The sequence below is a fragment of the Bacillus sp. E214 genome (genome assembly GCF_008087365.1).
Classification (GTDB): Bacteria; Bacillota; Bacilli; order Bacillales; family Pradoshiaceae; genus Pradoshia.
Genome location: NZ_VENN01000005.1, coordinates 173,014 through 230,684, shown reverse-complemented (window position 1 = coordinate 230,684; position 57,671 = coordinate 173,014). Strand labels below are relative to the sequence as shown.

The window sequence follows — 57,671 nt, the reverse complement described above, 5'->3', positions numbered from 1 at the left end:
GTAATAAAGATGGGTTAAAAATTGCGATTGTAACAAGCCTAACTGGTGTTGACGATGGCAACTTTAACGAAAATAACTACAATGGTATTTTAAAATTCATCGAAAACCATCCAACAGCTACTGTAAAAGCTATTAAAGAAGAAACGGGTGATCCTGCTGCGGGAGTACAAGCCGTTGCTGATATCGTGGCAGATTATGACGTGATTGTAACACCTGGCTTCCAATTTGCTGGAGTTTCCAGTGTTGCTTTAGAAAATCCTGATAAGAAATTTATTTTAATTGATTCTGAGCCTACACCTGTAGGTGACCAAAAAACGTTCGATAATATTTACTCTATGACTTTTGCCGAACAAGAAGGTGGCTTTTTTGCCGGAATGGCAGCAGCACTTGAAACAAAATCAAATAAAGTTGCAGTCGTAAATGGAATTGCTTATCCATCAAATGTAAACTATCAATTTGGTTTTGAATCTGGCGTAGAGTTTGTTAATAAAAAGTATGAAAAAAATGTTGAGGTTGTTGAGTTATCTGGATATGCAGGAACTGATGTCAACGGAGTGGATGTTGGCGGTAACTATGCAGGATCTTTTGGAGATGAAGCAACAGGAAAAGTAATTGGTAATGCATTGATTAAAAAAGGTGTAGACCAAATCTTTGTTGCAGCAGGTGGAACGGGTAACGGTGTGTTCACTGCTGTTAAGGAAGCGAAAGGCGATGTTAAAGTAATTGGTTGTGACGTTGACCAATTTGATGATGGTGTAAATGGTTCTGAGAACATTGTATTAACATCTGCAGCTAAATTTATGGGCATGAACGTTGAAAAGCAATTGAATGCAATTGTTGACGGAAGCTTTAAAAGCGGAAACGTAGTTCTTCATGCAGATTCAAATTCTACTGGATTTATAAAAGAAGAAGGACGTCACCAATTATCAGAAGATACCCTTACGAAAATGAATGAAGCGTACGAGTTAGTGAAAGAAGGCAAAATCGTGCCGGCATCTAACTTTAATGGTTATACGCCAGAAAAATTCCCAGGGTTGTAATATTCATTAGAAAAGCATGATGGAATAATCGTTAGAAGTTTATCCCTTCCTGATTTACTGGATCAGGGGGAGGGTGAACTTCTAATTTTTTCCTTTCCATTTAATGTGATAAAGGAGCAGAAAGATGTCTGATTATATTGTAGAGATGAAACATATAACCAAACGATTTCCTGGAATAGTAGCGAATGATGATGTATCCATTGGCATAAAAAAGGGAGAAATCTTTGCTTTACTTGGAGAAAATGGTGCTGGTAAATCAACGTTGATGAGTATGCTGGGTGGCATGTATGAACCGGATGAAGGCGAAATCTATATCCGGGGTGAGAAAGTGAATATCAGCTCACCTAACCATGCGGCGAAGCTCAATATAGGGATGGTCCATCAGCATTTTAAACTGGTATCAGATTATACGATTACAGAGAATATTATTTTGGGAATCGAGCCAATCAGAAAATTTGCAGGTCTCTTTCCATATGTGGATATTCGAAATGCCAATCGAAAAATTGAAGAGCTATCCAAGAGCTTTGGATTAGAAGTGGATCCTACGAAAAAAATAGCTGATTTAAATGTTTCCATGCAACAGCGTGTGGAAATTTTAAAGGTGCTTTATCGGGAAGCAGACATCCTTATTTTTGATGAACCGACTGCAGTCTTAACACCGCAGGAAATTGAATTCTTGCTGGATATAATCAAAGGACTGCGAGACGGTGGGAAAACGATCATATTAATTACACATAAGCTGGAAGAAATTAAGAAGGTCGCCGATCGATGCGCCGTATTGAATAAAGGCAGATTAATTGATGTTTTGGATGTAAAGACAACCTCCGTTAATCATATGGCCCAATTAATGGTAGGGCGAGAGGTAAACTTTGAAGCGGAGAAAGAGCCAGCTCAATTTAAAGACGAAGTATTGAAGGTAGAAAACCTAACCGTTAAGAATGAAGATGGGTTTGAAGTAGTGAAAGATGTTTCCTTTACCATTCGCAGCGGTGAAATCTTTGCCATTGCAGGAGTTGCAGATAATGGACAGGTTGAAATAGCGGATGCAATAGCTGGACTAACAAAGGTCAGCAGCGGAAATATACATCTTAATGGCAAGGATATTACGAATGAAACGATAAGAAGCAGAACAGAAGCTGGTATATCGTATATACCTGAAGATAGACAAAGCTTTGGACTGTTTTTGGATTTCGATTTAGCTACTAATCTAGCATTAAAGCAGTACTATAAGGAGCCTTTTTCTAGTAAGTGGATGCTAAATAAAGAGGAATTCGAGCGATCTGGCAGTGAGTTGATTGATAAATATGATATTAGAAGCGGACAAGGCGTCAAAACGCAAGTTCGTTCGATGAGCGGTGGTAATCAGCAAAAAGCCATTATTGCCCGAGAAATCGAATTGCAATCACCTCTTATGATTTTTGTTCAACCAACACGGGGAGTAGATATTGGCGCAATCGAAAATATCCATAAGATGATCATTCAGGAACGTGATCGTGGAAAAGCGATTCTCCTTATATCATTGGAGCTAGATGAAATTATGAATGTAGCAGATACGATAGGAGTTATCTATAATGGCCAACTTCAAAAGATTGCTAGCAGAGAGTCATTAACGACCAATGAAGTCGGTGAATATATGATGGGGGCAAAGCATGAGTAAAGATAGAAAAAGTAATAAGTTACGTAGTAGTCTTATTCGGCTGATAAATAATGAGAAGTGGCAATCGATCTCCATTCCACTAGTCGCCATAATCATGAGTTTTATTGCGGCAGCTATTGTCATACTTTTAATGGGTAAAAATCCTTTGCAGGCGTTTTACAACTTATTTCAAGGGGCAGGAATTTTACCGAAGCCATTTTATGCTGGCTATAAAAGCATGCTGACTGATTTCATGAGTTTGCTGAATGCGATGACGCCGCTTTTATTTGCAAGCTTGGCAGTTGCTGTCGCATTTAGAGCGGGTCTATTTAATATTGGGGTTGCCGGTCAAATGCTCGTCTCTGGTTTTTTTGCGACGATTATTGTCGGCTACAGTGGCTTGGATGCGGTGATCGCAAAGCCGCTTGTTTTACTGATTGGTATAGTCACCGGGGGACTAATGGGAGGATTAGTTGGGTGGCTCAAATATAAATTTAACATCAATGAAGTCGTATCTACGATTATGTTGAATTATATTGCTCAATATGTTATCAGCTTTTTTATTCAAATGTATTATATTGATCCAGTCTCAAGGCAATCTAAATATATTTCTGAAGCAGCAAGATTAACATTGGCGAATGTTGAAATAGGAAATCTGAAAATGGATATTCCGTTAGGCTTTGTTTTGGCCATCATTACCGCTATTCTAATAAAGATTCTCATGGACAAAACGGTTGTTGGATTTGATATTAAAGCGGTAGGCTCCAATCGTAATGCTGCAAAATATGCGGGAATTAATGTGGGAAGAAATACAGTCCTGGCAATGGTTATATCGGGTAGTTTGGCTGGACTTGCAGGTGTCACATATTATTTAGGTTATTACGCTTCTATACAACCAAAGGTATTATCAGACATCGGCTTTGATTCCATTGCTGTAGCCCTATTAGGAAACTCTCATCCAATTGGTGTTATTTTTTCTTCCTCACTCATATCAATCATTGATCAGGGAAGCACATATATGAGTTCACAGGCAGGAATCAGACAAGAAATTTCTTCTGTGATCATCGGGTTGATCCTATTGTTTAGTGCATGTGGTGTATATCTGAAGTATAAAATTAGCCGCATGAATGAAAAAGCAGCGGAACGAAAGGAGAGTAAATCATAATGGATACAGTACTTATTGATGGTCTATCCTTTGCTTTGCCTCTTTTTATTATAGCAATTGGCGGTATATACAGTGAAAAGAGTGGTATTACCAACTTAGCACTTGAAGGATTTCAAGGTTTTGGGGCATTCATCGGGGCGCTGTCAGCTGTATTAATCGCAAATGCCTTTGGTACAGATATTCAAGATTTGTTTTACGTAGCGTTACTATTTGCCATGATCGGCGGAATGGTTTTCGCAGTTATTCACGCTGTACTATGCATTAAGTTTAAGGCAAACCAAGTTATCAGTGGTGTCGTCATTAATATACTGGCGTTGGCTTTAACAACATTCTTAACGACACAGATCAATGCGCTTGTCTTCGGAACTGCTTCGGACAAGTTCCAGTTAGGTGTCATGGAGCGGTTTACTATTGCTGGTTTAGCCGATATACCAGTAATAGGTGCAATCTTTACGAATGTGTATCCGTTTGAAGTAATTATCATCGCGATTGCCATTTTTGCTTGGTATCTTTTATATAAAACAAAGTTCGGCATGCGCTTAAGAGCGTGTGGGGAAAATCCTCATTCCGTTGATGCAGCAGGTGTAGATGTTGCGAAACTCAGGTTTACAGCAGTCTTAATATCAGGTCTATTATCTGGTCTGGGCGGCATGTGTTTTGCCTATTCCATTTCAGCTAACTTTTCTTCCAGCATTTATATGGGATATGGGTTCTTAGCCATTGCCGCATTAATTTTCGGTAATTGGAAGATTGTCCCGACGCTAGCTGCGTGTCTTTTGTTTGGTTTTGCGAAATCTGGTGGAGCTTTTATTGCTCAATCAATGGCATTGCCAAGCAGTTATACTGATTTATTTATGATATTGCCGTATGTATTAACATTATTGTTATTAATCTTCTTTTCTAAATCAAACCGTGCTCCGAAAGCGTTAGGTGAGATTTATGACAAAGGAAAGAGATAAATAAATTTACTAAGCAGTTTCCATGGGCTAACATGTTAAATTTGGTTGACGCAACGTGTGAGTATCGATAAATTACGGTCTAAGATAATGCACACTCTTATCGTGCGTCGACATAAGGTGGAAATATACCTAGTGTGTGGACATACAGTCCACATGTGGATAGTGTAGCAAAGCTTATAATGAAAAAGGCAGCAGCCCTCATTGGGGCGCTGCCTTTTTAGGTTTCTTACAATGAATTTACAAAGCTGGATTTAATGTGAATTGTCTTATCTGATTGTCAGGTTACCTACCAAATGCTATCCCAAGAGGATTGCAACTTTCGCAATAGAACAATTTGGCCGATATGATACGAATCGTGCATCATGATATTGCTGAGTAAACGCTCAATAGAGTACCTGTTAGCTGCATATAAAGTTTTTAGCTTTTCATCCTCAAGGTCCGCAATGACCGTTTTTAATTTATTCATGACTTCATTAAGGCGCTGCACTGTCTGGATCCATCTGATTTCGTCTTCTGGATTCCCTGGATTTCCGAAGGTTTCTTCATTGTTTTCTGGCTTATGCGGATTCTCGGTTCCCTTAATTCGATGAATTACATCTTCATTCCAAAATATCAAGTGGTTGACAATTTGCCAAATCGAATTGCTGTTTTCCGAACTTCTCCATGCTGCTTCAGCTGCGGTAACTCCATGTAGTGCCTGATTCATGGAAGCAAACCATTCATTCTCATAGCAATGCATGTCGAGTTGTTCTAAAAACAATTTCGTTACGACTTGCATACTACCAATCTCCTCCCTGTTTAGGGTAATTTAAAGTCAAAAGCTGACTATAATAATAATCCTATAATCTATTTAGCAAAAAGCCACTCATACGCATAAAATAACCATCATTTTGGACTGTTGGCTTTATAAGGACGGATAAATTCTCAATAAAATGCTCTATACATTTATATTGAGAATACAACCAAACTATAATACTCTGACTTTATTCGGCGCATCCAGCATGTATTCCTTCCACATAACAAATAAAGTTCTTATATATGGGATAGGTAGGCTATGCTTAACAAATTCCTCATAAACCTACGATTATTCCTGGTGATAAAAGCTATTGATCCCATACCAGGAAGTTTAAGATTAAAATAATAAGGTAAATGCTTCTTTTCACAAAAATAAATTTAGTAAAAATATTTTCATTGACTATCACTGCATGCGTTGTTAGAATGCAAAAAAGGTTTACGAAATAAAAACAACTAAATTATAAAAATAAACTCGTATAATCTTGGAAATATGGTCCAAGAGTTTCTACAAACTAACCACTTTAATTAGTTCGTCTACGGGAATAGATACGTACAGAATGTATAGTAAACTGCTATATTTTATTTATACATCCTTCTACTTTCTTATTTTTCCCGCCGAGCAAAAAATGAGGAGGAATAAGATGAAAACCCCAAAACAAATCAAATCCCAAATACTAGCGGCAAGAAATATCAGTTTACCTGAGTTAGTTATTAAAAATGTTCAATTAGTAAATGTGTTTACGGATGAAATGGAGCGTGCAGATGTTGCCATTCATAATGGTAAGTTCGTAGGTATCGGCCACTATAATGGTAAAAAGGAAATCGATGGCACTCCATATACAATGGTTCCGGGTTTAATTGATTCACACGTCCACATCGAATCTAGTATGCTTTCTCCTTCTCAATTTCAAAAAGCTGTTTTACCGCGAGGGATTACAACTATTATCACAGATCCTCATGAAATAGCTAATGTCCAAGGATTAAAAGGAATAGAATGGATGTTGCAGGACAGTGAAAACTGTCTATTGAATTATCGCTATCAACTGCCGTCCTGTGTCCCGGCAACTTCCTTTGAGGACAATGGAGGGACTCTGACGGCTGAGGATCTTGCGCCGTTTTATAATCATAAGCTTGTGCTTGGCTTGGCGGAAGTGATGGATTTCCCTGCAGTATTATCTGGTCAGGAAGATATAATGGCAAAGCTGTCAGGGGCAATGATCAACAATGTTCCGATTGACGGACATGGTGCCGGTTTAAGCGGAAAAGATATTAATGCCTATTTGACAGCGGGTATTACAACGGATCACGAATGCGTAAAACCAGAGGAAATGATTGAACGCGTCAGACGAGGTATGTATGTGATGCTTCGCGAAGGCTCTGCTGCCCGCAATCTTCATGATTTGTTAGCCGGCTATAGTAAAGAGCTTTCACATCGTTTAATGTTTTGTACAGATGATAAGCATATAGATGATCTATTGGAAGAGGGAAGCATTGATTATCATGTACGTGAATGCTTAAAGGCTGGAATCGATGTATATTCTATTATGAGAATGGCATCTCTTAATGCATCTCAATGCTATAATCTAAAAGGAAAAGGGGCAATTGCGCCTGGCTATGATGCTGATTTTATTTTATTGAATGCCATTGAAGGCTTTGATATACATTCTGTTTGGGTAAACGGAATCCGTTACGAAGAAGATAACGAACAAGAGAAAGAAGCGTCTTTTGAAAATACCGTTATATTGGGAAGCTACTCAAAAGAGCTTTTGCGTCTGTCATTGACTACTGATATAGCGAGGGTAATTGAAATTATTCCTAATTCGATTGTGACGAAAAAAGCGCAATACAAGGTACCGGTTGTCAATGGCCTGTTTGTGCCAAGTGAAGAAGAGGATTTCGTGAAAATGGCTGTAGTCGAAAGACATAAAGGTACAGGAAGTGTAGGAGTCGGTATTGTAAAGGGCTTCCGTCTGCAAAAAGGAGCTATTGCTACAACGATTGCTCATGATTCGCATAATATTATCTGCATCGGAAAGAATGATGAAGATATGGATGTCGCAATCAGGGAGCTTGAGAAAATTGGCGGAGGTATTTCAATTGCTTGCAATGGAGAGACAATCGCTTCATTATCATTGCCTGTGGCAGGATTAATGACAACTATCTCACCTGAAGAATTAAATAAGCAATACAGCCAGTTGCTGATTGCACTGTCATCACTTGGAATTACGGATGAATTCTCACCTTTACTAACATTATCCTTTTTGGCCTTGCCAGTTATTCCTTCGTTAAAGCTTACGAATCAAGGATTGTTTGATGTTGATACATTTACGTTTGTAGATGTAAGTGTATAAATTAATCAGAGGGGCCTCTCTAAAGTCATCAATGATTTTTGAGAGGCCCTTCTTTGTTTGTGCTAGTGCGTATGAATCCTCCCCAGTAAATTTGTTTAAAAATATCCATTGGATGGAGCACCTGTATGTATAACTAATTCAGTGAAAAAGTGTCGCAAAGCTTATTGAAATGAGGCAGTATCCCTGCGTAATAAGGGCGCTACCTTTTTATATTTGAGAATGCAGTGATTATTGGATAACTTTATAAGGTGGATTCGACAAACCTAGTGTAAGCACATACCCTTCTGCAGCATCAATCAATAATGTAATAAAAGTCTTTTTGTTTTCCATCTTGTAATATCTCCTTTGTATACTTCATTTGATAGTTTTATCTTACCTATTTGATGTTTGTGAATTGCAAAAGAAATGTTTACTAAATGTTAAAATGAAAAAATATTATCTATATATAAAAGAATCCTATAAACGATTACCGTTTATAGGATGTTCTACTTCCCTTATGAAATCTATTTTAATAATTCCTCGCTTAAAGACAGTATCTTTGGTGCTAGTTTCTCTCGTTTTCTTTTTGTTATTTTCACATATATGGGATAGGCAACGCTTATTAGCACAAGTCCTAAAAAACCTATGATTATTCCTGGTATTAAAAGCTGTTCACCCCATACTAGACAGCAGCTCATACCTATTCCAAACAATAATGTTCCTATAAGGCCTGACATAATGGCCAAGATTGTTCCTGGTCTTTCTGCACTTTTATCCAAATTTCGTAACTGTTCGAATGGATCATCTTCCTTTTTCATATATTTCTTTTTAATAGCTTCTATTTCTGCCTGCCTTTTTGCAGAATATATATACTCAAATTTACTATTTTCCATCATTGTCCTCCATTTCTGATTTATATTTACGCATAAGACAATATTTCTATAATTTTATTTGATGACGCTCTCCCTTAAGTAGACAGTAAACGTACTTCCTTCTCCTAATGTACTTTGTACATGAATATCGCCACCAACTATATCAATCACTTTCTTTACCAAAGCTAGTCCCAAACCGTTTCCCTGCACAGCATGGGAAGTATCCCCCTGATAAAATTTTTCGAAAATATGCTTCCCTGTTTCCGGGCTAATGCCACAACCGCTGTCGCTGACTTCTACAAATGCGGTAAGTCCTTCTTTTTTCACCTTAACACCAACAGCTCCGCCATTATCTGTAAACTTTATCGCATTTGAAAACAGATTGTTCCATACTAGACTTAACAGTTCGGCATCTTCGTGTATGAAAATATCTTCCTCTAGATCGGTTTCAATATTAATGTTCTTACTTGCCCATGACTGTTCATATAGAAGTAAACATTCGCGAATCTGTTCTGTTAAATTATAGTATTTTCTCTCAGGAAAGATTTGTTGATTTTCCAGGCGATTTAATTTCAATATATTTGTAATCAGACCAGATAATCTTCTTGTCTGCTCGGTAATGGCCTTTGCATATTCTACCTTCTGTTTTTCTGAAAGGGAATGTCCCTGAAGCAGTGTTCCATAATTTTGGATAGCCGCAAGGGGAGTCTTAATTTCATGAGAGACATTTGAAATGAAATCTGTTCGGAGAGTTTCTACTCCAGACAACTCTACAGCCAGCTCATTAATCCCTTTGATAATTGCATCGAATTCATTGCTACTTTTTTCATTTCTAATATAGGGAATCTGTGTCTTGAAATTGCCGGACATTATTTCATCCAGACCTGCCTGAATCCGTGCTATTGGTTTTCTTACCATCAAGGTACGGCGAATTTCATCAATCATACTGAAAATAAATGTGAGAATGATAACGTTTAAGAAGGTAATGGGAACAGCAGCTTTCATTTCTTCCGTCGTCAAATCAACCCAATGTAAAAACAGTACCAGATTGCAGGTAACTACAAATGCCATCAGTATAAAAAATATTAGGAATCTCCCAAAATTAAATAAAAACTTTTTCCTATTTCGTTCATCTGTTGTAATTTTCATTTGAGTACCGTTTTATATCCTAATCCATGCACGGTGACAATTTCAAAATCCTTGCACGCAGAAAACTTATCTCTCAATTTTGTAATATAAACATCCACTACACGTGGTCCGGACTGGGATTCGGCATCCCAGAACTCATCCATCAATTGAGTTCTTGTAAATGTTTTCTTTGGGTATGACAACAGCTTATACAATAACTTGAATTCTCTTACTGTCAGATTGATTTCTTCCTCGTTCAAATAAGCTGTATGCTCTTCGATATCAAGCCTCAGCTGGCCAATTTCGATTTTTTTATTGGATGCAATTTTTGCCCTGCGGAGCAATGCTTCCAGTCGAAGGAGTAATTCATCCAAATCTACAGGTTTAACCATGTAATCATCCACACCGGCATGGAATCCTTTTCTTTTTGATTCGAGATCTTCCTTTGCTGTCATAAATAACATAGGGATATCATTGTTCAATTCCCTAACAGACTTAGCAAATTCAAATCCATCAATCCCCGGCATCATTATGTCAGAAATAATTAAATCAAATATATGGTCAGTCATCGCATCATAGGCATCATTGACATTTTGAACACCTTTAGCTTGATAGCCGTTTAGGTTCAAATAAGTACAGACTGTCTGATTTAAATTTTCATTATCTTCTACTACTAATATTTGAAACATATGTATTCTCCTCGTTGTATTTTTGACATTATAGCATGTGATTGTTTACGAAATGTTAACGTATTATTAAAACGTCTAATAGATAAATAAAAGATATGCTATAAGAACCATCAGAAGAAGAAATTGGTCTATTGTTGACTGATACTAATGAGAGCCTAATCTAGAGTCTTTAAACAAAACTGATTCAATAATGATTACGATGTGAACATAGCTTGTATAAAAATTAAAAAATGCAGAAAAATATAGTGGATGATAGATGGTTATTTTTGCATATCTGATCTTTTGTAATATAAAAATGAGGTGACCGATATTTGTACAGGATTAAGTATTCAATCTCAAGAGGGTAAGTGGTTTTTTGGAAGGAATATGGACTTAGCCTATTACTTCAATCAAGCAGTTATGATTATCCCAAGAAATTATCAATATCAAGATAGAGTCTCAGGTAATATGGTAACCAATAAACGCGCTATCATTGGAATGGGGACGGTAATTGATAACCATCCTCTTCTGGCGGATGCTATGAACGAAGTTGGCCTAGCCTGCGCAGGATTAAATTTTGAAGGGTACGCGTACTTTGAGAAAGAACCGATTGAAGGGAAAAATAATATTGCACCCTACGACTTTATACAATGGGTTTTATCAAATCACGAAACAGTAGAAGAAGTTAAACGTGGAATTGAGCATTTAGAACTTGTGGATTGCCCAATCAATGAAAATACACCTGTTTCAATGCTTCACTGGATGATTACAGATAAGACAGGAAAGGCTATTGTGGTAGAAAAGACAAAAGACCGATTGACTGTACATGACAATCTGATAGGAGTTTTGACCAACAATCCTACCTTTGATTGGCATTTAACTAACTTGAATGAGTATTTACATCTGACACCAATTTCACCAAAAGAAACAAAATGGGGCAAGCAAACATTAAAAGCACTAGGCATTGGAGCTGGAACATTAGGGATACCCGGAGACTTTGCTTCCGTTTCCAGATTTGTAAGGATAGCTTATATTCGTACACATATGCCTAAAATTGAAGGAGATATACATTCTATTACACAATTTTTTCATATGCTGGATTATGTAAAAATGGTTAAAGGAGGGGTCCTTACAGATGATGGGTTAGAGGATGGTACAACCTATTCTTCTTGTATGGATCAAGAAAAAGGTGTTTATTACTATAAAACGTATGAAAATAATCGTATCAATGCGATAGATATGCATAAGGAACAATTAGAGGGGACAAATCTTAAAATCTTTAAATACCTCACAAACCAGGATTTCAATTATCAGAATTAGGTTTACCTAAGAGTTTACATAAGCGAAAAATATTTCGTAACTTATATTAAAAGGCACTCCGTCCTTAGCTAATGGGACGCTGCCTTTTGATTTTTCCAGTATTGGATTTATCAATATGTATAGACTCCGGAAATGCAGGCATTTTCTCGGCAATTGAGTGAAGGAGTTGAGCAGTTATTGTCTTTAGGATTGAAAGGATCTTCATTAAGTTGATTAATATCTTTCATTATTCTAGATAAGCTCAGTTAGTAGTAATATCCACTGGCAAGCATCTACTTGTTTAGTTTTATCTATGATGCTGGTTTTTCTATGTTTATTAACTCTATTCACTTAAAGTGAGAAAATGCGTATAATAATGAATATTAAAAGAGAGAAATGGAGTAGTATATCAAATGGTTCAATCAATCAATACAAAAGTCGAGTTAGTTATTGATGCGACCTCACATAACGGGCTTCCTGAATACGGAAAAATTATGATTGGTGACAAAGGATTTGAATTCTTTAATGAACGTGATGCTCGTAAATTTATTCAAATTCCTTGGGAGGAAGTTGATTATGTGATTGCTTCTATCATGTTTAAAGGGAAATGGATTCCGCGTTATGCTATTCAAACTAAACGAAATGGGACATTTACATTCTCCTCGAAGGATTCAAAAAAAGTTTTGCGAGTCATTCGTGAACATGTTGATCCCGCTCATATGGTGCAATCATTAAGTTTCTTTGATGTGGTCAAACGCGGTATGAGTAGTATATTTAAAAAGTAATAGTTTTAAAAAAAGATAAGTTAGTACTTGTCTTTTTTTTGTCGAAAAAAACAAAAATTGCACGGTATGTAAATGTCCTTGGCAAAGAGGCTTTGGACATAGAAAATTTTAATCCTGCTTGAAAGCGGATTATATAGCGTGCTATAATCACTAAGAAAGTTTATTGAAATTTTCGAAAAGCTAGTCTAAATAACCATCTCCTTTATTTTTTACGCGATACTACTTCGATTAGATGTAAGTAAAAAGTATTGATTGATGAAGAGAAAAAGGGGAGTCTTTGTACCTATAACTTCATTTAATCACTTTTTTTTATGTCTTTTTTTGTCGAATATAGTCGTTTTCAGATGGTTGGAAAACACATCTATAGAAATATAGAAATAGACGTGTTTTACCGTATTAGTTTGCTTGTAACAATAATAATAGGAGGTAAAAAGATGGTAGGGATTATCATTGCTAGTCATGGTGAATTTGCGAATGGTCTCTTGCAATCTGGAGAAATGATCTTCGGAGTACAAGAAAATGTAAAAGCTGTTACATTGATGCCGAGCGAAGGACCTGATGATGTAAAGGCAAAAATGAAAGAAGCAATTGCCTCTTTCGATAACCAAGATGAAGTCTTATTCTTAGTCGATCTTTGGGGTGGTACTCCTTTCAACCAAGCCAATAGCTTGCTTGAAGATCACCAAGACAAATGGGCAATCGTTGCTGGTATGAACTTGCCAATGTTGATTGAAGCTTTTGCATCTCGTTTTTCAATGAACAAAGCACATGAAATTGCCGCTCATATTTTGGGCACTGCTAAAGAAGGAGTTAAAGTTAAACCAGAAGAGTTAGAACCCGTTACAGAGGTTAAACCTGCTGATAAACCGTCAACTGCAGGTGCGCCTGGTAAATTTGAGTACGTGTTAGCTCGCATCGACTCTCGTTTGCTTCACGGACAAGTAGCGACTGGTTGGACTAAAGCAACAAATCCTACTCGTATCATTGTTGTATCTGATACAGTAGCTAAGGACGATCTTCGTAAGAAATTAATCCAACAAGCTGCTCCACCAGGTGTAAGGGCACATGTTGTTCCTGTACATAAAATGATTGAACTTGCAAAAGATGATCAACACTTTGGCGGTCAGCGCGCATTGCTTCTTTTCGAAAACCCGCAGGATGCACTTAGGGCGGTTGAAGGTGGCGTTCCATTAGAGACAATCAATGTTGGTTCTATGGCACACTCACCTGGTAAAGTTCAACCGAATAAGGTATTGGCATTCAATCAAGAGGATATTGAGGCTTTTGCTAGTTTAAAAGAGCGTGGTTTGAAATTTGATGTACGTAAAGTTCCGAACGATTCAAAAGGCAACATGGACGAGATTATCAAGAAGGCTCAAGAAGAGTTAAACAAACAAAAATAATCATGATTATCACGAAAAAAAGGGAGGATAAATCATTATGGATTTGACTATTATTCAAATAATATTAGTCCTTTTCGTAGCATTCTTAGCCGGTGTAGAAGGAATTTTGGATGAATTCCATTTCCATCAGCCAATTATTGCATGTACGTTAATCGGCTTAGTTACAGGAGAACTTGTACCTTGTCTTATCTTAGGCGGTACGCTTCAAATGATTGCTTTAGGATGGGCAAATATTGGAGCAGCCGTAGCACCGGATGCTGCGTTAGCATCAGTTGCATCTGCTATTATTTTAGTTTTAAGTGGACAAGGTCAAGATGGAGTATCTTCTGCAATCGCGATTGCAGTTCCGCTTGCAGTTGCTGGCCTTTTATTAACAATTATCTGTCGTACGATTGCGACTGCATTTGTTCACTTTATGGATGCTGCAGCTGCAGAAGGAAATATCAGAGTAGTAGAATTTTGGCACATTGCTGCAATCTGTATGCAAGGATTACGTATTGCAATCCCAGCTGGATTAATTTTAGCCATTGGTGCAGGTCCGGTTCGTAGCTTGCTTGAATCTATGCCAATGTGGCTGACAAATGGTTTAGCTATCGGTGGTGGAATGGTTGTAGCTGTTGGTTATGCAATGGTTATTAATATGATGGCTACAAAAGAAGTATGGCCATTCTTTGCAATTGGATTCGTATTAGCAACTGTTACAGAAATTACACTTATTGGTTTAGGTGCTATCGGTGTGGCTCTAGCACTCATCTATTTAGCTCTTTCTAAACAAGGCGGTTCAGGTAATGGCGGAAATGGTAATACAGGTGATCCAATAGGCGCTATTATTGATAATTACTAAGAAGGAGGAGGACAGAAAGTGGAAAAAGAATTGAGATTATCGAAAAAAGATCGTATTTCTGTTTGGTGGCGTTCAACCTTCATTCAAGGTTCTTGGAACTATGAACGAATGCAAAACGGTGGTTGGGCGTATGCAATGATTCCAGCTATTAAAAGATTATATAAAACAAAAGAAGACCGCTCTGCTGCACTAAAACGTCACTTAGAGTTCTTTAACACTCATCCATATGTAGCTTCACCTATACTCGGGGTAACTTTAGCGCTTGAGGAAGAACGTGCAAATGGTGCACCGGTTGATGACGTAGCTATTCAAGGTGTTAAAGTTGGTATGATGGGACCTTTAGCGGGTATCGGAGATCCAGTTTTCTGGTTCACGGTTAAGCCAATCCTTGGTGCGTTAGCAGCTTCTCTTGCCATGACTGGTAATATACTTGGACCGATTCTTTACTTCGTTTTATGGAATCTTATTCGTATGGGATTCACTTGGTATACACAGGAATTTGGTTACAAAGCAGGATCTAAAATTACAGATGACTTATCTGGCGGGTTACTTCGAGATATTACTAAAGGTGCATCGATACTCGGGATGTTTATCCTTGGTGCATTAGTTAACCGTTGGGTTTCTGTTAAGTTTACGCCAACTGTATCCACCGTTCAGCTTGATGAAGGTGCCTATATTGATTGGGATAAGTTACCTGCAGGAGCAGAGGGAATTAAAACAGCGTTGGAACAACAAGCTGCTGGTCTATCATTAAGTGATGTTAAAGTAACAACTCTACAACAAAATTTAGATAGTTTAATCCCAGGCTTATCTGGATTGCTATTAACACTTCTTTGTATGTGGCTGCTTAGGAAGAAAGTATCACCAATCGTAATGATCCTTGGATTGTTCGTCGTTGGTGTTGTCTTCCATGTATTAGGCATCATGTAAAAATAAATTTATAAAGCTTGTTCAGACTTATACAAAGATAGATTATAAGACTGTTAAACAAATAGGGAAGCACCTCCTGAAATTGAGCGAATCATTTTCAGGGGGTGCTCTTTATATACCGCCAGAAACTTGATCATTACTACTATATACATATCAATGGAAACCATTTTGAATTAAACTATTGCTTAATAGAAGAAAAAGTATAAATTTATATTTTAGGAGGCTGCCATGCTTACAATTGGCTATATTGGAAATGGGAAAAGCACGAACAGATACCATTTACCGTTCGTCCTGCAAAGAAAGAATATAAAGGTAAAGACAATTTATCAAAGGAATCCTAAACATGAAAGCTGGGATCGGATTCCAGGGGTCACTTATACATCTGACTTAGATCAACTGTTAAATGATAAAGATATACAACTCATTGTAGTTTGTACAAAACATGACAGTCATTATGAATACGCCAAATTGGTATTAGAACATAATAAACATTGTTTAGTTGAGAAGCCTTTTATGGAAACCTCCGAGCAGGCAAAAGAAATATTTGCAATCGCGCGTGAGAAGGGACTAATTGTTCAAGCTTACCAAAACAGACGCTTTGATAGTGATTTTTTAACTGTTCAAAAGGTTATCGAAGAAGGGAAGCTAGGAGAACTGCTGGAAGTAGAAATGCATTTTGACTATTTCCGCCCCGAAGTACCAGAATCCACTACTACTTTCGATCCTGCTATGTCATTTTTATATGGACATGCATGCCATACATTGGATCAGGTTATCAGCTATTTCGGCAAGCCGGATCACATCCACTATGATGTTAGGCAATTATTGGGGCAAGGCAAAATGAATGATTATTTTGATTTAGATCTATATTATGCTGAATTGAAGGTTACTGTAAAATCCAGTTATTTTAGAATTAAAGAAAGGCCTAGCTTTGTAGTTTACGGTAAAAAGGGATGCTTTGTGAAAGCAACGAAGGACCGCCAGGAAGAACACCTAAAATTATTTTACATGCCGGATAACAAGGATTTTGGAGTAGATACGCTAGAACATTATGGTGTACTGACATATGTTGATGAAGAAGGTACCATCCATGAAGAAAAAGTGAAATCCATCAATGGTGATTATGGGTTAGTGTATGATGATTTATATGAAGCCATTATGAATGGTAAAGATAAAACTATTACAGATGAACAGACACTGCTGCAAATGGAAATATTAGAAACTGGCATTAAGAATTTAAAATAAAATAAAATAAAATTAAATGATAGAGACAGCCCCCAATACGGCACACTATGCATGGTATTGAGGGCTGTCCACTTTTTTAGGAAAACACAGTTGTATGTGATGCTAACCAGCCTCACATATCTTATTGATCTTTTTGCTCGTAGAGAGCCAGAAATGCACATTCTATTGCGCGCAAAGTATGGGCTGGAATTCCGCCGCCCATATTATTCCACAGATCAGCGAATAGTCTAGGACTATGACCTTCACGCAGTAGCTTTTTGGCGTATAAGACTATCATATTCGGATCGCGTTGATGACGTAACAAGCACATCGGAGACGGATAGTCTTCACGAAGTCTATTTTCCATCTCAAGAGCTTCTCTTTTCGAAATGGCAGTCAGTGTCGGTTGAATTTTTTCCCACTCATCGAGCATAATGGGTATCCATTGGCAATTGTCCTCATGGTAGAAGTAAGTCTCCTGACCATTGGTCTGATAAATAATTTCTGCACCTTCGTTAAATTCACGATAATAGGTTACGAAAATATCCGTATACAGATTGGAAATTTCCCAATACATATCATATTCATGCAGGGGTGCAAATGCATCAATTAGCCTACTGTAATACCAGCTCTGCTGCTCTTTTCCACGGTTGAACCTGGTCCATAGTTCGTCTCCGCATTCAATATAGTCTGCTTTAATACTGCGGAGATTGGATAGTTTGTCCGCGCAGGCAAGTAAGAGCTCTTCAAAGCTAGCTGACTCTGTCATGTAGTCGATGGTATGCTGCTTTCGCTCTTCCCAGCTGCGTGACTTGTCCTCGCTGTTTGACTGAATAAGGGATAAAACTAAAGGACCAAACTCGTTTTCAATTGCATCAGAAGTCTCGTCTGTATCTTCCAGAACGTCATGTAGCAGGCCTGCAATAATCAGCGCAGTATTACAGCCGGCAGAGGTTAGAATCTGGGCAACCTCGAATGGATGAGAAATATACGGAATATCGGTTCCTTTACGAGTCTGTCCTTGATGTGCTTTCGTTGCAAAGAGAATTGCTCGATGCAGGATGGCATTTCCGAACCACGTATTTGGCGTATATAGTGTACACTCTTCATCTGCCTTTTCGACTTCAGGTATCTTTTTAACCTTAGATGAATCTATCCTCTTTTCCGTCATTGAGTTTCCCTCCTTCATTTCTTTTCCTCTTATAGTTAGGGATATATTATATAAAAATAATTATAACATCTATAAGCTAAGACTGATGAGGAAGACAATCAAGTGAAATATCGTCTATTTGATTTCTTCTGTTCCATTCCATTAATATATTGGTTCTCTTACTAGGAATTATTCAGATTAGCAATTCAATATCTTAGTAAAATAATTTGGAAATAAGTAAGTAATGAATATGAACATGGATGATGTACTTTACCATTGACCAGACTGGACCTAATTTTCCTGGTTTTCTTTGTACTTTTTGTTCATAATAAGGGATAATATGTTCAAAATTTCTATAGTTTGATAAAAAGTGCCCAAGCATGCTATAAGTGTAAAAGAAGATTATTTCTGTTTAGTTTTGGGATAGATTTTTATATGATATCCCATTTAATGAGAGGATTGGAATTTGAATATGAAAGAAAATTTTTGGCGTGATCTACCACGACCTTTTTTTGTACTGGCACCAATGGAAGATGTGACGGATGTTGTTTTTCGTCATGTCGTGAGTGAAGCTGGGAGACCTGATGTGTTTTTTACAGAGTTTACAAATTCGGAAAGCTATTGTCACCCTCAGGGAAAAGAGAGTGTGCGTGGACGTTTAGCCTATACAGAGGATGAACAACCGTTGGTAGCCCATATTTGGGGTGACAGGCCTGAAAACTTCCGAAAAATGAGTATTGGTATGGCGGAGTTAGGGTTTAAAGGCATAGATATCAATATGGGATGTCCCGTACCTAATGTAGCTGACAATGGGAAGGGAAGTGGTCTGATCTGCCGTCCCGAAGTTGCAGCCGATTTAATACAAGCAGCTAAAGCTGGGGGATTGCCGGTAAGTGTGAAGACGCGGCTTGGTTTCGCGGATATAGACGAATGGCGTGATTGGCTGACACATATATTGAAGCAAGACATTGCTAATCTTTCTATTCATTTGCGTACAAGAGATGAAATGAGTAAAGTAGATGCTCATTGGGAGCTTATTCCGGAGATTAAGAAACTTCGTGATCAGGTCGCACCCGATACACTTTTAACGATCAATGGAGATATCCTTGACCGTGAAATGGGATTGAAACTGGCTGAACAATACGGTGTAGATGGGATTATGATTGGGCGTGGTATTTTCAAAAATCCATTTGCCTTTGAGCATGAGCCAAAGGAACATAGCAGTAAGGAATTGCTGGATCTCTTGAGGCTGCATTTAGATCTCCATGATAAATATTTAGAAGTAGTAGCTCGCAAGTATACACATCTTCATCGTTTCTTTAAAATCTATGTCCGTGGATTCCATGGGGCTGGTGAATTAAGAAATGAGTTGATGAATACGAAGTCCTCAGATGAAGCGCGTGCATTGATCGATAAATTTGAAGAGCTTAATGGGATGGACGAAAAGTAAGAAGCAATCGAATGAGAAAATTGTTGCTACTTCTCTATAGTAGAACGGATTTCAAATCTGTATGGTATGTTATGAATTAATCCTAATCTTAAAATAACCCTTGGAACTGCGTGTTTTCCGCATGTCTAAGGGTTTTTCCTTTAGAATAATCTATTGCTGCTTCTAGTATTGTAGGATTAACTATCTATCGATTTAAATATTTTAATAATTCAAATTATTCATGATATTATTCTTCCTCCGATTTATAATGAATAAAATAGGGTTTAGTGGAGGGAATACATTGAAGAAAAAATTGATAGTACCAGTACTTTTAACATCCGCTATATTAGTAGGCTCGATTCCGGCCGGAAGTGTAATTGCACAGCCAGTTAATTCGAAAGCAGTTAGTAAGGAGTGGAATGAGAGGGCTAGCGTTCCTTTATTCGTGAAGGAGCGGTCTGCTGAAAAATACTCTTCTAGTACCCCTTCCAATGCTTTGAATTATTTGAAGAATAGTCAAGGAAAGACTGGAATCAGTAATCCGGAGAAAAACTTGAAGGTGAAAGATGTACAAAAGGATGAACTGGGCATGACGCATATCCGCTTTAATCAGACGGTAAATGGAGTAAATGTTGAAGGTTCAGACATTATCGTTCATTTTAATAAGGATAATGAAGTTGAATCCGTTAATGGTAGGATGAATCAGACACTTAGTGAATCAAAAGTGAATACAGCTGTCTCTTTAAGCAGTGAAAGAGCAGTAAAAGAAGCCTTATCCTCTGTTAAAGCCCCTGAAGAGCTGACATATGAACCTACTACTGAATTGGTTGTCTATCCTTTTAAAGGAGAAAACCATACAGTCTATAAAGTAAATGTTAACTTTATGGGTGTGGAACCTGGAAACTGGTTTGTCTTTGTAGATGCACAAACGGGTGAGATAATTGATCAGTATAATGCCATCATGCATGCCGCTGAAAGAAAAACACAAAAAGGTACAGGAATCGGTGTGCATGGAGAACGCAGAGAATTACACATTACCCGTGTAAAGGAAGCGAATTCTGGTACTAAGTTTTCTTTAGCGGATTATGCTCATGCTAACCTTGGTGGAATTGAAACATACGATGCCAAAAACGATAACACTTCCAGTAATGATACGCTTTATGTAGGGAATTCAGCTTCATTTATCAAAGACTACGATCGTGCTGCTGTCGATGCGCACTATAATTCCGAAAAAGTATACGAGTATTTTCTAAACAAGCATGGCCGTAATTCTCTAGATGGAGAGGGAATGGCAATTATATCTAAAGTCCACTATGGTACCAATTATAATAATGCTTCCTGGAACGGACGTTGGATGACCTACGGTGATGGAGATGGAGAGTTTATGATTTCTCTGGCAGCAGGTCTTGATGTAGCTGCTCATGAAATGACCCATGGTGTAATTTCTCACTCAGCTAATCTGGTTTACCGGAATCAATCAGGAGCACTAAACGAGTCTTTTGCTGACGTGTTTGGTGTACTAGTTGATGATGGTGACTGGGAAATGGGAGAGGATATTATGGCACCAGCTGCCAAAGCTGAAGGGGTGACGGTATTGCGCAGTTTAAGTAATCCTAACAGTGTAATCGTCAGCAACGAGCAAAGAAGAGAATATAGCACAAATGGTGGTGTCTATCCAGACCATATGGATGAGTTTTATCATATGCCGACTTCCGTAGATGGCGGTGGTGTCCATGTTAATTCATCTATTACAAACCATGCTGCATACCTGATCGGTCAAGAACTTGGAAGAGAAAAATTGGGGAAAATCTACTATCGAGCTTTAACGGTTTATTTAACCTCTAATTCCAATTTTAGCGATGCTCGGAACGCAATTGTGCAGTCTGCTATTGATTTGTATGGTGAAGGCAGCGAGGAAGAGGCGGCCGTACAATCTGGTTTTGATGCGGTGGGAATCTATTAATTCATCCAGATGACTTGAAGGAAGGTTAGTTTATATTTATTTGCTCCCTTAGACGATGAGTTTAAGGGATTTTTTATGTGCATATATAAACTATTAGCGATCTAGAGTAGGAAATTTCTACATTAAAAAGAGGCTGGGACATAACTAAATTTACTATGTCTAAAACCGAATGATGTATTTGATTTTTATTAATCTAAATAGAAAAAGCCGAACTATTATTAATAATTGATGTTAACACTGCATTATATAATAGTTCGGCTTTTATAGATGCTGGAGACCTTTTGTCCCAATCTCTTTTCGTCTCTTATTGAGGCAATAATATCAATGTCTGATACTCTAATTGGCTCATTGAGTTTAGTTAGGTGATAATCTCCTGTCGCCCAGTCGGAGATATCCTTTCTATTCTCATTTATTGTTTTATATAAGCAAGTCCTAGACACCCTGGACCGGTATGGCTGCCAATGGATGGGCCGATTTCGGTGATGAATACTTGCGCGAAGGATTGTTCTAATTCAAGATCAGCTTTTAAGGATAATGCATGATCAAGATTATTAGAGTGTAAAATACAAATCATTTCTCTCTCAACATTTGAAGCTAGGAATCTTTCTTTGATTTGCTTGGTTGCACCGGATGTTTTTCGAGCTTTGCAGACAGATTCAATGACTCCATTATCTGTAACAGAAAGGATTGGCTTGATTCCGATTAGTCCACCAATCTTCGCAATAGCCGGATTTAGTCTGCCACCTCTGGCTAAGTATTGTAAGTCATTCACGTAAAATTCCACGTGGAAGGATTGTTTGTTTTCTTCCAGATATTCAACAATTTGGTCGTAGGAATACTTCTCATCTCTCATCATGCAAGCTTTAACCACTAACATACCCATAGCCATAGAACCGGTCAAGGAATCGATTACGGCGATGCGACTTTCCGGATATGAATCTAGTAATTCCAGACTTGCCAATCTAATATTATTAAACGTGCAGCTTAATGCGCTGGAAAGAGTTACACAAATGATATCATTTCCTTTTTCCAATTCTTCTTTTAATACTTGAATTGCGGCTGAAGGAGAGCTGGCACTGGTCTTGGCAACCTCGCCATTTGCTAATCTATTATAAAACTCCGTAATTTCCATTTTACGTTCGGAACCGTACTCTATTTGATCCTCAAACTGAAAATGAAGAGGAATTAATTTTATTCCATATTTTTCGATTACCTCTGCTGGGATATCGCAACTTCCATCGGTAATAATTGATATATTCTTCATGAAAACCTCCGTTAGTTATTAAACACTGTGTTGTATAAAATTTGTTATCATTGTATAATGTTGCCCCGGAAGCATCAATCATCAATTTTAATCAGAATGAAAGTTATTAAACAGAATGGGACGATTTGTTTAAGAATAGGAGTCAGAATGGATGGAAGATCGCAGAATAAGATATACCAAAAAAGTAATTAAAGACACATTTATTGAATTGTTAGAACAAAAGCCAATCAATAAAATTACCGTAACCGAGCTATGTGCAAAGTCTGAAATCAATCGGGCTACCTTTTATCGGTACTATGAGGATGTATATGATTTGATGGAGAAGCTAAAGAGTCAATATGTGGATGAACTGAAGGCAGCTATCTCCATTTCAAAGGACGACTACACGATCTCGGGATTTACAAGTGAAATTCTTGAGGTGATTCTAAGAAATAAGGAACTGAGCAGAATTCTCTTTACTTTGAAGAACGGAAAAGACTTTCTTGATGATGTGTTAGATATTGCCCATATGAAATGTATAGAAAAGTGGAATCGTTACGGGAAAAATGTACCGCAAACACAAGTGGGGTATCTATCAACGTTCATAACTGCTGGGACAATAGGTATCCTGAATGAATGGATTCAAAATGATTACAAGGAGTCTCCCTCAGAGATTGCCAATCTGATTGAAAATATAAGTCACTACGGTCTGGCGAAGATTATTTATGGGAAGTAAGTAAAGATACCTGAATCAAAAAAAGTAAAAGATATTCTACTGGCCCTAAATTTTTTCATAGAGCTTTTTTTCGTAATATAGGGTCTTTTCCTTATGCAATAAATAGGAGAAACCAGTATCTTGTTAACTTTACTGCGCATTTGTTTAAAACAATCAATTTCCTATGATGAATAAATTAGGCGGATAAAAGCAGTGGATAATTGTAAAGTTAGTAAATTAAGGAAAGTGAAGGGCAGGCTTAGAAATCAATAGCGAATCAACAAAGCCTTCCTTTCAATAGTGTATTTACTCTATTTCTAACTAGTTCTTAACCGAAAACTCTACTGGATAATGTTTTTATATATTTTATATTAAAAATGGTAAAGTAGAATATATCGAATAAAAGACTAGGTGGTAATAAAAAATGAAAGAAGTCATACAAAAGGTTTTAGAGTTCAGGGATGAGCGGAATTGGGGACAATATCATAATGAGAAAGATTTAGCGATTTCGATTTCATTGGAAGCGAATGAATTATTGGAGAATTTCCAGTGGAGAGATAGCGAAGAGGCAGCGGCTGATTCAATAGACAATATAAAAGAAGAAATGGCCGATGTATTTATCTATCTCTTGCAGTTAGCGGATAAATTGGATATCAATCTGGAAGAGGAAGCACTCAAGAAACTGAAGAAGAACGCCATAAAATACCCGGCTCCGGCAAAGAAATAGTCATATTATGAATCATATTCAGCTTACAATCATGTGTGATGTGGAGGTGCGGTATGAGTACAAGTACAGTAAAAATACAGACACTGCCTTTTAACAAGGCATCAATAAATCGCCTGAGCGGGTATTATATTGATTATCCTGTCGTGTATTTTCTGAACAATGAAACTACGGTCTATATAGGCGAAACAGTGGCAGTCAAAAATCGGATGAGGGACCATCTGAATAATAATGAACGAAAATCATTAAGTAAGATGTCCTTAATTATCCATAATAAATTTAATCGTTCTGCTACATATAATATAGAAACGAAGCTAATCAATTATTTCTTGGCGGATGAGCGTTATAAGCTGCAGAACAAGAGTCAAACTGCAAAGAATGTAATGCATAATTATTATGAAAAACAATACTATGACGAACAAATTTTTGATGAAATTTGGACTGAACTTTTAAAAAGAAAAATTGTCGATCATTCAGCACAAGCAATTGAAAATAAAGATATCTTTAAGTTATCCCCCTTTAAGGAAATGACGACTGAACAGTTAGAGCTGCAACAGGAAATTATAAAGGTATGCAAAGAACATATAAAGGATGAAAAACCGTTTGTTTTTCTTATTAAAGGGGAAGCGGGTGTCGGAAAGAGTGTTGTCTTAAGTTCGGTTTTTAATAAAATACAAGAGCTCGCCAAGGAAAAAGATAACGATTTATCCAAAACTGAAAACTATTTATTAGTTAATCATTCTGAGATGTTAAAGACCTATAGAAAAATAGCTGGAAATGTTAAAGTACTTTCTAAAAAGAATTTTGAAAAGCCGACAACATTTATCAACAAGCGAAAGAAATTGGGGAAAAAGGCTGATATCGTTCTAGTAGATGAAGCTCATTTATTGTTAACAAAACCTGATAGTTACAATAATTTCAATGAAGAAAATCAATTGGAAGAGATCATTAGACATAGCAAGGTAGCCATTATCGTCTATGATGACAAGCAAGTCTTGAAAATGAAAAGTTACTGGGACGAAGAAAAGCTATACTCAATCACAAAGAGCTGTAATACAGGGAATTATGTACTGACAAATCAATTTCGAATGCGTGCCTCCGATAATATGGTCAATTGGATTAATTATTTTGTGGAAAAGAAAATTACACCGATGCCGATTGAAGACGCATATGATTTTCGGATTTTCGAATCGGCAGCAGAAATGTATAAAGTAATCCAAGAGCAGAATAACAAATTTGGTTTGGCGAGAATTGTGTCCACCTTCGATTATATACATAAGAAAGATGGACAAACCTATTATGTGGAAGAGGATGGTTTTAAACTTCCATGGAATAATGATTATGGAAATCATACATGGGCAGAAGAAGCAAATACCATAAAGGAAGTAGGATCCATTTATACAATTCAGGGCTTTGACTTAAATTATGTTGGGGTTATTCTAGGTCCATCAATCGGCTATGATAAGGAAACAGATATGTTAAAAATCATTCCTGAAAACTATAAGGATACAGAGGCCTTTAGGGGAAGGAATGAGTATAAAAACAGTGAAGAAATTATGGAAAGAATTATTTTAAATTCACTTAACATACTGATGAAGAGGGGCATACATGGCCTGTACATATATGCACATGATCCGGAATTAAGGGACAGATTGTTAAAACTTCAAGAAAATAGATTTCCTAGGCAGGACACAAGAAGCTGATTTCATTATAAGAGGCAAAACCCTTAACCAATCTGAATAAGGGTATAAGGTGTTTTGTCTGCCTCTCTTTAAATAAAAGCTTCCATCTTCATTAAAAACGACAAATAGTTTATAATTATCTGTAAATAGTAGAAATTTTAGTCGAAGAATCATTATAATGGTATGAGATATGGTAAAAAATGAGATGAAAGGGTTTCTTAAGTAGAGCCTTTCTTTTTGCTTTGTTTAAACAGGAGAGCTTGCTCTTTTTTACAAATTAGGGGATGAGGATGGTTATAATGAGCAACATGCAGAAGAAAACAGACGTTATCTTAATTGGTGCCGGGATTATGAGCGCGACATTGGGGGCAATACTTAAAGAGTTAGCACCTGAATGGAACATCAAAGTATTTGAAAAACTTGCAAGTGCAGGGGAAGAAAGCTCAAATGAATGGAATAATGCAGGGACGGGTCATTCTGCACTGTGTGAGCTTAACTATACATCTGAAAAAGCTGATGGATCTTTAGATATTAGCAAGGCTATCAATATTAATGAGCAGTTTCAGCAATCGAAGCAGTTTTGGTCATATTTGGTTAACAGCAATTTGATTCAAAATCCACAGGATTTTATCATGCCAATTCCTCATATAAGTTTAGTGCAGGGAGAGGATAATATAACTTTTTTGAAAAAGCGTTTTAAAGCGCTTTCTAAAAATCCTTTGTTTGAAGGAATGGAATTTACAGAGAATCCAGAGAAACTAGAAGAATGGATTCCTCTTATAATGGAGGGACGCTCAACGGATGAACCGATTGCAGCCACAAAAATTGATTCAGGAACCGATGTTAACTTCGGTGCGTTAACACGTATGCTGTTTGAACATTTACATAGTAGCGGTGTAGAAGTCAATTATAGTCATAGTGTAGAAGATATTAAACGTACCACTGATGGTCTATGGCAGGTGAAGGTGCATGATTTAGAAGATGGTAAACTTGAGTACCATACGGCACATTTCGTCTTTATCGGTGGAGGAGGCGGAAGTCTCCCTTTACTTCAAAAAACAGGCATTCCGGAGTCCAAGCATATCGGAGGTTTCCCTGTAAGCGGACTGTTTATGGTTTGTAACAATCCGGAAATCGCTGAAAAGCATTATGCAAAAGTATACGGAAAGGCTAAGGTTGGTGCACCACCAATGTCTGTTCCTCATTTAGATACACGATATATCGATAATAAGAAAACGTTATTATTTGGGCCATTTGCCGGTTTTTCGCCCAAGTTCTTAAAAACTGGTTCCAACTTTGATTTATTTGGGTCCGTAAAACCGAATAATGTTATTACGATGCTGGCGGCGGGAGTTAAAGAAATGGCATTGACTAAATATTTGGTTCAGCAAGTCATGCTATCGAATGAGAAGCGTATGGAGGAATTACGTGAATTTATTCCAAACGCCAACAGCGAAGATTGGCATACAGTTGTGGCAGGCCAACGTGTGCAAGTAATCAAAGATACAGAAAAAGGAAAGGGAACACTTCAATTTGGTACAGAAGTGGTCAGTGCTGAAGATGGTTCGGTTGCTGCATTGCTCGGAGCCTCTCCTGGAGCCTCTACTGCTGTTCACGTTATGCTTAAAGTATTGGATAAATGTTTCCCTCAAAATATGAAGGAGTGGGAACCTAAAATAAAAGAAATGATTCCATCTTATGGTCTATCTTTAATGGAAAATCCTGATCTTTTCAAAGAAATTAATCAATCAACTACAGAAACACTGGGACTTTGTACAAAAGAAATGATCTGTAACTAAGCATAGCTTAATTATAAATAAGGGCAACTCACTATACTAAGCGGGTTGCCCTATCTTTATTTTATGAACAGTAGAAACAACCCTGCACTAGACTTACCAATGCAGGGTTGTTTTATTAGTACGTATTAAGTTCATTAATTGGAGTCTGAATAATGACTGGTTTCTTTTTAGGGTCTAACCATTTCAAAATCTTTTTCACGTTTGCTTCAGATGTTGCGGTGCAGCCTAAAGTATAGCTGTTGCCAATGTGGAAGAAGATTGCGCTTCCCTTATAAGGTGTTCGCTTCGTATTGTAGTTGATTACAAACCCATATGTGTAGGCTGATATATTCATATTTTCTGCACTTTTCCATTGACCCTTGGTTTTCTTTTTGGACTGCCAAGTGTTGTATAGTTTCGATTTCGGATCATCAACCCATACGTCATCCGCTGTGATTTTACGATAATTCAGCTTTGTTCCGGGATTTGCTTTTCGGCCAAAAGCTGTACCGATTGTATACTTCCCAATCGGAGACCTCTTGCCACTTTCTTTCATGTCCTTTTCCTTTGCAAATCCATACTTCCCAATATAACCTTTGGTTTTTAATACAGGTACCCATTTTCCTTTAGAGTTCCTCTCGAATGTGCGGATTTCAGCTTTCGATGTATTATATCCACTTGAAGTAACGAGAATGAGTTGCTTGTTGCTTTCGACTGTCTTTAAGCCTTCAGCTAAATTTTTCGGAGCTGCGGGCTTTTTGGAAGTTAAATAGTTACTGGAAGCCCAACCGGTTTTGCTGCCAATGATTACTTTGCTCCAAGAGCCTTTCGTTTGAGTTACTTTAACTGAGCTGTTCTTTTTAACAGTTGTAACTACTTTGTACTTAGTTCCGGCTCCACTGCGAATATTTAATGTACTTGCTGTGACATACATCGTTTTAGAAGTTACTTCTGCAACAGGTTTTTTAGATGTTAAATATTTGCTGGAAACCCAGCCAGTCTTGCTTCCAACCGTTACTTTTTCCCATGAGCCTTTCGTTTGAGCTACTTTGACTGAGGTATTCTTTTTAACAGTTGTAACAACTTTGTATGTAGTTCCTGGACCACTTCGTACATTTAGTGTACTGGCCGTTACATATTTGGATGATGCAGCTTGAACGTTATTTTCCACGGGAAGACCTGAAAGAATCACGAACAGTGCGATTATGATTGCAATCCCCTTTTTGATCATGTATTCACTTCTCCTTAATAATTTATGTACTTCCTTATTCTATTTACTTCTAAATGTAGTCGTAAACGAGCTCTTCTTATTTTACTAGATTTAAATTTTTTAATCATGTGGTCCTGCCCAATTTCGTTCTATTGTTCTATGAATTTTACGAATATTTAATGAAATATTTTTAAAATTAATACATGGTTTACCAATATAGCAGATCTCAAGTAATAATTTTCAGCCAATGGATGAATGTTTATGCTAATTGCCATCGGGAAGAAGAAAAAAGAAGTGATAGAAGGGGAAAGGAGGAAATATAAAATGGAAAAAACAATTTTTATTACTGGAGCAGGGAGCGGACTCGGCAAAGGATCGGCTATTGGTCTGGCGAAAAAAGGTCATCATGTCATAGCGACGACTGAGACGACATCTCAGAAAACAGCGCTTATGCGGGAAACGAGAGACTTGGGAATAAATATGGAAGTTTTTAAGCTCGATATTACCAATCCTATTGATTTAAGAGAAATTGATAAATATGATTTTGATATTTTTGTGGCGAATGCCGCGATTAATGAAGGTGGACCGCTCGCTGAAATACCAATGGAACGGTTCCGCGCTATCTTTGAAGTGAACGTTTTTGCCACGCTTGAGACAGCTCAAATCGCTGCAAGAAAGCTGGTTAACAAAGGTATGGGCAAAATTGTTTTCTTAAGTTCAATGGCAGGCATTATGACAACTCCTTATGCAGGTCCATACGCAGCGACCAAGCATGCCATTGAAGCAATGGCTTTGACATTAAAGCATGAATTAAAAGAGTTTGGCATACAGGTGGCGACTATTAACCCGGGTTCATTTGATACGGGTTTCAACGATCGGGCTGTAGAAGAAAAATGGAAATGGTTTAATGAGGAAGAACACTTTACCCGTAAAGAAGATATGAAAGCAATGGAAGAGGGATTGAAAAATCAAATGGATCCAGAGGATATGATTGAAAAAATGATAGAAATTATCCCGGCAGAACACCATAAATTCCGTACAGTTTATCCAGAGCAAACAGAAAAACAGATGAAGGAAGCTGAACAGAAAAAGTGGGGGATGGAAGTTTAATTCGACAAAGTCTTAATATACTTTCACTCTTTTTTCTCTTTAACTACTAATTGTCACATTGTGTCCAACTTTTGATCTAGTAGGTTAGGTGTTTTAGTTTTATTTAAATTTAAATATAAGTTAAAATATTCCTGAAGCAAGAATATCATTTTTTTCGGGTAAACTTACTTTCTTTTATGTCTAGGCAAAATTAGGCTATGTTAAAGTCCGTTATGTTGGCTAAGCAGGTTTTACTTGAAATGGATCTGAGGACATTGGGTATGTCTCGCTTTTATGCTGGATTAATACGAAGTGTCACAGACAAATCCAAGTATAAATTTTAAAATCCGTATGGATAAACAGAGCCTATACTTTAATGAGGAGGTAGTTCAAAATGAAATTAGAGGGAAAAGTAGCGGTTGTAACAGGTGCAGCATCCGGAATGGGGAAAGCGATTGCAGAGCTTTATGCAAAAGAAGGAGCTAAAGTCCTTGTAACAGATCTTAACCTTGAGGGTGCCGAAAATGTAGTCGAAGGGATTACAAACAATGGTGGTACAGCGAAAGCATTGCAAGTGAACGTTGCAAAGCTTGAAGATATCGAGGGAATGATTGATACAGCTGTTAGTGAATTTGGTACATTAGATATACTTGTTAACAATGCAGGCATTATGGATGGTTTCGAACCTGTTGCGGATATACAAGATGAAAGATGGGATTTAATTTTTGATGTAAATACAAAAGGTGTTATGCGTTCCATGCGTAAGGTCGTTCCATTATTCCAGGAAAAAGGCCAAGGCATAATTATAAATATTGCTTCTACTGGTGGATTAAACGGTGCTCATGCAGGTGCAGCCTATGGTGCTTCCAAGCATGCGGTGGTTGGTCTTACTAAGAACACAGCCTTTATGTATGCAAAAGAAGGCATTCGCTGTAATGCAATCGCACCAGGTGCGGTTGAGACCAATATTTCTGCATCGATGGGAAAAGTTAATGAATTTGGAATGGGACGTTCTAGATTAGCACAAGCTGCGATTCCTAAAGTGGGACAGCCGGAAGAAATTGCAGCAGCTGCCTTATTCCTTGCTTCTGAGGATTCCAGCTTTGTAAATGGTACAGTTTTAGTAGTTGATGGTGGTTGGACTTCAGCATTCTAATAAATATTAAATAATTGATTACAATTAGGCAGCTTGTTTCTCTGATTTAGAGGGACAAGCTGCTTTTCTTTTGAATAAGAAAATATATATTTAAATAACAAAATTTCACATAATCACTTTAAATAAAATATATTCAGTTAATAAATATTATTTTAATATAATTAATTGACAGGTGACAGGTTGTCACTTATAGTAGTCTTACTTGATAAACTGTCATGAAACTGACCAGACTAATTACATCAAGAGACTAATAAGTAAAGGGTGTCATCAAACGTATATGAAAGTACTTGAGTTGCATCATGTGAACAAACAATACCCGATTGCAGATGGTCAATACTTCCCTGCTCTTAAAGATGTTAATGTTTCCTTTGAGAAGGGAGAATTGGTCTCCATCATTGGTGAATCAGGAAGTGGTAAATCCACTCTAATGAATCTGATTGGCGGGTTGGATTCTGATTTTACCGGTTCCGTTCAGTTTGAAGGGAAGAATATTGGTGAGTTTAATGAAAAAGAAATGGATGAATATCGAAAAAATAAAATAGGCTTTATTTTTCAAAGCTTTAATCTGATTCCGCATTTGTCTGTCCTCGATAATGTCACGATTGCGATGACTTTATCGAATGTAGGGAAAGAGGAACGCATTAAAAGAGCGGAGGAGATTCTAACTCAGGTTGGTTTGAAAAATCATATTTATAAAAAGCCAAATCAATTATCCGGCGGTCAAAAGCAAAGGGTTGCGATTGCGCGTGCATTAATTAATGATCCTGAAATCATCATTGCCGATGAACCAACCGGAGCACTTGATTCTGAAACAACGGAACAAGTATTGGCGATCATAAAAGATATTGCTAAGCAAGGTAAGCTGGTTATTATGGTTACTCACTCTGAGCGAGTAGCGAACCATTCCTCAAGGGTAATCCAAATTGCAGATGGGAAAATTATCCGTGATGACAGAGGAGAACCTCTAGAACAAATGGAACCTCAATCCAATCAAGTGGAAAAGAAGGTTGGTGAAAACCTTAGCTTTGTGGCGGCCGTGAAACTTGCATTTCTGAATATGAAAGAGAAGCTTGGTAGAAATGTTTGGGTTTCATTAGGAGCAAGCATAGGAATCATGAGTGTCATCTTTTTCCTTTCATTAGGAAATGGTGTGAAGACCTATATGAATGACTCTATGAACAGTATGGTGAATCCGCTTGTCGTAGAAGTTAATATGCCTTCTGAGGAAGAGGAACTTCCGCCATCAGTGGATGAAAATCAGGCAATGATGCTATCGATGATGGGAGAACAGACACCATTTGAGGAAAAGGATATCGAGAAATTATCCGAAATCGAGCATGTTTCTTCAGTGGAAAAGGGATTTAATCTCATCTCATTTGGCTCCAATGCGGTTAAATATGGAGACAAAAAGGTTGATTTGATGATGATTACAACCATTTCATCTAACATAACAGATACGAGTATTAAGGAAGGCACTTTACCTGGAAAACAAGAAATTCTCCTTGCGGAGGGTACCGCTGAAAAATTAGGCGGAGATATGATCGGTAAAGATGTTAACGTAACGCTAATGCTTAATGAACAGTTATATGAAAAAACCTATACGGTTAGTGGAATTATTTCATTAGGCAGTCAATTTGCAGCGATGGATTTAATCTATGCCAATTATGAGGATCTGGTACAGCTTGCAGAGGATAACGGTCAGACATTGGATCCTACAAGTATCTATTTAGTTGCAGATAATGAAGAGTTTACGGAAGATATAAAAGCAAAAATCAAGGATATGGGCTACAATGGTTCATCGCAAGAAACAATGACAGCTATGATGAACGAAATGCTGGATGTTTTGACATATGTATTAACCGGGATTTCAGGCATTTCACTTTTTGTTTCAGCAATCATGATTTTGGTTGTTCTCCATATTAGTGTTGTTGAGCGTACGAAGGAAATCGGGGTCCTAAAAGCGATTGGTGCAAGACGCATGGATATTAGAAGAATTTTTGTATCTGAAGCATTCCTGATTGGATTATCGAGTGGAATTATCGGTGTTCTGGCAGCCTCTTTATTAACCTTTGTAGCTAATAGCCTTTCAACTAAATTAATTGATTTTGAAATTGTACAAATAACCCCAGCATATCTTGTTTTCGGTGTTGCTGCTAGCATCATTATTAGCATGCTTTCTGGACTTATGCCCGCCAATAAAGCGGCTAAATTGGATCCAGTTGACTCTTTACGCAGAGAGTAGGAAAGTATATGCCGAGTCAAACATTTGTGAATTTACCAGCGGAAAAGAGAATCAGGATTATTCAGGCTGCTAAGGAGGAATTTAGCCAATATTCCTTCTATGATGCATCAATTAATCGAATTATTAAAGAAGCGCAAATTCCTCGGGGAAGCTTCTATCGTTACTTTGAAAATAAAGAAGATCTGTTTCTGTATTTATTAAATGAATATAAAAGTGACCTCTTGGATCAGATTAACAGCAAGATTAACGCCGGGGTAAACCTCTTTTTAATTCACTTTCTGCTATTTGATTATATAACTAAGAAAGCGATGGATCCTGCTCATTCCAAGTTTTTGGTCAATGTATTTACGCGGACGGATAGTAAGCTAGCTGAACATTTAATGAGCTTTACGGATGTACGTGAAATGGAAGAGAAACAAGAGAAGTTTCTGAATCTAGTTACTGACACTCATTTACTAAAGGTTGAAATAAAAGAGGAATTGTTTCAAGTTATTGAGATATTGAGAACTATCACATTCAATCAAATTATCCTGGCGTTAAATGATCTTTCGACTGTAAGCCAAAAAAGAAAAGACATGGAGCGTCAATTTCATTTTATTAAATATGGTGTACTGAAATAAACAAAGTAAAAGCCTTGAACGTGTGTTCTAAACAGGTTCAAGGCTTTTTATTATAGTCAGGTAGCTTCCACTCGATCTGCAAATATATGAATATTATCTTTAAGAATAGAAGGCTGTTGGTCTGCCGGGTACGATTTTAATGCTATTTTGGCAATGAATTTCTCGAAAATTCCCAATGCGTGAGAACGAATTTCTCCACCGAAGCAGTCAATTGCTGTTGCTTGCTCAAGTAACTCATCTGGAAAGTTGGTTTGAAAGTATTTTTCAGCATTTCCGACATCAGCGCAGCAAATAAATAGACCGACCTCTTTCTGTTTAAAATCTTTAAGATGGTTTTTTACGAATTTTTTTACCGACGAATGAAGTTTCCCATAACGGATGGGACCGCCAATCAAAACAGTATCATAGGCATCCAGCGAAGGATCAGTGTGCGTAAGATCAACTAATTTTGCATGCCCATTAAAGTCTTGTTCAAGGATATGTACGCATGTTTCTGTAGTTCCGCTTTTTGAAGCATAAGCAATCAATATGTTCATGACTAATATGGCTCCCTTCTAAGATGACGTGTCTATATAAAGCATATACCCTTTTTGTCATCCTACCAAGGGGAAATATCAGAAACTTCTAATATTATCTGACATTAGGTTTTAGAGATAGAGGGCAATCTGTAGAAATAATCTTTGGCCGCAAGTAGTTGATTGGTCCGCCAGCTACTTATCCATGGAAAAGGTTAATAGGACAAGAGAGAGGTGTATAAAGCCAATAAAAAATCCTGTCCGCTGGTTTAGCGGACAGGATTTAACATTTATTAATAGGCTATGCTGAATAAACCTTTAATGTGTGAAAGATAACGGATATTACTTGCTTCTTTCATCATTGTAGCCGGTAAGCCTTTTAATGGTGTTGAGTTCCCGCCAATAATGGCTACGCCATCTTTACGTCCAAGACTTGCTAATGTTCCTGAGTTTACTGGAGCAAATACTTCAGGAAGAGTACCCTTAATGGATGCCGCAATATTATAACCAATCAATTCACCCATTTGCCAAGCCATTTGTGCAGTTGGCGGGTATGGTCTCGCACCAGGAGCAGGGAAGACAACTGCACTGTCACCAGCAATATAAACATCAGGATGTGAAGTAGATTGTAGATATTCATTAACAGTAGCACGGTTACGATCTACTGCTAAACCAGATTCGCCGATAACAGGAAGGCCTTGTACACCGCCAGTCCATACAAATGTGTTGGCGATAATTTGTTGGCCATCTTTTAATTCAATCACATTTCCGTTTACACCTGTGACAGGAAGTCCAGTCAAGAATTGAACTCCACGATTCTCTAAGCTTGTCATTGAACGTTCAATTAAATGATCAGGAAGCATAGGTAAAATTTTTGGACCTGCTTCAACTAAGATAAATTTAAGCTCAGAAGGATCAACCATATATTTTTTAGCTACTTTAGGGGTTGTATCTGCAATTTCTCCAACTAATTCAACACCGGTTAGTCCGCCGCCACCGATTACAATGGTTGCATCGGCTGGATTTTTAGTTTGTGCATATTCTTTAATTCGATCTTCGATATGCTTGTTAATTTTATTAGCATCCTCTGCTGATTTTAAGACCATACTATTTTCTTCAAGTCCAGGAATGCCAAAATAAGCAGTTTGGCTGCCTAATCCAACGACTAATTTATCATAGGTTAAGATTTTTCCGCTTGAAAGGGTTACCTTTCTTTCATCTGCTGATATAGATTCAACTTTAGAGATGATTAGATTAATATCTTTTCCTTTAAACAAACGATCTAATGGCATAGCAATTCTGCCTTCGCTAATATTGCCTGCTGCCAAACGATGCAGTTCAGTAATGATTTGATGTGTCGGATATTGGTTAACAACTGTAATAGTAGCTTCTTCAGATGTTAAATGCTGACGTGCTGATAATGCTGAAAGAAGACCGCCATACCCTGCTCCTAAAATAACAATTTCTTGTGCCATGATATGTTCCACCCTTGTTTGTAATATTTTTAATCTAGTATTTTATTAAAATCATTTAATAAGTGCTTTTTGTATAAATGAATAAGCTTTTATTTAGAACGTTCGTTGCTTACTTGAAGATAAGCGCTGGCAAAACGAAGAACCTTTTGGATTTGAGGATCTTTTAGCATTTTCATCAAACCGAATACACTGATCACTTCTTTGCTTTGTTCAGCTCTTTCCTTTGCTTCCATAGCATTGACAGCTATATGTTTGGCTGTTTTCGTAACAGGCTCTGCAAATTCCTTCGCTGTATTGGCAAAATCGTTTACTAATACTTTATCAGTAGCGACGGATTGAGCGAATTCATATGATTTGTTCAGTGCTGTTACAACTTCAGTTAATTGTGGTAATTGATTTAATAGTGTAACTAATGATTCCTGAACCTCTGGTTTTGATAATTGTTTTAACAATTCTTCTTGTGAAGCAACCGGAGAGGATTGTGTCTCTGATTGCTGTTTCATTGTGTCTGACATAGCAAATACCCCATTTCTGTTTGTTATAGCGAAAAATTAAATTAGTTATATTTATATAACCATAAATCCTCTACTTTAAGCATACTCCTTGTGTATAAATTCACAAAACTTTTTGCTCGAAAAAAGCGCTTTCATAGCAAAAAGAATACTATTTACACTATATTGATAGTGAAATATTTCATTCATCAATAGTTACCGTTGTAATTTTGATTTATAAATAATGAAAACAGGAGGATTTTTGAGGATGATAAATATGTGTAAATCTAAAATAGTTAATGGGGAGAGAGTGTGTTTAGGGCATTTTATAATAGTGAAATAATGAAGGAATAAAAAAATAGACCCTCCGAGGAGAGTCTACTTCCTGATTATTCTTGTTCACCAATAATCGTTTCGGCAATGTTTTTAGCATGATCGCCGATACGTTCAAGATTACTTAAAATATCAACGTAAACGAGGCTTGCTTGTGCAGAGCAGGATCCATTATTTAAGCGGATGACATGCTGCTTTCTTAATTGGCGCTCCATCTTATCGATTTTACGTTCCAATTCAAGCACCTTATATGCACTTTCCTTATCTTGATTCTCTATTGCCGCCATCGCTTCTTTGACCGCTTCTATAGTTAGTGTGAACATTTGAGACATGCCTTCTGTGGCCTCATCTGTAAATGTTGCTTTATTTGTATTTTTATACTCTGCAAATTCCAGAATATTTTCGCAATGATCGCCAATGCGTTCGATATCTGTAATGGTATGCATTAGAATATTATGTTCGTCAGATTCATTAGCAGACAGTGAACTTGTGGAGACTTTAACAAGATAATCTGTTATTTTGTGATCTAAATTATTAAGAGCCTCTTCAATTTGATTACCTGTATTCAATGAAGCAGTTTCATTAGTTAACAGGTAGTTATACGTTTCTTCCAATCCTTTAATAGCAAACTCGCCCATTCGCAAAGTTTCCTTTTTCGCCTGTCCAAGTGCAATAGAAGGAGATTGGTCGATGATTCGTTCATCCAGATGCTCTGGTTTATACTCAATAACAGTATCTTTTCCTGGAATGAGTTTAGTAACAATCCACGCATATACACCAATGAATGGAATCATGATCAGTGTGTTTGTAATGTTGAATGTTCCATGTGCAAAGGCAATGGTCATTTCCGGATTTAGTCCAAGTGTTTGTTGGAACCAGCCAATAAGGGACGTAAATGGAACGAGCAAAATCATAAAAATGATTGTACCGAACACATTGAAAAGTATGTGTACACAAGCAGCACGTCTAGCGGCAACTGATGCACCAATCGATGCAAGAAGGGCAGTGATAGTTGTTCCGATGTTATCTCCGAATAGTACCGGTAAGGCACCTTGCAGGTCAATAAGCCCTTCACCAAATAATCCCTGAAGGATTCCGATTGTAGCACTGGAGCTTTGTACTAATAATGTAAAGACTGTTCCTACTACAACACCGAGTATGGAATAATCACTTAAGCTGACAGTTAGATCATGAAACCATTCGAAGGTACGTAGAGGCTTCATTCCACTGCTCATAAGCTCTAGGCCATAGAATAATAATCCGAATCCAAATAGGATTTGACCGAAGTTGTGCAGCTTTTGGTTTTTAAAGAAGAATAATAAAAATGCACCGACAAAGATAATTGGTAATGCATATTCGCCAACATCAATACCGATAATGAAGGCAGTAATGGTTGTACCGATATTTGCCCCCATGATGACACCAATAGCCTGGCGGAGTGTCATAAATCCGGCACTTACCAATCCAACCGTGATAACTGTTGTACCTGAACTACTTTGAATTAAAACTGTAACTAGAATACCAACCAGAATCCCCATAATAGGGTTGGTTGTATATTTATCCAATAGATCTCTTAGTCGATCACCTGCGGATTTTTGGAGTCCATCCCCCATGTATTTGATACCGAATAGGAAGATACCCAATCCGCCGAGAAATTGAAAAAGCATTTCTTGAATACTTACATCCACTGTTTACACCTCAACATTATTTTAGAAAAATATTTTCGATTATCATTATTATTGACAAGAAGTTGAAAGTAAATACTAAACAGTCATATTTAACTATAACTTTACGGTTCCTTTACGTTCGTGTAATTTATCAATAAATTAAAAAAAATATATTATTTTAAAATATAGGTTTTTGAAGAAAAACAGTGTATGGTTACATTGAATTCTGGATAGAATTAATGATTTCTATAATAGATAACAGTACCAGATATGAAAGATATGTATACTCTAAATCCTCAACTGAATGAAGAACAGTAGAAAATATGATAGACTTAATAAACAATATTTTCGGGAGAAGAGGGGGATGATTGGTGTACCTTTCCGTGAAAGAAACAGCAGAATACTTATCATTGCCGGAATCCTATCTTGAAACTCTTATCAAGCAAAAGAAAATCCGGGCTATATTTGACGGGGAGCAGTATTTGATTAACAATGATCAATTCTCCAATTATCAAGAGCAGCTGCAGGAATATAAAAAGCTTTTCCAGGAATGGTTAACTGAACCGATTCCTGAAGATTGGGATGCAAAAGATGAGGATTAATAAAACAGGGGGGCAAATTTTGCCTTCTTTTTTTTGCTTAAATCCTTATCCCATCTTCATTGCCAATTAAACAGTTAGTAACAACCAATCTTTGCATCTAATTGTAATGTCTGCAGTCATTTTTTGATATGATTTATGTAGCGTTCGTAATTATAAAAAATTCTTATTATAGGTAAGCATGCTCCTTTATTGGGGTACTAGTAAGAATATAATGGCACTTTTGAAATTATGATTTTTATTTTGGTAGGCGAGGGAGAGGTTACTTATGAATCTAGCAACAATTGGTACTAGTAGCATTACAGAACAATTTATAGATGCAGTTTTAGAAAGCGATGGTCTTTATCTAAAGGCGATTTATTCAAGAAATTTGGATAAGGCGTCTCGTTTTGCGAATAAGCATGAGGTCGATCTTGTTTTTAATCAGCTGGAGGAACTAGCTAAATGTAAGGAAATCGATATTGTCTATATCGCTTCTCCGAACTCATGTCATTTTGAACAAGCGGTTTTAATGTTAGAAAACGGGAAACATGTCATATGTGAAAAACCGTTATTCTCTAATGTGGCAGAGCTGGATCAGGCATATCAAATCGCTAAAAGGAATAACGTCTATCTTTTTGAAGCCATCAGAACCCTTCATACACCCAACTTCAAGTTACTGCAGGATAATATTAGACGAGTGGGGAGAATTCGTAATATAAACTTACAATATATGAAATACTCTTCCAGATATGATCAACTACTGGAGGGGGAGATTCCTAATATTTTCTCAGCTGATTATTCAGGTGGTGCTTTGGTGGACCTAGGTGTTTATCCTCTTGCCATGGCCTTCGCCCTTTTCGGAAAACCTATCTCGACCAGCTATACTCCAGTTATGCTTGATAGTGGCGTTGATGGAGGAGGAACACTAATCCTCAAGTATTCTGATTTTGTATGTACAATTGTTTGCTCGAAAATAGTTAATTCCTATGGGTCAAATGAAATTCATGGGGAGACGGGGAATATTATCTTTCCTGGATCAGGAACCATTCAAAAGCTTGAGTATATTGATAGAGAAACAAAAGTGTGCGAACCCTTTTCAATTCCTCAAAAAGAGAATGATATGGTGTATGAAATTGATACTTTTATCGATATTATCAACCATGATAAACAGCCAGATTATCAAAAGCTAATTGAGATTAGTAGAGGGGTACTGGAAATTACAGAGTACTCCCGAAAAGAAAGTGGAATTGTATTTAGTACAGAAAGAGAATCTGAATAATTTTTTAATAGAAGGCTGCCGGCAGGGCGGTCTTCTATTTTTTATAAGCAGAGATGTTTATTAATTCAAAAAAAATACACAATTTATAGGTTTGTTTTAATTAAGGGGTGGAAAGGTAATAGTGGGAAAAACTTTGCTTTATTCTATTAATCATAAGTTCAAGGAGGAGAAGTGAGCATGATTAGGGACATTATAAACAAAACGTTTTCTATGGGAATTGGAGCAGCTGTAACAAGCAAGGAACAAATTGAAAAATTAGTGGATGAATTGGTGAAAAAGGGTGAAGTAACTCATGCAGAATCTAAATCAATGGTGGAAGATCTAGTGAAAAAGGGTAATGAAGCCCGGACAGAATTTGAACAACAAATTAATTTAAAGGTTAAGCAACGTCTGGCAGAAATGGATCTTGCCACAAAAGAAGACATTGCACGATTGGAAAATCGAATTGCTTTGTTAGAGGAGAAAAATCAATAACAACACAAGTTTATGAATGAGCAGGTTAGGGGGGAAGCAGATGCTTGAAAAGAGAATACGTCACTTTAATCGGTACCAGGATATCATCCGTGCAATGATTCATAATGGATTTGGATCCATTGCCAAAGAACTGGGATTATCCGATATGCTACCGTTTGGAGGGCAGTGGACGTTTGAAGGCAAGGAGGTTAAAAATCGGCCGGCTGCCGAGCGGATTCGTGCCATTCTTGAGGAATTGGGCCCGACTTTTGTAAAGCTTGGGCAGATGCTGAGTACAAGACCTGATATCGTTCCTCCTTCCGTTATTTTGGAATTGGAAAAGCTGCAGAATCATGTGCCTGCCTTCTCCCCTGAAGAAGTCAAAAAGATTATCGAATCGAATCTGGAAGCAACAATTGATGAACTGTTTTCCGACTTTACAGAAGAAGCATTGGCTGCGGCTTCTATTGGTCAAGTACATAAGGCTGTTCTTCATACAGGGGAAGAGGTCGCTGTAAAGGTGCAACGCCCTAATATCCAGGGTAATATTGAGACAGATCTAGAAATCTTGCATAATATTGCTAGATTGGCAGAAAAGCGATTCAGCTGGGCTAGAGATTATGGCATAAGTGATATAGTGGATGAATTTTCTCAATCCTTACATCAGGAACTGGATTATGGAATTGAGGGAAGAAATTCCGAAAAAATAGCTAATCAATTTATCGATAATGACATAATTAAGATACCATCTATTTATTGGGACTACTCTACTAAGCGAGTATTAACGATGGAATATGTAGAAGGTATTAAAATAAATGAAATCGAAATGCTAGATGAACTTGGGTTTGACAGGCAACTAATCAGTGAGCGCTTTACGGATGCGATGATGAATCAAATCTTAATCAACGGTCTGTTTCATGCAGATCCACATCCAGGCAATGTCCTGATTCAACCTGGAAATCGAATTGTTTTGATTGATTTCGGTAATATTGGACACCTGGATACACGGATAAAGTATGCATTTGCAACATTGATTATTGCCTTAAAACGAGGTAATACGGATAGTGTCATGCGTGCAATCCTGAAGCTGGGCTTCACACCTGATGATATCAATTATGATAAACTGCGATCTGATGTAGAAGAAATTATCGATAAGTATTATGGTCATCCTTTAAATACTTTAAATATGAGTGAAGCAGTGAATGACTTCTTTACATTAACCTACTTACATCATATCCGTATCCCATCTGATTTGACTATGCTGGGTAAAACCTTCCTTGCAGTGGAAGGTGTTGTAGAAACATTGAATCCGGAATTCAATATTATTGATGTAATTGAGCCGTTTGGGGAGAAGTTGATTAAAGAAAGACTGAAGCCTAAAAACCTGGCGGACTCCTTGTGGAACAAAGTAGTGGAATACTCGGATATCCTGGACGAAATGCCTCGCAATATAAATGAATTGATGAATAAGCTGAAAGAAGGTAAATTTCGTGTACAAATAGAAGTGCCGCAACTAGATGTGTTCCTTGGTAAAATGGATAAGGTCGGGAACCAGCTTTCCTATGCGATTATTCTCTTGTCCTTTAGTATTATTATGGCAGGCTTGATTATAGGATCATCATCTAGAGGGAGCGGTTCTATATTATGGCAAGTGCCTATTATTGAAATTGGATCGATTATCGCCACCTTAATGGTACTGTATTTACTTTATTCAATTTTTAAATCGGGCAAATTTTGAGAGGAAGTTTTTAAGTGGGAAACGTAAAGACGAATGCACTGCGCCTTTTAGATCAAAAAGAAATTGAGTATGAAATATTTCAATACGAAAATCGCGATGGGAAAATTGATGGTATTTCCGTTGCAGAGAAGATAGGCCAGGATTATCGTCTTGTCTATAAGACTCTCGTTACCATTTCAGGGACTGGCTCTGTTTATGTATTTGTGATTCCTGTAGATTCAGAGCTAGATTTGAAAAAAGCAGCTAAAGTTTCTGGTGAAAAGAAAGTTGAAATGCTGCCTATGAAAGACATACAAAAATATACGGGGTATATCCGCGGTGGCTGTTCACCGGTTGGGATGAAAAAGCAGTATAAAACATACATAGATGTATCAGCTGAAATTCAGGAAAAAATTATAGTCAGTGCAGGAAAAATAGGAGTGCAAATGAAAGTAAAGGTTGCTGATTTACTTACATCAGTAGTAGATGGCGATTTTGCTGACGTTATACATGGGTGAAAGGTCTGATTAGGGCCTTTTTTTCTTGTAATTTAGGGAGATTAGTAAACAGATACACCGGATTTAATAAGTATTGGGTCCTTATTTTTCTCTGTATGAAGTGATGAGTTCTATTTAATGTTGGGTCAGTAGTTTGTATGTAATGAAAGTCGGGTTTTAAAATATCTGGATAAGACTGTTTACAATTTTTGGGTGAATGCCATATGATAAAGTGGGGATTGAAATTTTTTACATTTGAAATAGGGGGAGCTATATGAATAAGAAATATACCCACTTTGAAACTGCAGCTATCCATGCCGGATATGAATCAAACGAACATCAAGGAAGCCTTTCTATGCCAATCTATCAAACTTCCACCTTTACATTTGAATCTGCTGAACAGGGGGAACAGCGATTTGCCGGTACAGATAATGGATTTATCTATTCGAGATTAGGCAATCCAACCGTACGCTCATTAGAAGAGAAGATAGCAGTATTGGAAGGAGCTGAGGAAGGAATTGCATTTGGGTCTGGTATGGCTGCTGTATCAGCTGTTTTAATGGAACTTACCAAGGCAAATGACCATATTCTATGCTCACTCGGTATTTATGGTTGTACATTCGATTTATTAGTCATGATGAAAGAGAAGTATAACATCCATCATGACTTTAGTCCGATGGAAACAGAGGAACAAATACAGGAGTTAATTAAACCTGAAACAACGTGTATATTTATTGAAACGCCAATAAACCCAACTATGAGAGTCATTGACTTGGAAATGGTGGCACGGGTGGCTAAAAGAAATGGGATCCCCGTCATTGTGGACAATACATTTCCTTCGCCATACTTGCAACAGCCCCTTCAGCTGGGATGTGACATAGTTGTACACAGTGCAACAAAATATATTTGCGGACATGGGGATGTTGTAGCGGGCTTGGCTGCGGGTTCCCGTGAATTCATATCACGAGTTAGAAAAACAATGTTAAAGGACGTCGGGGGAATTATGGCGCCTTTTGATGCATGGCTATTGTTAAGGGGAATCAAAACCTTGCCAATTCGGATGGACCGTCATAGCGAAAATGCTCAAAAAATTTATGAGAAGCTTAAAGAACATCCAAAAGTTGAGCGGATTTATTATCCTGGAGATAAGCAAAACGTTGGATATGAGGCAGCTATGAAACAAATGCGTCAGCCAGGAGGGATTATCGCTTTCGAAATAAAAGGCAGTAAAGAGGATGCACAAGCCTTCCTTAACAGGATGAAGCTTATTAAAATTGCAGTCAGCTTAGGTGATGTTGAAACATTGATTTGTCACCCGGCTTCAATGACTCATGCTATTATTCCGGAATCTGAACGATTGGAAATGGGTGTTACAGACCAATTGCTGCGTGTATCCGTTGGATTGGAAAACTGGCAAGATCTATGGGGGGATATAAAACAAGCGCTGGGAAATGATTAGGTATAACTATAAAGGGGCTGAATCTTTATTATAGAGATTCAGCCTTTAACGTATGGAGAATAGCTCTTGTTAGGATTTCGATGCCTTCTATTATACAGGAACGATCAAATGTCATATTTGGGTGATGAAGTCCGGGAGTTAAATCAGCACCAAGTGCCAGCATGGTTGCTTTTATGGAAGGGCGAAGTTTCGTATAAAAGTGAAAATCGTCACTTCCGGGAGTTAACACTGTAGGGCTTAATGCTTTATGCCCCATTGTATCCAAAATAGCTTTTTCCATAAACTGAGCCGCCTTGGCGGAGATGATGGAAGCCGGTGTATCTGGATATGGTTCTAGTTGGATATGAATGCGGAAGATTGATTCTAATTGAGCAAAGGTTTGCTTTATTTGCTCTTTAATGATGTTCAGGTCTTCATTTGATTGAGCCCTGGCATCAATTCCAAACAAAGCAGTACCTGGTATAACATTTAAATTTTCATTACCTGTTTCGAATCTGGTGATTTTGATGGAATGTGGTTTCATCGGCGACAGTTTAATTTGTTGAAGCAGCTGATGCATCATAATTAGGACATCTATTGAACTTGTCCCTAAGTGAGGCCGCGCTCCATGTGCATCTTCTCCAATGATTTTTCCTGAAAGATGGTAGGTTGCCCCATGATTGATCGCAGGAGCTGCCATGCCAAGAGGCAGCTCTTCTATTGGACGAAGATGGAGACCGTATAAATAATCAACGTCATCTACAATTCCAAGATTCGTTACAGCCTTGGCACCTTCACCCGTTTCTTCTGCCGGCTGAAAGATAAATCGAACTGTTCCTTTTTCTTTTTCAGTCTCAGTCAATTCTTTGAGCATCAAGGCTACACCCAAAACGATTGACATGTGCGCATCATGTCCGCATGAATGATTAGCTCTAAAGGTTCCATCACATTCCTGCCAAAGGGCATCCATATCCGCTCGTAAAGCAATGACTGGCTTGCCGGAGCCTATTTCAGCAGCTAAACCGGGAAATGAGGGGAAAGCGTTACACTTAACCCCTTCTTCGATTAATCGCTTTTCAATAAAGGCTGCAGTTTCATGCTCTTTCCAGCTTATCTCAGGATGTGAGTGTAAATATTCAAAAATGGAATGTATATAGGGTTCAAGTTGCCTAAGTTTTGTCTTCAAAGTATATGGATCCTTTCATTAGTTGTCCGGCAATACTGTTTAGTAACCTGTTATGATAGTGTACGCATCTTTTGTTGAAAGTTTCCTTCGGATGAAATTGTATATTATTTCAACTATTATAAATACTTAGGTACAATGGATTTAAGGCTGTATGAAGGGGAGAAATAAATGAATACATTAGATGAAATTCTTGCTTATAATCGTGAATTTGTAAACAAGGAAGAATACTTGCCATATGAGACCACTAAATTTCCCGATAAAAAAATGGTTATAGTAAGCTGTATGGACACCAGGCTGGTTGAGTTGTTACCAAAGGCCATGAATATTGCTAACGGAGATGTCAAAATTATAAAGACTGCCGGGGCAATCGTAAATCATCCATTTGGCGGTGTGATGCGTTCCATCATTGTGGCAATTCATGCATTGGGAGCAAGAGAAGTATTTATTGTAGGCCATGAGGATTGCGGTATGGCTGCCATGGATCCAAATCAATTGATTGGACAAATGACTGATAATGGAGTACCTAATGAGACCTTTTCTACTTTGGAGCATGTAGGAATAGATGTGAAGCAGTGGGTTAAGGGCTTCTCTAATGTCCATGAAAGCGTAACGGAAAGTGTTAATCTGGTTAAGAATCATCCGTTAATGCCTGCATATATACCAGTAACGGGAATGGTTATTCATCCATCGACCGGGGAATTATCTGTTGTCGTCAATGGATATGAAAAAGTGAAATCGGAATAAGTTTATTAATGAATGACGTGGGGACACGTCATTTTTTGATTAAAGGGACTGGGACATATTAAAGAATAGTTAGTATTAGACATTTGTTGAAGTCCTTTAACGATAGGGACTAAATACGACGAGTTACATTAATATGTAATTTAAAAACTCGTCAATCATGAATCCGCATCGAATAGGTGCTGCGTAAACATGAATAGCGGGTTTTTTATTTAAATCTGCACTAATCCATCCAGTTTTTCAACTAGATTATCAAGTTCATTAAAGCTATGAGAAATACCGGTTATTAGCTGGTTTTGCTCTTTGATATTAGCGAGAATCTCCTGTGAGGATGCAGAACTTTCCTGTGTAAAGCTGGATATTCGGATAATCTCTGTTGCAATCCTTTGAGATTTGGCTGTAAGCGGATTGAGTATGTTTTGAACTTTATTGGCCTACTTAGAACCCCCCCTTGTATAAGAAATATAGAGGGTCTTGGATGACTTTTTGAGGAATATTTTTGAATTTAATTACGGTGTTTACAGAGGGATATTAGCTAGGGGATTTTTGGAAAGGCGAAATAAATAAGAGCCAGATAAACTGGCTCCATGCTTACTGTTTTTCGGGCTCGTATTTCTTTTCGCTGGAAGAAGTGCTCTTCGTAGCAGTCTTATCTTTTTCTTCAAGATTTTCTTCTCGTAAATCTTCGATAGGAATGGTGTCTACATGCTGTTCATCTTCAAATCTATCGAGCATATGCTCTTTGTCAGTCATTGAGTTTTCAGGATTGTCCATTTTTTTCTTCGATAATGGTTTTTCCTTTGTCATGTGTATTCACTCCCATTGTTCGTTTCTTATTCTATACCCCTATAGAATAAGAATACACATTATTTGGAAGTGAAGGACTCTTTGTGAGTTGAGTAATGGGCTAGCCATTTTCGATTAACTTCAAAACCCATTCCGGCTTGTTCAGGAACTTGAATGACACCGTTCTCGACAATCACGCTAGGGGACGTGATATCTTGCTCCCAATAATGGCTGGAGCTCGAAATGTCACCAGGCAGATTAACCTGTGGCATGGAAGCCAGTGCAATCGTATGGGCTCGGCTAATTCCAGATTCAAGCATACCGCCGCACCAAACGGAAATATTATTGGCTTCACAAAGATGAAGAATTTTAATGGCTTCTGATAAACCGCCGACTCGTCCAATTTTCAAATTAATCACTTTGCAGCTACCCAGAGCAATTGCTTGTTTGGCGTTCTCGAATGATTGAATGCTTTCATCCAGGCATACCGGTGTTGTGATATGTTGCTGAAGAATGGCATGCTCATAAAAATCGTCAAAACGAAGCGGCTGTTCAATCATCATTAAATCAAATTCATCCAGCGCTTTTAGGAGGTCCATATCTGCTAAACAATAGGCTGAATTTGCATCAGCCATAATGGGTAAGTGTGGGTATCTCCTACGAACTGTCCGAATAAGAGAGATGTCCTGACCGGGTTTGATTTTAAGCTTAATTCTCTTATATCCCTGCTCAAGGCTATGATCAATCAGGCGAAATAAATGTTCATCTGAGGTCTGCAGTCCAATACTAACTCCTGTTTCAATCTCATTTTTAGTTCCACCTAAAGCTCTCGATAAGGATTTATTATTTTTCTTCGCATATAAATCCCAAATTGCGCCTTCGAGAGCCGATTTAGCCATTGGATTTTTGCGAACGGGAGAAAAAAGATGCTGAAGTTCATCCGGATGATAGATTGGCTGCTGGATGAGTTTGGGGATTAAAAAATCTTTCATAATATGTGCAGCAGTTTGGAGTGTTTCCTCCGTATACCAAGGTTCTCGGAAGGCAACACATTCACCCCACCCAACCATACCGTCGCAATCAACCATTTCAATAATAATCATTTCTCTATCCTTCAAGCTTCCAAAGCTAGTAGTAAAGGAATTCTTTAGTTCCATTGAAATATAGTGGAGAGTAATCTCTTTAATATTGATAGAAATATCCATTGTAACCGCTCCTTTAATTGTAAGAATACCGTAACATATCTAATTAGCAACGGCAAAATAGAGAGCTATACTATTAATATTTAACTGAATATTCGACCAAATACTGCTATAATTTTAGAAAAAGATAGAAAAAGTGGGGGGATAAGGTATGGGTCATTGGAATACAAAGGAAGGGATTTTGGAGTTATTATACCGCCTTGTAAAAGTGCCAAGTGTAACGGGAACAAGAGGTGAGCTGCGTATGGAGGACGAAATTTCTGCGATCCTTAAGGAAATGCCTTATTTTCAAAATTACCCCGATCAAATATACAGAAAAGAAATTACAGGAGATCTATTAAATCGAAAAGCAGTTGCTGCGTTTTATCAAGGTAGTAAAACGAGTAAAAAAACAATTATACTTTTAAGCCATTATGATGTAGTTGGGGTTGAAGATTACGGACGCCTTGCACCGCTCGCTTTTTCACCATTGGAATGTACAAGTGCAATGGCAGAGGAAAACCTTTCAGTTGATGCCGAGCAGGATTTGAAGTCTGGAGAGTGGATCTTTGGAAGAGGAATTATGGATATGAAAGCCGGACTTGCTATTCAGATGGCTTTACTATCAGAAGCTGCCGAACATGGCAATTTGAAACATAACCTATTATTTTTAGCTACACCGGATGAAGAGAGATATTCGGCCGGAATGTTTGCGGGAGTTGAGTTGATTAAGGGACTCAAGGACCAATATCAACTGGATTTGGAAGTGGCCATTTGCTCGGAGCCGAGTTTTGGTGCATATCCAGGAGACCGTACAAAATATTTTTATACAGGATCTGTGGGTAAGTTATTGCCCTTAATTTTTTGTGTAGGAACTGAAACACATGTGGGCGAACCGCTTGAGGGCATGAATGCCGCCTGGATGGCAGGTGTGATAGCGGAAAGACTGGAGTTATCCTTAGCCTTTTTAGAACAAGAACGCGGGGAACAGAACCCTCTGCCTACGATCTTAAAATTAATGGATCTAAAAGAAGCATATAATGTCCAAACGCCAACTGCAGCATATGTACTAGCTAATATCCTTACGCTAAAGCAAAATCCGGAAGAAGTCATAAACAAGCTGAAAGATATTGGCGAAGAAAGCAGCAGGTATATAGAAGGACGGTTATCAAATATTTATGATTTACTTGGGTATGGAAGACATGGTTCAAGAAAACCTAACCTTAAGCCCAGTGTATATACTTATCAAGAGTTATTTGATAAAGGCTGTAGAGAATATGGCCATATGTTTATGAAAGAAATAAACGCAAAGATTGCATTGCTCGAACAGGACGCAGGCATGAATATGGCCAAATTAACAGCTGAAATTGCAGATGTAGTGGCAGCGTTTTTCAAATCAGAGGCCCCTTTTTATATGATCATGCTCGCTCCACCTTATTATCCACACGTTTATTTGGAAGATGATGAAAGGGATCAGAAAGCAAAAGGTATAGTAGAGCACTGCGTTAGGATCGCTAAAGAGAAATTTAATGAAGAAATAAAGATCATGTCTTATTTTCCAGGGCTTTCCGATGTAAGCTATTGCCGTTTACGTGATCGTGATTTAGTGATGCCGGTGTTAGAAAATGAAATGCCTCTATACGGGAAGGGGTATAATCTTCCGCTTTCTATTATTGGGGAATTGGATATACCAGCCGTAAATATCGGTCCATATGGTAAGGACGCACACAAACGTACAGAAAGGCTGCATATTCCATTTTCCACTGAGGTTGTTCCCAAATTGCTTAAACAAGTGGTCTATGGCTGCCAATAATGATGTTCTTTTTGTACTATATTGCCTCAACTTACCTGCCATAATTCTCGCCTTTCTGTAGAAAATGATAATAAGGGAAGGAGGTAGGATTATGGCGAGAGGTAAAGGTTTTAATCATAAACGTAAAAGTCATCCTGGGAATTTTCCTCACCATGCTGAAACGGGTGGAAATCAGGAACAACATACAAACCACGAACAATATATTGTGACGAAGGAAGCCTTTAAAAATAGATCAGACGTGCATAAATGACAGAATTGTTATATAATGGTATCTATAAAGGCATCTGTATTTAAGAACAGATGCCTTTTATAGTACAGTTTAGCTTTCAGAGTGGATTTTACTATAACAGTTTTATTTACTGTCAAGGGTTCCTGATATTAGAATTATTCGAAAATAGAAAGAAAAGATTGATTTAACAACGTTGTTTTTGATTTCACCAGATTGTCATAATTTACATGTTCACTTTTTCACATATAATGTGTATTATAAGAGTATAGAAAGCTGTTATATAATTTAAAAAAGCTGAACATCTAGAAATTTGAAATAATATTCCTGAACGTAATATTAGGAGGTAAAATAAAATGGCAATGGTTATGGATAATGTAACTAAAAAAGATGCATGGAGAGGCTTTGCTGGCGGAGATTGGCAGAATGAAGTTAACACACGTGACTTCATTATGAAAAACATCACTCCATACACAGGAAACGATGAATTCTTAGAAGGCCCAACAGAAGCTACAAAAGAATTATGGAAGCAAGTAATGGAACTTACTAAACAAGAACGTGAAGCAGGCGGCGTCCTTGATCTTGATTCTAAAATTGTTTCTACTATTACATCACATGGTCCTGGATATTTAAATAAAGAACTTGAAACAATTGTTGGTTTCCAAACAGATAAACCATTCAAACGTTCTCTTCAACCATTCGGTGGTATCCGTATGGCGGTAGCTGCAGCTGAATCTTACGGATTCACAGTAGATGAAGAAGTGCAAAAAATCTTCACTGATTACCGCAAAACACATAACCAAGGTGTATTCGATGCTTATACGGATGAAATGAAGCTTGCTCGTAAGGCTGGTATCATCACTGGTCTTCCAGATGCATACGGACGCGGACGCATCATCGGTGACTACCGTCGTGTAGCATTATACGGTGTAGACTTCTTGATCGCTGAACGTAAGAAAGATTTGAAAAACTACGGATTAAGAACAATGTCCGAAGAAGTTATTCGTCAACGTGAAGAATTAAGCGAGCAAATCCGTGCTTTAGGTGAATTAAAACAATTAGCTGAGATTTATGGTTATGATATCTCTAAACCAGCTACAAATGCAAAAGAAGCAGTACAATGGTTATACTTTGCTTACCTTGCTGCAATTAAAGAACAAAACGGTGCAGCGATGTCACTAGGACGTACATCTTCCTTCCTTGATATTTATATCGAACGTGACCTTCGTGAAGGCACATTAACTGAACAAGAAGCACAAGAGATCATCGATCACTTTGTTATGAAGCTTCGTCTTGTAAAATTTGCTCGTACACCTGATTACAACCAATTGTTCAGTGGAGACCCTACTTGGGTAACAGAATCAATCGGTGGTATGGCATTAGACGGAAGAACACTTGTAACGAAAAACTCTTTCCGTTTCTTGCATACATTAACAAACCTTGGACCAGCTCCAGAACCAAACTTGACTGTATTATGGTCTACGAAGTTCCCAGAAGGGTTCAAACGTTTCTGTGCAAAAATGTCTATCCAAACAAGTGCGATTCAGTACGAAAACGATGACATCATGATCAGAGAATACGGCGATGACTACGGTATTGCTTGCTGTGTATCCGCAATGCGTATCGGTAAACAAATGCAATTCTTCGGAGCACGTGCAAACCTTGCAAAAGCATTGCTTTATGCAATCAACGGTGGGGTGGATGAAAAACTTAAAATTCAAGTTGGACCGAACTTCAAAGCAATTACTTCTGACGTGTTAGATTATGATGAAGTTATGGCTAACTTCGATAGCACAATGGAATGGCTTGCAGAGCTATACATCAATACATTGAATGTAATCCACTACATGCACGACAAGTATAGCTATGAGCGTATTGAAATGGCATTACATGATGTTGAAATCCTTCGCACAATGGCAGCGGGAATTGCTGGATTGTCTGTAGTAGCCGACGCATTAAGTGCGATTAAATATGCACAAGTTAAACCAATCCGTGATGAAAATGGTGTAGCAGTTGACTTTGAAATCATCGGTGATTTCCCTAAATACGGAAACAATGATGATCGCGTAGATAGCATGGCTGTTGAGCTTGTTCGTAACTTTATGACTAAATTGAAAAAGCATAAAACATACCGTAGCTCTGTGCACACACAATCCATTCTTACAATTACTTCTAACGTAGTATATGGTAAGAAAACTGGTAACACTCCAGATGGACGTCGCGCTGGCGAACCATTCGCACCAGGTGCGAACCCAATGCACGGACGTGATACAAAAGGTGCTCTAGCTTCTCTATCTTCTGTATCTAAGCTTCCATACGATTGCTCTTTAGACGGTATTTCTAACACATTCTCTATGGTGCCAAAAGCACTTGGACGTGAAGAAGAGCAACGTGAAGCGAACCTTGCTGCAATCTTGGATGGTTATGCTTCCAAGGAAGGTCACCACTTGAATATCAACGTATTCAATCGTGACACATTGCTAGCTGCTATGGAACATCCAGAAGAGTATCCACAATTAACAATCCGTGTATCTGGATACGCTGTTAACTTCATCAAGTTGACTCGTGAGCAACAAATTGACGTTATCAATCGTACGTTCCACGAAACTATGTAATATAGAAGTACTTGTTACTAGGAGGTCTCCCTGTATTAGCAGGGAGACTAACTTTTAACTTCCAATTGGATATTTTTAGAAAAGAAAGGATGGGATCTCATGACAACATATGGAAATATACATTCCGTTGAAACATGCGGCACAGTAGATGGCCCGGGGATCCGCTACATTGTCTTTACGCAAGGTTGTTTGTTGCGCTGCCAATATTGCCATAATGCCGATACGTGGTCAATTGGAACAGGCAAGCAAATGAGTCCTGAAGAAATCGTTAAAGATATTGAATTATATAAACCATTCATGGATGCATCAGGCGGGGGAGTTACCGTCAGCGGCGGAGAACCGCTATTGCAAATTCCTTTTATTATAGAACTGTTTAAATTATGTAAGGAAAGAGGAATTCACACGACCATTGATTCCTCAGCTGGCTGTTTTTCGAGATCACCAGAATTTTTAGAGCAATTCGATGAACTGCTTGAATATACAGACTTAATCCTACTGGATATTAAACATATAGATAGTAAACGCCATATTAAGCTAACTGGTAAACCGAATGAACATATTTTGGATTGTGCCCGTTATCTTTCTGACAAAGGACAACCGGTTTGGATTAGACACGTACTAGTTCCAACGGTTAATGACCAGGATGAATACTTGGAAAGAATGGGTCAATTCTTAGGTACACTTAATAATATTGAAAAGGTAGAAATCTTACCATATCATCAATTAGGTGTTTATAAATGGGAAACACTTGGCTACAAATATCCACTGGCGGGAATCCAATCTCCTAGTGATGAACAAGTAGAGCATGCCTACAAAATGCTAACCAAGTATATGAAAAAGCCAGCTTGAAAAGTAGAGCGAAGACTAAATTAAATAATTAAAGGCACAAACAATAGGTGTTGCGCTTAAAAAATAGTAGGATAAACCACATGAAGGTTTATATCCTACTATTTTTTTGTTATAAATGAAAGATAAAGTAAATTTCAAAGGAGGGGTACAATTGCTAATCAATTGGAAAGCAGAAGATAAAAGATGGATAATTGGTCAAATTCAACAATATTTTCAAAAAGAGCGTGATGAAGAGATTGGAGAACTGGCTGCTGAGAATATTTTGGAGTTTTTCACAGAAACGTTAGGACCTCATTTTTACAATGCTGGAGTGAAGGATGCAGGGAAACATGCTGAAGCATATGCTGCACGCTTGGAAGAAGACTTATACGCATTAATGCGACCAATAAAAAAATAGATGCTTTAAAAACCTTCCTGAAAAGAAAAGGAGAGATCAGAGTCTATAGTGAAATACCATCAAGTGAGATGCTGACTGGTTAAGACAGTATGCAAGCTATACTCGATGAAAAGGTCTACACTTTTTACAAGTGGGTAAAAAAAAGGCAAAATAAAAAGGCGAAGGATGTCCGCCTGGAAAATAGAGTTTATATTCTTTTAGCACCTACATAACGCTTCTTCCAATATGAAGAGCTTAATGAATCTATTTTTACACCTTTAGATACAGAGTGAATGACTTTGTTGCTGCCAATATAGATTGCTACATGGGAAACTCCTTTTCCAGAAGTATTAAAGAAAACTAAATCACCTTTTTTTAACTTAGATTTAGCGATCTTTTTCCCCTGTTTATACATACTGGTTGAGGTCCTTGGAAGTTTCTTTCCTGCCGCTTTTTTGTAGGTATACCCCACAAAACCAGAACAGTCAAATCCTTTAGGTGTTGTTCCGCCGTATCGATAAGGCGTTCCTACATATTTTTTCCCGGTTGAAACAACTTTGTTAGCTTTACTTGTCGAAATAGCGGCTGAGGCTTTAGATTCAAATGGTCCAAATGGCACAAGCGTGGATGACAGAAAAATAGCAAGAGCAATAATTATTTTTTTCATAGTGACCCCCGAAATGTTTTTTTGGCAGCATTGTTAAATCTTACCGCCTTTTTCTCTACTTTTTTACTATAACTAAAATACTAGTTTCTATGGTTACAGCATTATTGAATTTAATTTACAAAAATATTACAGAAATTTGGTTACTTCGACATATTTGTTAAAAAACCCCATATTATATTCATGGAAGATTAAATGATAGAGGGGATAAAGTTAAGTCATTCTCCTCAGAATTGCTATTGCAAGGTATCTGTAATTGTTGATTCAACTCTTAATCGATTAAAAAAAGTGATGTTTTCATCACTTTTTTTTATGTCTTTTTACCTAAAATTGATTCTCATATCTTTTTAAAAGCTTATTAGTGTTAAGGAATTTATTGAAATGTCGATACTAGAAGAGATAAAAGAATAGTAGAAAACGGGTGAATTATATGGACAAGTCTTCAATCATAGGGATTATGTTGGCCATCGTTTCAGTAGGTGTTGGAATGGTGCTTAAAGGTGTTGATATCACAGTTCTCGTCAATCCAGCTGCTATATTAATCATTTTCTTAGGAACGGCTGCAGCTATATTAGTTGCTTTTCCAGTTAATGAATTGATTAAGCTTCCTAAGCTATTTGTCATCATTTTTTCAGAAAAAGCAATGGTCTCAACGGAAGAATTAATTCATACATTTTGCGATTGGGCACAAACAGCTCGTAAAGAAGGTTTGCTGGCGCTAGAAAAAATTTCAGAATCAGTTGAAGATCCGTTTTTAAGGAACGGCTTGAATTTGGCGGTTGAAGGACAAAGTGCAGATTATATTCGCGACATCCTTTCAGAAGAAATAGATGCCATGGAGGAAAGGCATGCTGTTGGGGCTCAGATTTTCACACAGGCTGGTACCTATGCTCCGACCCTCGGGGTATTAGGTGCAGTAGTAGGATTAATTGCAGCCTTGGGCAATATGAGTGATACAGAGATACTGGGCCATGCCATAAGTGCAGCATTTGTTGCTACATTGATGGGAATCTTTACGGGATATTTATTGTGGCACCCGTTTGCGAATAAATTAAAGAGAAAATCTAAACAGGAAGTACGTATTAAAGAGATGATGGTAGAAGGTATTCTATCTATATTAGAAGGTGAAGCACCAAGGACAATAGAGCAAAAACTATCTTCTTATTTACCTGCTGCGGAAAGGAAGAAGTGGTTGGAAGGCGAGATGAGAAACAATGTCCAGGCGAAAAAAGAAATCTCAGCATGAGGAGCATATGTCCGAATCCTGGCTGCTCCCATATAGTGACTTATTAACCTTATTATTAGCGTTATTTATTGTCTTATTTGCTATGAGTTCTGTAGATGCCCAAAAGTTCTCTGAACTATCACGAGCCTTTAATAAAGCATTAGATGGAGGAACAGGTGTTTTTGAGCATCCGAGCCCGATGCCTGAAGGGATGATGGCAGAAACAGACCCAGAGAAATTTGATGGGGAAGAAGAAGAAGGAACAGAGGAAGCCAGCCCTGAATTGGAAGAATTAAAGGTAGTCCAAGAAAAAATAGATACTTATATTAATGACAGTCATTTAAAATCCAATTTAGAGACATCTCTGACAGAGGAAGGGTTGCTGTTAACCATTCGTGATAATGTATTGTTTGATTCGGGGATCGCAATGGTCAGAGAGAGAGATGAAATAATTGCCAAGGAAATATCTGAACTGCTTGTAATGGAACCTCCCAGAAATATTATCATTAGCGGACATACGGATAATGTTCCGATTCGTAATGCAGAGTTTGAGTCAAATTGGGAATTAAGCGTTATGAGAGCTGTTAACTTTATGAAGCTTCTTCAAGATAATAAAAAATTAAAACCGGAATGGTTTAGTGCAAAAGGCTTTGGAGAATTTAAACCAGTATCGCCTAATACCACTGACAGTGGGCGGGAGAAAAATAGACGCGTAGAAATCCTCATCATGCCCCGTAAAACATTAATTGGTGAGTAGTGGATTATCCATTAGGTTGGTTAATGAATTTAGAGGGGGTATCTGATTGTTAGGTAGGATGAGGATTAGTTCAAAGATTTTGAAGACATTGTAAAACGGTGAAGTTTATTAGGGAAATGTGGAAATCTCTAAGCGAATGACTTAGGCAGTGTGAATATCATTCACACTGTTTTTATATTCCTTGATTAGATAAAAGAGAATGTTTATGAAAATTTTGCCGAGGGAAAGATGAAACTGTAACTATTATTTTTCAAAAAAGGAGATTGATAGTATGAGTAAAAGAATTGCATGTGTCATAACGGATATGTTTGAAGATGTAGAATATACAGACCCTGCTAAGGCTTATAAGGAAGCTGGTCATGAAGTAGTAACCATCGGCTTTGAAAGTGGACAAAATGTTGAAGGTAAGCAAGGAAAAGAAACGGTGGAAATTCAAAAGGGCATTGATGAGGTAAAAGCGAATGAGTTTGATGCTTTATTTATTCCGGGTGGATTCTCTCCTGACATTTTAAGAGGAGACGATCGTTTTGTTTCTTTTGCCAAGGAATTCATGGACGCAAAGAAACCAGTATTCGCAATTTGCCATGGTCCGCAATTGTTGATTACTGCAAAAGCGCTGGAAGGAAGAGATTCAACAGGTTATAAATCAATTAAAGTTGATCTCGAGAATGCAGGTGCCACTTATCATGATGAAGAGGTATTTGTATGTGGAGAACAATTAGTAACA

51 protein-coding genes and 1 riboswitch (2 of these 52 only partly in view) are annotated in these 57,671 nt (G+C 37.6%); of the genes, 36 read left to right on the top strand and 15 right to left on the bottom strand.

The window, feature by feature from the left end; genetic code table 11:
- The 4 genes from FHY47_RS16300 to FHY47_RS16285 form a co-directional block, all read left to right on the top strand.
- On the top strand, positions 1-1,040 hold the 3' portion of the coding sequence (locus tag FHY47_RS16300) for a BMP family lipoprotein (protein ID WP_217491086.1). The gene continues 100 nt to the left of window position 1, outside the view; 1,040 of the gene's 1,140 nt are visible here — the last part of the coding sequence; its start codon lies off the left edge, out of view; the stop codon is at positions 1,038-1,040.
- 124 nt (positions 1,041-1,164) lie between these two features.
- Positions 1,165-2,697 (top strand): ABC transporter ATP-binding protein, encoded by a 1,533-nt coding sequence (locus FHY47_RS16295; protein WP_066108391.1) that lies wholly within the window; start codon positions 1,165-1,167, stop codon positions 2,695-2,697.
- The gene (locus tag FHY47_RS16290) at positions 2,690-3,841 is read left to right on the top strand and encodes an ABC transporter permease (protein ID WP_139892748.1); all 1,152 of its coding nucleotides are present in this window, start codon (positions 2,690-2,692) and stop codon (positions 3,839-3,841) included. The genes FHY47_RS16295 and FHY47_RS16290 overlap by 8 nt, the downstream gene beginning before the upstream one ends.
- Positions 3,841-4,800: an ABC transporter permease gene (locus FHY47_RS16285; protein WP_139892747.1), complete on the top strand. Its 960-nt coding sequence runs from the start codon at positions 3,841-3,843 to the stop codon at positions 4,798-4,800. The genes FHY47_RS16290 and FHY47_RS16285 overlap by 1 nt, the downstream gene beginning before the upstream one ends.
- 286 nt (positions 4,801-5,086) lie before the next feature.
- On the opposite strand, the gene FHY47_RS16280 is transcribed toward FHY47_RS16285, so the two are convergent.
- Entirely contained in the window at positions 5,087-5,578 is a 492-nt protein-coding gene (locus FHY47_RS16280; RefSeq protein WP_148631119.1) for a DinB family protein, read from the bottom strand.
- A gap of 469 nt (positions 5,579-6,047) precedes the next feature.
- Positions 6,048-6,152: riboswitch (purine riboswitch) on the top strand.
- An 84-nt stretch (positions 6,153-6,236) separates the two neighbouring features.
- Here FHY47_RS16280 and ade point away from each other — a divergent pair.
- Positions 6,237-7,946, top strand: a complete 1,710-nt coding sequence (gene ade / locus FHY47_RS16275; RefSeq protein ID WP_066108381.1) for an adenine deaminase — start codon at positions 6,237-6,239, stop codon at positions 7,944-7,946.
- Between the two features lie 503 nt (positions 7,947-8,449).
- Here the strand turns inward: ade and FHY47_RS16270 are convergent.
- The 3 genes from FHY47_RS16270 to FHY47_RS16260 form a co-directional block, all read right to left on the bottom strand.
- Positions 8,450-8,818 carry a hypothetical protein gene (locus FHY47_RS16270; protein ID WP_139892769.1) on the bottom strand — a complete coding sequence of 123 codons (369 nt, stop codon included), beginning with the start codon at positions 8,816-8,818 and terminating at the stop codon, positions 8,450-8,452.
- A 54-nt stretch (positions 8,819-8,872) separates the two neighbouring features.
- Positions 8,873-9,868: a HAMP domain-containing sensor histidine kinase gene (locus FHY47_RS16265; RefSeq protein ID WP_222861906.1), complete on the bottom strand. Its 996-nt coding sequence runs from the start codon at positions 9,866-9,868 to the stop codon at positions 8,873-8,875.
- 74 nt (positions 9,869-9,942) lie between these two features.
- On the bottom strand, positions 9,943-10,614 hold the full coding sequence (locus tag FHY47_RS16260; protein ID WP_139892744.1) for a response regulator transcription factor: 672 nt from the start codon (positions 10,612-10,614) through the stop codon (positions 9,943-9,945).
- Between the two features lie 300 nt (positions 10,615-10,914).
- Between FHY47_RS16260 and bsh the strand changes: the two genes are divergently transcribed.
- The 6 genes from bsh to FHY47_RS16230 all read left to right on the top strand — a co-directional run bounded on the left by bsh (position 10,915) and on the right by FHY47_RS16230 (position 17,099).
- Positions 10,915-11,913 carry a choloylglycine hydrolase gene (gene bsh, locus FHY47_RS16255; protein ID WP_217491085.1) on the top strand — a complete coding sequence of 333 codons (999 nt, stop codon included), beginning with the start codon at positions 10,915-10,917 and terminating at the stop codon, positions 11,911-11,913.
- 392 nt (positions 11,914-12,305) lie between these two features.
- Positions 12,306-12,677: a DUF956 family protein gene (locus tag FHY47_RS16250; RefSeq protein ID WP_066108374.1), complete on the top strand. Its 372-nt coding sequence runs from the start codon at positions 12,306-12,308 to the stop codon at positions 12,675-12,677.
- A gap of 434 nt (positions 12,678-13,111) precedes the next feature.
- A complete protein-coding gene (locus FHY47_RS16245) occupies positions 13,112-14,080 on the top strand; it encodes a mannose/fructose/sorbose PTS transporter subunit IIA (RefSeq protein ID WP_066108371.1) in 969 nt (322 codons plus the stop codon).
- Positions 14,081-14,117: 37 nt separating this feature from the next.
- Positions 14,118-14,924 carry a PTS mannose/fructose/sorbose transporter subunit IIC gene (locus FHY47_RS16240; RefSeq protein WP_066108368.1) on the top strand — a complete coding sequence of 269 codons (807 nt, stop codon included), beginning with the start codon at positions 14,118-14,120 and terminating at the stop codon, positions 14,922-14,924.
- An 18-nt stretch (positions 14,925-14,942) separates the two neighbouring features.
- Positions 14,943-15,854 (top strand): PTS system mannose/fructose/sorbose family transporter subunit IID, encoded by a 912-nt coding sequence (locus FHY47_RS16235; protein WP_140462143.1) that lies wholly within the window; start codon positions 14,943-14,945, stop codon positions 15,852-15,854.
- A 228-nt stretch (positions 15,855-16,082) separates the two neighbouring features.
- Positions 16,083-17,099 carry an oxidoreductase gene (locus tag FHY47_RS16230; protein ID WP_066108362.1) on the top strand — a complete coding sequence of 339 codons (1,017 nt, stop codon included), beginning with the start codon at positions 16,083-16,085 and terminating at the stop codon, positions 17,097-17,099.
- Between the two features lie 121 nt (positions 17,100-17,220).
- Here the strand turns inward: FHY47_RS16230 and FHY47_RS16225 are convergent, their stop codons facing one another.
- On the bottom strand, positions 17,221-18,249 hold the full coding sequence (locus tag FHY47_RS16225; RefSeq protein WP_066108359.1) for an HD domain-containing protein: 1,029 nt from the start codon (positions 18,247-18,249) through the stop codon (positions 17,221-17,223).
- Between the two features lie 451 nt (positions 18,250-18,700).
- Between FHY47_RS16225 and FHY47_RS16220 the strand changes: the two genes are divergently transcribed.
- Both FHY47_RS16220 and FHY47_RS16215 read left to right on the top strand, forming a co-directional pair.
- Positions 18,701-19,678 carry a tRNA dihydrouridine synthase gene (locus FHY47_RS16220; RefSeq protein WP_066108600.1) on the top strand — a complete coding sequence of 326 codons (978 nt, stop codon included), beginning with the start codon at positions 18,701-18,703 and terminating at the stop codon, positions 19,676-19,678.
- A 280-nt stretch (positions 19,679-19,958) separates the two neighbouring features.
- The gene (locus tag FHY47_RS16215) at positions 19,959-21,620 is read left to right on the top strand and encodes a M4 family metallopeptidase (protein ID WP_140462144.1); all 1,662 of its coding nucleotides are present in this window, start codon (positions 19,959-19,961) and stop codon (positions 21,618-21,620) included.
- Between the two features lie 409 nt (positions 21,621-22,029).
- On the opposite strand, the gene FHY47_RS16210 is transcribed toward FHY47_RS16215, so the two are convergent.
- Positions 22,030-22,884 carry a DegV family protein gene (locus tag FHY47_RS16210; protein ID WP_140462145.1) on the bottom strand — a complete coding sequence of 285 codons (855 nt, stop codon included), beginning with the start codon at positions 22,882-22,884 and terminating at the stop codon, positions 22,030-22,032.
- A gap of 151 nt (positions 22,885-23,035) precedes the next feature.
- Here FHY47_RS16210 and FHY47_RS16205 point away from each other — a divergent pair, with 151 nt between their 5' ends.
- The 4 genes from FHY47_RS16205 (at position 23,036) to FHY47_RS16190 (ending at position 27,783) form a co-directional block, all read left to right on the top strand.
- Positions 23,036-23,599 carry a TetR/AcrR family transcriptional regulator gene (locus tag FHY47_RS16205; protein WP_140462146.1) on the top strand — a complete coding sequence of 188 codons (564 nt, stop codon included), beginning with the start codon at positions 23,036-23,038 and terminating at the stop codon, positions 23,597-23,599.
- 403 nt (positions 23,600-24,002) lie between these two features.
- Positions 24,003-24,305, top strand: coding sequence for a nucleotide pyrophosphohydrolase (locus tag FHY47_RS16200; RefSeq protein ID WP_066108347.1), 303 nt, complete (start codon positions 24,003-24,005; stop codon positions 24,303-24,305).
- A 53-nt stretch (positions 24,306-24,358) separates the two neighbouring features.
- A complete protein-coding gene (locus FHY47_RS16195; protein WP_148631117.1) occupies positions 24,359-26,005 on the top strand; it encodes a DUF2075 domain-containing protein in 1,647 nt (548 codons plus the stop codon).
- A 278-nt stretch (positions 26,006-26,283) separates the two neighbouring features.
- Positions 26,284-27,783, top strand: a complete 1,500-nt coding sequence (locus FHY47_RS16190; RefSeq protein ID WP_140462148.1) for a malate:quinone oxidoreductase — start codon at positions 26,284-26,286, stop codon at positions 27,781-27,783.
- Positions 27,784-27,898: 115 nt separating this feature from the next.
- On the opposite strand, the gene FHY47_RS16185 is transcribed toward FHY47_RS16190, so the two are convergent.
- Positions 27,899-28,993 carry an SH3 domain-containing protein gene (locus FHY47_RS16185; RefSeq protein ID WP_148631115.1) on the bottom strand — a complete coding sequence of 365 codons (1,095 nt, stop codon included), beginning with the start codon at positions 28,991-28,993 and terminating at the stop codon, positions 27,899-27,901.
- Positions 28,994-29,296: 303 nt separating this feature from the next.
- Here FHY47_RS16185 and FHY47_RS16180 point away from each other — a divergent pair, with 303 nt between their 5' ends.
- The 4 genes from FHY47_RS16180 (at position 29,297) to FHY47_RS16165 (ending at position 34,079) form a co-directional block, all read left to right on the top strand.
- Complete coding sequence (locus FHY47_RS16180) at positions 29,297-30,082, top strand: SDR family oxidoreductase (RefSeq protein WP_148631113.1); 786 nt, start codon at positions 29,297-29,299, stop codon at positions 30,080-30,082.
- A 373-nt stretch (positions 30,083-30,455) separates the two neighbouring features.
- Positions 30,456-31,217, top strand: coding sequence for an SDR family oxidoreductase (locus tag FHY47_RS16175; protein ID WP_066108337.1), 762 nt, complete (start codon positions 30,456-30,458; stop codon positions 31,215-31,217).
- A 277-nt stretch (positions 31,218-31,494) separates the two neighbouring features.
- A complete protein-coding gene (locus FHY47_RS16170; protein WP_139892738.1) occupies positions 31,495-33,459 on the top strand; it encodes an ABC transporter ATP-binding protein/permease in 1,965 nt (654 codons plus the stop codon).
- An 8-nt stretch (positions 33,460-33,467) separates the two neighbouring features.
- A complete protein-coding gene (locus tag FHY47_RS16165) occupies positions 33,468-34,079 on the top strand; it encodes a TetR/AcrR family transcriptional regulator (protein ID WP_148631111.1) in 612 nt (203 codons plus the stop codon).
- Between the two features lie 56 nt (positions 34,080-34,135).
- Here the strand turns inward: FHY47_RS16165 and FHY47_RS16160 are convergent, their stop codons facing one another.
- The 4 genes from FHY47_RS16160 to FHY47_RS16145 all read right to left on the bottom strand — a co-directional run bounded on the left by FHY47_RS16160 (position 34,136) and on the right by FHY47_RS16145 (position 38,581).
- Positions 34,136-34,615 carry a flavodoxin domain-containing protein gene (locus tag FHY47_RS16160; protein WP_066108330.1) on the bottom strand — a complete coding sequence of 160 codons (480 nt, stop codon included), beginning with the start codon at positions 34,613-34,615 and terminating at the stop codon, positions 34,136-34,138.
- 272 nt (positions 34,616-34,887) lie between these two features.
- The gene (locus tag FHY47_RS16155; RefSeq protein WP_140462149.1) at positions 34,888-36,069 is read right to left on the bottom strand and encodes an NAD(P)/FAD-dependent oxidoreductase; all 1,182 of its coding nucleotides are present in this window, start codon (positions 36,067-36,069) and stop codon (positions 34,888-34,890) included.
- Between the two features lie 89 nt (positions 36,070-36,158).
- The gene (locus tag FHY47_RS16150) at positions 36,159-36,584 is read right to left on the bottom strand and encodes a DUF1641 domain-containing protein (RefSeq protein WP_148631109.1); all 426 of its coding nucleotides are present in this window, start codon (positions 36,582-36,584) and stop codon (positions 36,159-36,161) included.
- A gap of 365 nt (positions 36,585-36,949) precedes the next feature.
- Complete coding sequence (locus FHY47_RS16145; protein WP_187393501.1) at positions 36,950-38,581, bottom strand: Na/Pi cotransporter family protein; 1,632 nt, start codon at positions 38,579-38,581, stop codon at positions 36,950-36,952.
- Positions 38,582-38,931: 350 nt separating this feature from the next.
- Here FHY47_RS16145 and FHY47_RS16140 point away from each other — a divergent pair, with 350 nt between their 5' ends.
- The 6 genes from FHY47_RS16140 (at position 38,932) to megL (ending at position 44,546) form a co-directional block, all read left to right on the top strand.
- Positions 38,932-39,162: an excisionase family DNA-binding protein gene (locus tag FHY47_RS16140; RefSeq protein WP_066108321.1), complete on the top strand. Its 231-nt coding sequence runs from the start codon at positions 38,932-38,934 to the stop codon at positions 39,160-39,162.
- Positions 39,163-39,427: 265 nt separating this feature from the next.
- Positions 39,428-40,420, top strand: a complete 993-nt coding sequence (locus tag FHY47_RS16135) for a Gfo/Idh/MocA family protein (protein ID WP_066108319.1) — start codon at positions 39,428-39,430, stop codon at positions 40,418-40,420.
- Between the two features lie 177 nt (positions 40,421-40,597).
- Positions 40,598-40,894: a phasin family protein gene (locus tag FHY47_RS16130; protein ID WP_262366033.1), complete on the top strand. Its 297-nt coding sequence runs from the start codon at positions 40,598-40,600 to the stop codon at positions 40,892-40,894.
- Between the two features lie 40 nt (positions 40,895-40,934).
- Positions 40,935-42,611 (top strand): ABC1 kinase family protein, encoded by a 1,677-nt coding sequence (locus FHY47_RS16125; RefSeq protein ID WP_066108315.1) that lies wholly within the window; start codon positions 40,935-40,937, stop codon positions 42,609-42,611.
- A gap of 14 nt (positions 42,612-42,625) precedes the next feature.
- Positions 42,626-43,108 carry a Cys-tRNA(Pro) deacylase gene (gene ybaK / locus FHY47_RS16120; protein ID WP_066108313.1) on the top strand — a complete coding sequence of 161 codons (483 nt, stop codon included), beginning with the start codon at positions 42,626-42,628 and terminating at the stop codon, positions 43,106-43,108.
- Between the two features lie 253 nt (positions 43,109-43,361).
- Positions 43,362-44,546 (top strand): methionine gamma-lyase, encoded by a 1,185-nt coding sequence (gene megL / locus FHY47_RS16115; RefSeq protein WP_148631107.1) that lies wholly within the window; start codon positions 43,362-43,364, stop codon positions 44,544-44,546.
- Between the two features lie 28 nt (positions 44,547-44,574).
- Here megL and FHY47_RS16110 read toward each other — a convergent pair whose 3' ends face one another.
- Positions 44,575-45,711 (bottom strand): amidohydrolase, encoded by a 1,137-nt coding sequence (locus FHY47_RS16110; protein WP_066108308.1) that lies wholly within the window; start codon positions 45,709-45,711, stop codon positions 44,575-44,577.
- A 168-nt stretch (positions 45,712-45,879) separates the two neighbouring features.
- Between FHY47_RS16110 and FHY47_RS16105 the strand changes: the two genes are divergently transcribed.
- Positions 45,880-46,455, top strand: a complete 576-nt coding sequence (locus FHY47_RS16105; RefSeq protein ID WP_066108306.1) for a beta-class carbonic anhydrase — start codon at positions 45,880-45,882, stop codon at positions 46,453-46,455.
- A 588-nt stretch (positions 46,456-47,043) separates the two neighbouring features.
- On the opposite strand, the gene FHY47_RS16100 is transcribed toward FHY47_RS16105, so the two are convergent.
- The gene (locus FHY47_RS16100) at positions 47,044-47,259 is read right to left on the bottom strand and encodes a hypothetical protein (RefSeq protein ID WP_066108303.1); all 216 of its coding nucleotides are present in this window, start codon (positions 47,257-47,259) and stop codon (positions 47,044-47,046) included.
- Positions 47,260-47,318: 59 nt separating this feature from the next.
- On the bottom strand, positions 47,319-48,443 hold the full coding sequence (menC, locus tag FHY47_RS16095) for an o-succinylbenzoate synthase (protein WP_373925503.1): 1,125 nt from the start codon (positions 48,441-48,443) through the stop codon (positions 47,319-47,321).
- A 148-nt stretch (positions 48,444-48,591) separates the two neighbouring features.
- Here menC and FHY47_RS16090 point away from each other — a divergent pair, with 148 nt between their 5' ends.
- From FHY47_RS16090 to FHY47_RS16075, 5 genes are all read left to right on the top strand, one after another.
- Positions 48,592-50,232: a M20/M25/M40 family metallo-hydrolase gene (locus FHY47_RS16090; RefSeq protein ID WP_066108300.1), complete on the top strand. Its 1,641-nt coding sequence runs from the start codon at positions 48,592-48,594 to the stop codon at positions 50,230-50,232.
- Between the two features lie 91 nt (positions 50,233-50,323).
- Complete coding sequence (locus tag FHY47_RS19030; protein WP_175354311.1) at positions 50,324-50,482, top strand: hypothetical protein; 159 nt, start codon at positions 50,324-50,326, stop codon at positions 50,480-50,482.
- Between the two features lie 332 nt (positions 50,483-50,814).
- Positions 50,815-53,073 (top strand): formate C-acetyltransferase, encoded by a 2,259-nt coding sequence (gene pflB / locus FHY47_RS16085; RefSeq protein ID WP_139892733.1) that lies wholly within the window; start codon positions 50,815-50,817, stop codon positions 53,071-53,073.
- Between the two features lie 99 nt (positions 53,074-53,172).
- A complete protein-coding gene (gene pflA, locus FHY47_RS16080) occupies positions 53,173-53,922 on the top strand; it encodes a pyruvate formate-lyase-activating protein (RefSeq protein WP_066108295.1) in 750 nt (249 codons plus the stop codon).
- Between the two features lie 151 nt (positions 53,923-54,073).
- Positions 54,074-54,319, top strand: a complete 246-nt coding sequence (locus tag FHY47_RS16075) for a DUF2164 domain-containing protein (RefSeq protein ID WP_066108292.1) — start codon at positions 54,074-54,076, stop codon at positions 54,317-54,319.
- Between the two features lie 187 nt (positions 54,320-54,506).
- On the opposite strand, the gene FHY47_RS16070 is transcribed toward FHY47_RS16075, so the two are convergent.
- Positions 54,507-54,965, bottom strand: coding sequence for a C40 family peptidase (locus FHY47_RS16070; protein ID WP_066108289.1), 459 nt, complete (start codon positions 54,963-54,965; stop codon positions 54,507-54,509).
- 427 nt (positions 54,966-55,392) lie between these two features.
- On the opposite strand from FHY47_RS16070, the gene motA reads away from it, so the two are divergent.
- The 3 genes from motA to FHY47_RS16055 all read left to right on the top strand — a co-directional run.
- Positions 55,393-56,208 (top strand): flagellar motor stator protein MotA, encoded by an 816-nt coding sequence (gene motA, locus FHY47_RS16065; protein ID WP_148631105.1) that lies wholly within the window; start codon positions 55,393-55,395, stop codon positions 56,206-56,208.
- Positions 56,177-56,944: a flagellar motor protein MotB gene (motB, locus tag FHY47_RS16060; protein WP_066108285.1), complete on the top strand. Its 768-nt coding sequence runs from the start codon at positions 56,177-56,179 to the stop codon at positions 56,942-56,944. The genes motA and motB overlap by 32 nt, the downstream gene beginning before the upstream one ends.
- Positions 56,945-57,215: 271 nt before the next feature.
- Positions 57,216-57,671 carry the 5' portion of a type 1 glutamine amidotransferase domain-containing protein gene (locus FHY47_RS16055; RefSeq protein ID WP_066108283.1) on the top strand. Its footprint extends 63 nt past the window's final position, so the window shows 456 of its 519 coding nt (coding positions 1-456); the start codon lies at positions 57,216-57,218; its stop codon lies off the right edge, out of view.

Excerpts from the sequence above, each read along its gene's own strand:
- ade (WP_066108381.1), top strand. The coding sequence starts at position 6,237 with ATGAAAACCCCAAAACAAATCAAATCCCAAATACTAGCGGCAAGAAAT.
- FHY47_RS16125 (WP_066108315.1), top strand. The coding sequence starts at position 40,935 with ATGCTTGAAAAGAGAATACGTCACTTTAATCGGTACCAGGATATCATC.
- FHY47_RS16170 (WP_139892738.1), top strand. The coding sequence starts at position 31,495 with ATGAAAGTACTTGAGTTGCATCATGTGAACAAACAATACCCGATTGCA.
- FHY47_RS16070 (WP_066108289.1), bottom strand. The coding sequence starts at position 54,965 with ATGAAAAAAATAATTATTGCTCTTGCTATTTTTCTGTCATCCACGCTT.
- FHY47_RS16210 (WP_140462145.1), bottom strand. The coding sequence starts at position 22,884 with ATGAAGAATATATCAATTATTACCGATGGAAGTTGCGATATCCCAGCA.
- FHY47_RS16135 (WP_066108319.1), top strand. The coding sequence starts at position 39,428 with ATGAATCTAGCAACAATTGGTACTAGTAGCATTACAGAACAATTTATA.
- pflB (WP_139892733.1), top strand. The coding sequence starts at position 50,815 with ATGGCAATGGTTATGGATAATGTAACTAAAAAAGATGCATGGAGAGGC.
- FHY47_RS16250 (WP_066108374.1), top strand. The coding sequence starts at position 12,306 with ATGGTTCAATCAATCAATACAAAAGTCGAGTTAGTTATTGATGCGACC.
- FHY47_RS16200 (WP_066108347.1), top strand. The coding sequence starts at position 24,003 with ATGAAAGAAGTCATACAAAAGGTTTTAGAGTTCAGGGATGAGCGGAAT.
- FHY47_RS16285 (WP_139892747.1), top strand. The coding sequence starts at position 3,841 with ATGGATACAGTACTTATTGATGGTCTATCCTTTGCTTTGCCTCTTTTT.
- FHY47_RS16185 (WP_148631115.1), bottom strand. The coding sequence starts at position 28,993 with ATGATCAAAAAGGGGATTGCAATCATAATCGCACTGTTCGTGATTCTT.
- FHY47_RS16260 (WP_139892744.1), bottom strand. The coding sequence starts at position 10,614 with ATGTTTCAAATATTAGTAGTAGAAGATAATGAAAATTTAAATCAGACA.
- FHY47_RS16195 (WP_148631117.1), top strand. The coding sequence starts at position 24,359 with ATGAGTACAAGTACAGTAAAAATACAGACACTGCCTTTTAACAAGGCA.
- FHY47_RS16230 (WP_066108362.1), top strand. The coding sequence starts at position 16,083 with ATGCTTACAATTGGCTATATTGGAAATGGGAAAAGCACGAACAGATAC.
- motA (WP_148631105.1), top strand. The coding sequence starts at position 55,393 with ATGGACAAGTCTTCAATCATAGGGATTATGTTGGCCATCGTTTCAGTA.
- motB (WP_066108285.1), top strand. The coding sequence starts at position 56,177 with ATGTCCAGGCGAAAAAAGAAATCTCAGCATGAGGAGCATATGTCCGAA.
- FHY47_RS16225 (WP_066108359.1), bottom strand. The coding sequence starts at position 18,249 with ATGACGGAAAAGAGGATAGATTCATCTAAGGTTAAAAAGATACCTGAA.
- FHY47_RS16280 (WP_148631119.1), bottom strand. The coding sequence starts at position 5,578 with ATGCAAGTCGTAACGAAATTGTTTTTAGAACAACTCGACATGCATTGC.
- FHY47_RS16155 (WP_140462149.1), bottom strand. The coding sequence starts at position 36,069 with ATGGCACAAGAAATTGTTATTTTAGGAGCAGGGTATGGCGGTCTTCTT.
- FHY47_RS16150 (WP_148631109.1), bottom strand. The coding sequence starts at position 36,584 with ATGTCAGACACAATGAAACAGCAATCAGAGACACAATCCTCTCCGGTT.
- FHY47_RS16190 (WP_140462148.1), top strand. The coding sequence starts at position 26,284 with ATGAGCAACATGCAGAAGAAAACAGACGTTATCTTAATTGGTGCCGGG.
- FHY47_RS16175 (WP_066108337.1), top strand. The coding sequence starts at position 30,456 with ATGAAATTAGAGGGAAAAGTAGCGGTTGTAACAGGTGCAGCATCCGGA.
- FHY47_RS16165 (WP_148631111.1), top strand. The coding sequence starts at position 33,468 with ATGCCGAGTCAAACATTTGTGAATTTACCAGCGGAAAAGAGAATCAGG.
- FHY47_RS16220 (WP_066108600.1), top strand. The coding sequence starts at position 18,701 with ATGAAAGAAAATTTTTGGCGTGATCTACCACGACCTTTTTTTGTACTG.
- FHY47_RS16130 (WP_262366033.1), top strand. The coding sequence starts at position 40,598 with ATGATTAGGGACATTATAAACAAAACGTTTTCTATGGGAATTGGAGCA.
- menC (WP_373925503.1), bottom strand. The coding sequence starts at position 48,443 with ATGGATATTTCTATCAATATTAAAGAGATTACTCTCCACTATATTTCA.
- FHY47_RS16100 (WP_066108303.1), bottom strand. The coding sequence starts at position 47,259 with ATGACAAAGGAAAAACCATTATCGAAGAAAAAAATGGACAATCCTGAA.
- FHY47_RS19030 (WP_175354311.1), top strand. The coding sequence starts at position 50,324 with ATGGCGAGAGGTAAAGGTTTTAATCATAAACGTAAAAGTCATCCTGGG.
- FHY47_RS16270 (WP_139892769.1), bottom strand. The coding sequence starts at position 8,818 with ATGGAAAATAGTAAATTTGAGTATATATATTCTGCAAAAAGGCAGGCA.
- FHY47_RS16105 (WP_066108306.1), top strand. The coding sequence starts at position 45,880 with ATGAATACATTAGATGAAATTCTTGCTTATAATCGTGAATTTGTAAAC.
- FHY47_RS16180 (WP_148631113.1), top strand. The coding sequence starts at position 29,297 with ATGGAAAAAACAATTTTTATTACTGGAGCAGGGAGCGGACTCGGCAAA.
- FHY47_RS16245 (WP_066108371.1), top strand. The coding sequence starts at position 13,112 with ATGGTAGGGATTATCATTGCTAGTCATGGTGAATTTGCGAATGGTCTC.
- FHY47_RS16265 (WP_222861906.1), bottom strand. The coding sequence starts at position 9,868 with ATGGCATTTGTAGTTACCTGCAATCTGGTACTGTTTTTACATTGGGTT.
- FHY47_RS16295 (WP_066108391.1), top strand. The coding sequence starts at position 1,165 with ATGTCTGATTATATTGTAGAGATGAAACATATAACCAAACGATTTCCT.
- megL (WP_148631107.1), top strand. The coding sequence starts at position 43,362 with ATGAATAAGAAATATACCCACTTTGAAACTGCAGCTATCCATGCCGGA.
- pflA (WP_066108295.1), top strand. The coding sequence starts at position 53,173 with ATGACAACATATGGAAATATACATTCCGTTGAAACATGCGGCACAGTA.
- FHY47_RS16160 (WP_066108330.1), bottom strand. The coding sequence starts at position 34,615 with ATGAACATATTGATTGCTTATGCTTCAAAAAGCGGAACTACAGAAACA.
- FHY47_RS16240 (WP_066108368.1), top strand. The coding sequence starts at position 14,118 with ATGGATTTGACTATTATTCAAATAATATTAGTCCTTTTCGTAGCATTC.
- FHY47_RS16090 (WP_066108300.1), top strand. The coding sequence starts at position 48,592 with ATGGGTCATTGGAATACAAAGGAAGGGATTTTGGAGTTATTATACCGC.
- FHY47_RS16290 (WP_139892748.1), top strand. The coding sequence starts at position 2,690 with ATGAGTAAAGATAGAAAAAGTAATAAGTTACGTAGTAGTCTTATTCGG.
- FHY47_RS16205 (WP_140462146.1), top strand. The coding sequence starts at position 23,036 with ATGGAAGATCGCAGAATAAGATATACCAAAAAAGTAATTAAAGACACA.